This is a genomic window from Weissella halotolerans DSM 20190, from assembly GCF_000420365.1.
GTDB classification, from domain to species: Bacteria; Bacillota; Bacilli; order Lactobacillales; family Lactobacillaceae; genus Weissella; species Weissella halotolerans.
The window spans coordinates 325,067-381,709 of sequence record NZ_ATUU01000002.1 but is presented as its reverse complement, the minus strand read 5'-3'; the positions used below and the strand labels follow the sequence as shown (position 1 = coordinate 381,709).

60 protein-coding genes and 4 tRNA genes (1 of these 64 running past the window's edge) are annotated in these 56,643 nt (G+C 42.3%); 49 read left to right on the top strand and 15 right to left on the bottom strand.

Annotated features, from left to right (window positions below):
* On the top strand, positions 1-1,321 hold the 3' portion of the coding sequence (rlmD, locus tag G414_RS07290) for a 23S rRNA (uracil(1939)-C(5))-methyltransferase RlmD (RefSeq protein ID WP_236695790.1). The gene continues 98 nt to the left of window position 1, outside the view; the window shows 1,321 of its 1,419 coding nt (coding positions 99-1,419); the start codon falls outside the window, past its left edge; the stop codon is at positions 1,319-1,321.
* A 30-nt stretch (positions 1,322-1,351) separates the two neighbouring features.
* On the top strand, positions 1,352-1,921 hold the full coding sequence (locus G414_RS0104540) for a TetR/AcrR family transcriptional regulator (protein WP_022791671.1): 570 nt from the start codon (positions 1,352-1,354) through the stop codon (positions 1,919-1,921).
* Positions 1,922-1,960: 39 nt separating this feature from the next.
* Here the strand turns inward: G414_RS0104540 and G414_RS0104535 are convergent, their stop codons facing one another.
* Positions 1,961-3,832 (bottom strand): heavy metal translocating P-type ATPase, encoded by a 1,872-nt coding sequence (locus G414_RS0104535; protein WP_022791670.1) that lies wholly within the window; start codon positions 3,830-3,832, stop codon positions 1,961-1,963.
* 130 nt (positions 3,833-3,962) lie between these two features.
* Between G414_RS0104535 and G414_RS0104530 the strand changes: the two genes are divergently transcribed.
* The gene (locus tag G414_RS0104530) at positions 3,963-4,289 is read left to right on the top strand and encodes an ArsR/SmtB family transcription factor (RefSeq protein ID WP_022791669.1); all 327 of its coding nucleotides are present in this window, start codon (positions 3,963-3,965) and stop codon (positions 4,287-4,289) included.
* Positions 4,290-4,339: 50 nt separating this feature from the next.
* Here the strand turns inward: G414_RS0104530 and G414_RS0104525 are convergent, their stop codons facing one another.
* Together G414_RS0104525 and G414_RS0104520 are read right to left on the bottom strand one after the other, a co-directional pair.
* Entirely contained in the window at positions 4,340-5,074 is a 735-nt protein-coding gene (locus G414_RS0104525) for an amino acid ABC transporter ATP-binding protein (RefSeq protein ID WP_022791668.1), read from the bottom strand.
* Between the two features lie 14 nt (positions 5,075-5,088).
* On the bottom strand, positions 5,089-5,781 hold the full coding sequence (locus G414_RS0104520) for an amino acid ABC transporter permease (protein ID WP_022791667.1): 693 nt from the start codon (positions 5,779-5,781) through the stop codon (positions 5,089-5,091).
* Between the two features lie 514 nt (positions 5,782-6,295).
* On the opposite strand from G414_RS0104520, the gene G414_RS0104515 reads away from it, so the two are divergent.
* From G414_RS0104515 to G414_RS0104505, 3 genes are all read left to right on the top strand, one after another.
* Complete coding sequence (locus G414_RS0104515) at positions 6,296-7,120, top strand: transporter substrate-binding domain-containing protein (protein WP_022791666.1); 825 nt, start codon at positions 6,296-6,298, stop codon at positions 7,118-7,120.
* A gap of 94 nt (positions 7,121-7,214) precedes the next feature.
* Positions 7,215-8,111, top strand: a complete 897-nt coding sequence (locus G414_RS0104510; protein WP_022791665.1) for a prenyltransferase — start codon at positions 7,215-7,217, stop codon at positions 8,109-8,111.
* Positions 8,112-8,368: 257 nt separating this feature from the next.
* A complete protein-coding gene (locus G414_RS0104505; protein ID WP_022791664.1) occupies positions 8,369-9,493 on the top strand; it encodes an AI-2E family transporter in 1,125 nt (374 codons plus the stop codon).
* 86 nt (positions 9,494-9,579) lie between these two features.
* Here the strand turns inward: G414_RS0104505 and G414_RS0104500 are convergent, their stop codons facing one another.
* Complete coding sequence (locus tag G414_RS0104500; RefSeq protein WP_022791663.1) at positions 9,580-10,809, bottom strand: ABC transporter permease; 1,230 nt, start codon at positions 10,807-10,809, stop codon at positions 9,580-9,582.
* Positions 10,810-11,715 (bottom strand): ABC transporter ATP-binding protein, encoded by a 906-nt coding sequence (locus G414_RS0104495; RefSeq protein ID WP_022791662.1) that lies wholly within the window; start codon positions 11,713-11,715, stop codon positions 10,810-10,812.
* 251 nt (positions 11,716-11,966) lie between these two features.
* Here G414_RS0104495 and G414_RS0104490 point away from each other — a divergent pair, with 251 nt between their 5' ends.
* The 4 genes from G414_RS0104490 to G414_RS0104475 all read left to right on the top strand — a co-directional run bounded on the left by G414_RS0104490 (position 11,967) and on the right by G414_RS0104475 (position 15,428).
* Positions 11,967-13,331, top strand: a complete 1,365-nt coding sequence (locus G414_RS0104490) for an amino acid permease (protein WP_022791661.1) — start codon at positions 11,967-11,969, stop codon at positions 13,329-13,331.
* 109 nt (positions 13,332-13,440) lie between these two features.
* Positions 13,441-14,340, top strand: a complete 900-nt coding sequence (locus G414_RS0104485) for an alpha/beta hydrolase (RefSeq protein ID WP_022791660.1) — start codon at positions 13,441-13,443, stop codon at positions 14,338-14,340.
* 12 nt (positions 14,341-14,352) lie between these two features.
* Positions 14,353-14,568, top strand: a complete 216-nt coding sequence (locus tag G414_RS0104480; RefSeq protein WP_022791659.1) for a hypothetical protein — start codon at positions 14,353-14,355, stop codon at positions 14,566-14,568.
* 32 nt (positions 14,569-14,600) lie between these two features.
* Positions 14,601-15,428: a YihY/virulence factor BrkB family protein gene (locus G414_RS0104475; RefSeq protein ID WP_022791658.1), complete on the top strand. Its 828-nt coding sequence runs from the start codon at positions 14,601-14,603 to the stop codon at positions 15,426-15,428.
* Positions 15,429-15,475: 47 nt separating this feature from the next.
* On the opposite strand, the gene G414_RS0104470 is transcribed toward G414_RS0104475, so the two are convergent.
* Positions 15,476-16,525 carry a tRNA dihydrouridine synthase gene (locus G414_RS0104470; protein WP_022791657.1) on the bottom strand — a complete coding sequence of 350 codons (1,050 nt, stop codon included), beginning with the start codon at positions 16,523-16,525 and terminating at the stop codon, positions 15,476-15,478.
* 478 nt (positions 16,526-17,003) lie between these two features.
* Here G414_RS0104470 and G414_RS0104465 point away from each other — a divergent pair, with 478 nt between their 5' ends.
* Positions 17,004-18,407 carry an APC family permease gene (locus tag G414_RS0104465; RefSeq protein ID WP_022791656.1) on the top strand — a complete coding sequence of 468 codons (1,404 nt, stop codon included), beginning with the start codon at positions 17,004-17,006 and terminating at the stop codon, positions 18,405-18,407.
* 49 nt (positions 18,408-18,456) lie between these two features.
* Here G414_RS0104465 and G414_RS0104460 read toward each other — a convergent pair whose 3' ends face one another.
* Both G414_RS0104460 and G414_RS0104455 read right to left on the bottom strand, forming a co-directional pair.
* Complete coding sequence (locus G414_RS0104460; RefSeq protein WP_022791655.1) at positions 18,457-20,331, bottom strand: FAD/NAD(P)-binding protein; 1,875 nt, start codon at positions 20,329-20,331, stop codon at positions 18,457-18,459.
* A 9-nt stretch (positions 20,332-20,340) separates the two neighbouring features.
* Positions 20,341-20,994 carry an NAD(P)H-hydrate epimerase gene (locus tag G414_RS0104455; RefSeq protein ID WP_022791654.1) on the bottom strand — a complete coding sequence of 218 codons (654 nt, stop codon included), beginning with the start codon at positions 20,992-20,994 and terminating at the stop codon, positions 20,341-20,343.
* Between the two features lie 186 nt (positions 20,995-21,180).
* On the opposite strand from G414_RS0104455, the gene G414_RS0104450 reads away from it, so the two are divergent.
* Together G414_RS0104450 and G414_RS07285 are read left to right on the top strand one after the other, a co-directional pair.
* Positions 21,181-21,507, top strand: coding sequence for a hypothetical protein (locus G414_RS0104450; RefSeq protein ID WP_022791653.1), 327 nt, complete (start codon positions 21,181-21,183; stop codon positions 21,505-21,507).
* Between the two features lie 113 nt (positions 21,508-21,620).
* Positions 21,621-22,349, top strand: a complete 729-nt coding sequence (locus G414_RS07285; protein WP_022791652.1) for an MIP/aquaporin family protein — start codon at positions 21,621-21,623, stop codon at positions 22,347-22,349.
* An 80-nt stretch (positions 22,350-22,429) separates the two neighbouring features.
* Here G414_RS07285 and G414_RS0104440 read toward each other — a convergent pair whose 3' ends face one another.
* Both G414_RS0104440 and G414_RS0104435 read right to left on the bottom strand, forming a co-directional pair.
* Positions 22,430-22,912 carry a phosphatidylglycerophosphatase A family protein gene (locus tag G414_RS0104440; protein WP_022791651.1) on the bottom strand — a complete coding sequence of 161 codons (483 nt, stop codon included), beginning with the start codon at positions 22,910-22,912 and terminating at the stop codon, positions 22,430-22,432.
* 41 nt (positions 22,913-22,953) lie between these two features.
* A complete protein-coding gene (locus G414_RS0104435) occupies positions 22,954-23,865 on the bottom strand; it encodes an NADP-dependent oxidoreductase (protein ID WP_027694541.1) in 912 nt (303 codons plus the stop codon).
* A gap of 156 nt (positions 23,866-24,021) precedes the next feature.
* On the opposite strand from G414_RS0104435, the gene G414_RS0104430 reads away from it, so the two are divergent.
* Both G414_RS0104430 and G414_RS0104425 read left to right on the top strand, forming a co-directional pair.
* The gene (locus G414_RS0104430) at positions 24,022-25,011 is read left to right on the top strand and encodes an asparaginase (RefSeq protein ID WP_022791650.1); all 990 of its coding nucleotides are present in this window, start codon (positions 24,022-24,024) and stop codon (positions 25,009-25,011) included.
* Between the two features lie 44 nt (positions 25,012-25,055).
* Positions 25,056-25,415, top strand: coding sequence for a YdbC family protein (locus tag G414_RS0104425; protein WP_022791649.1), 360 nt, complete (start codon positions 25,056-25,058; stop codon positions 25,413-25,415).
* Between the two features lie 39 nt (positions 25,416-25,454).
* Here the strand turns inward: G414_RS0104425 and G414_RS0104420 are convergent, their stop codons facing one another.
* Complete coding sequence (locus G414_RS0104420) at positions 25,455-26,282, bottom strand: SPFH domain-containing protein (RefSeq protein WP_022791648.1); 828 nt, start codon at positions 26,280-26,282, stop codon at positions 25,455-25,457.
* 4 nt (positions 26,283-26,286) lie between these two features.
* Entirely contained in the window at positions 26,287-26,514 is a 228-nt protein-coding gene (locus G414_RS07280; RefSeq protein ID WP_022791647.1) for a hypothetical protein, read from the bottom strand.
* Between the two features lie 305 nt (positions 26,515-26,819).
* Between G414_RS07280 and G414_RS0104410 the strand changes: the two genes are divergently transcribed.
* Positions 26,820-27,521, top strand: coding sequence for a hypothetical protein (locus G414_RS0104410; protein ID WP_022791646.1), 702 nt, complete (start codon positions 26,820-26,822; stop codon positions 27,519-27,521).
* A gap of 49 nt (positions 27,522-27,570) precedes the next feature.
* Here G414_RS0104410 and G414_RS0104405 read toward each other — a convergent pair whose 3' ends face one another.
* Entirely contained in the window at positions 27,571-28,125 is a 555-nt protein-coding gene (locus G414_RS0104405; RefSeq protein ID WP_022791645.1) for a cysteine hydrolase family protein, read from the bottom strand.
* A 13-nt stretch (positions 28,126-28,138) separates the two neighbouring features.
* Positions 28,139-28,519, bottom strand: a complete 381-nt coding sequence (locus G414_RS0104400) for a PaaI family thioesterase (RefSeq protein WP_022791644.1) — start codon at positions 28,517-28,519, stop codon at positions 28,139-28,141.
* A 499-nt stretch (positions 28,520-29,018) separates the two neighbouring features.
* Between G414_RS0104400 and menB the strand changes: the two genes are divergently transcribed.
* The 17 genes from menB to G414_RS07620 all read left to right on the top strand — a co-directional run bounded on the left by menB (position 29,019) and on the right by G414_RS07620 (position 44,097).
* Positions 29,019-29,843, top strand: coding sequence for a 1,4-dihydroxy-2-naphthoyl-CoA synthase (menB, locus tag G414_RS0104395; protein ID WP_022791643.1), 825 nt, complete (start codon positions 29,019-29,021; stop codon positions 29,841-29,843).
* A gap of 100 nt (positions 29,844-29,943) precedes the next feature.
* Positions 29,944-31,401, top strand: a complete 1,458-nt coding sequence (locus G414_RS0104390) for an o-succinylbenzoate--CoA ligase (RefSeq protein ID WP_022791642.1) — start codon at positions 29,944-29,946, stop codon at positions 31,399-31,401.
* A gap of 416 nt (positions 31,402-31,817) precedes the next feature.
* Positions 31,818-32,513 (top strand): response regulator transcription factor, encoded by a 696-nt coding sequence (locus tag G414_RS0104385; RefSeq protein ID WP_022791641.1) that lies wholly within the window; start codon positions 31,818-31,820, stop codon positions 32,511-32,513.
* A 4-nt stretch (positions 32,514-32,517) separates the two neighbouring features.
* Positions 32,518-33,780, top strand: a complete 1,263-nt coding sequence (locus G414_RS07275; RefSeq protein ID WP_022791640.1) for a sensor histidine kinase — start codon at positions 32,518-32,520, stop codon at positions 33,778-33,780.
* A gap of 54 nt (positions 33,781-33,834) precedes the next feature.
* Positions 33,835-34,944 (top strand): A/G-specific adenine glycosylase, encoded by a 1,110-nt coding sequence (gene mutY / locus G414_RS0104375; RefSeq protein WP_027694540.1) that lies wholly within the window; start codon positions 33,835-33,837, stop codon positions 34,942-34,944.
* Between the two features lie 121 nt (positions 34,945-35,065).
* The gene (rsmG, locus tag G414_RS0104370; protein WP_022791638.1) at positions 35,066-35,785 is read left to right on the top strand and encodes a 16S rRNA (guanine(527)-N(7))-methyltransferase RsmG; all 720 of its coding nucleotides are present in this window, start codon (positions 35,066-35,068) and stop codon (positions 35,783-35,785) included.
* A 15-nt stretch (positions 35,786-35,800) separates the two neighbouring features.
* A complete protein-coding gene (locus G414_RS0104365; protein ID WP_022791637.1) occupies positions 35,801-36,568 on the top strand; it encodes a ParA family protein in 768 nt (255 codons plus the stop codon).
* The gene (locus G414_RS0104360) at positions 36,558-37,451 is read left to right on the top strand and encodes a ParB/RepB/Spo0J family partition protein (protein WP_022791636.1); all 894 of its coding nucleotides are present in this window, start codon (positions 36,558-36,560) and stop codon (positions 37,449-37,451) included. Before G414_RS0104365 ends, G414_RS0104360 begins: the two co-directional genes overlap by 11 nt.
* Before the next feature lie 8 nt (positions 37,452-37,459).
* Entirely contained in the window at positions 37,460-37,663 is a 204-nt protein-coding gene (locus G414_RS0104355) for a DUF951 domain-containing protein (protein ID WP_022791635.1), read from the top strand.
* Positions 37,664-37,683: 20 nt separating this feature from the next.
* Complete coding sequence (gene ychF, locus G414_RS0104350; RefSeq protein ID WP_022791634.1) at positions 37,684-38,787, top strand: redox-regulated ATPase YchF; 1,104 nt, start codon at positions 37,684-37,686, stop codon at positions 38,785-38,787.
* A 10-nt stretch (positions 38,788-38,797) separates the two neighbouring features.
* A complete protein-coding gene (locus G414_RS0104345) occupies positions 38,798-39,532 on the top strand; it encodes a DUF1129 domain-containing protein (RefSeq protein ID WP_027694539.1) in 735 nt (244 codons plus the stop codon).
* 23 nt (positions 39,533-39,555) lie between these two features.
* The gene (locus G414_RS0104340; protein WP_022791632.1) at positions 39,556-40,245 is read left to right on the top strand and encodes a response regulator transcription factor; all 690 of its coding nucleotides are present in this window, start codon (positions 39,556-39,558) and stop codon (positions 40,243-40,245) included.
* 63 nt (positions 40,246-40,308) lie between these two features.
* Positions 40,309-41,451, top strand: coding sequence for a sensor histidine kinase (locus tag G414_RS0104335; RefSeq protein ID WP_022791631.1), 1,143 nt, complete (start codon positions 40,309-40,311; stop codon positions 41,449-41,451).
* A gap of 12 nt (positions 41,452-41,463) precedes the next feature.
* The gene (locus G414_RS0104330) at positions 41,464-41,973 is read left to right on the top strand and encodes a DUF1836 domain-containing protein (RefSeq protein WP_022791630.1); all 510 of its coding nucleotides are present in this window, start codon (positions 41,464-41,466) and stop codon (positions 41,971-41,973) included.
* Between the two features lie 209 nt (positions 41,974-42,182).
* The gene (locus tag G414_RS0104325) at positions 42,183-42,707 is read left to right on the top strand and encodes a GNAT family N-acetyltransferase (RefSeq protein ID WP_022791629.1); all 525 of its coding nucleotides are present in this window, start codon (positions 42,183-42,185) and stop codon (positions 42,705-42,707) included.
* Between the two features lie 8 nt (positions 42,708-42,715).
* Positions 42,716-43,939: an MFS transporter gene (locus G414_RS0104320; protein WP_022791628.1), complete on the top strand. Its 1,224-nt coding sequence runs from the start codon at positions 42,716-42,718 to the stop codon at positions 43,937-43,939.
* Between the two features lie 20 nt (positions 43,940-43,959).
* A complete protein-coding gene (locus G414_RS07620; RefSeq protein ID WP_155971920.1) occupies positions 43,960-44,097 on the top strand; it encodes a hypothetical protein in 138 nt (45 codons plus the stop codon).
* Positions 44,098-44,148: 51 nt separating this feature from the next.
* On the opposite strand, the gene G414_RS0104310 is transcribed toward G414_RS07620, so the two are convergent.
* A complete protein-coding gene (locus G414_RS0104310) occupies positions 44,149-45,642 on the bottom strand; it encodes a peptide MFS transporter (protein ID WP_022791626.1) in 1,494 nt (497 codons plus the stop codon).
* Between the two features lie 150 nt (positions 45,643-45,792).
* On the opposite strand from G414_RS0104310, the gene G414_RS0104305 reads away from it, so the two are divergent.
* The 16 genes from G414_RS0104305 to G414_RS07265 all read left to right on the top strand — a co-directional run.
* Complete coding sequence (locus tag G414_RS0104305; RefSeq protein ID WP_022791625.1) at positions 45,793-46,605, top strand: metallophosphoesterase; 813 nt, start codon at positions 45,793-45,795, stop codon at positions 46,603-46,605.
* A 79-nt stretch (positions 46,606-46,684) separates the two neighbouring features.
* A tRNA-Tyr gene (locus G414_RS0104300) sits at positions 46,685-46,770 on the top strand.
* A gap of 4 nt (positions 46,771-46,774) precedes the next feature.
* A tRNA-Gln gene (locus G414_RS0104295) sits at positions 46,775-46,846 on the top strand.
* A 78-nt stretch (positions 46,847-46,924) separates the two neighbouring features.
* Entirely contained in the window at positions 46,925-48,481 is a 1,557-nt protein-coding gene (locus G414_RS0104290; protein WP_022791624.1) for an MFS transporter, read from the top strand.
* Positions 48,482-48,556: 75 nt separating this feature from the next.
* Positions 48,557-48,639, top strand: a tRNA-Tyr gene (locus G414_RS0104285).
* A gap of 9 nt (positions 48,640-48,648) precedes the next feature.
* Positions 48,649-48,720 (top strand) — tRNA-Gln (locus G414_RS0104280).
* A 133-nt stretch (positions 48,721-48,853) separates the two neighbouring features.
* Positions 48,854-49,294, top strand: a complete 441-nt coding sequence (locus G414_RS0104275; protein WP_022791623.1) for a SprT family protein — start codon at positions 48,854-48,856, stop codon at positions 49,292-49,294.
* A 74-nt stretch (positions 49,295-49,368) separates the two neighbouring features.
* Complete coding sequence (locus tag G414_RS0104270; RefSeq protein ID WP_027694538.1) at positions 49,369-49,836, top strand: MarR family transcriptional regulator; 468 nt, start codon at positions 49,369-49,371, stop codon at positions 49,834-49,836.
* Positions 49,829-50,746 carry a metal ABC transporter solute-binding protein, Zn/Mn family gene (locus G414_RS0104265; protein WP_022791621.1) on the top strand — a complete coding sequence of 306 codons (918 nt, stop codon included), beginning with the start codon at positions 49,829-49,831 and terminating at the stop codon, positions 50,744-50,746. The genes G414_RS0104270 and G414_RS0104265 overlap by 8 nt, the downstream gene beginning before the upstream one ends.
* Complete coding sequence (locus G414_RS0104260; protein WP_022791620.1) at positions 50,730-51,437, top strand: metal ABC transporter ATP-binding protein; 708 nt, start codon at positions 50,730-50,732, stop codon at positions 51,435-51,437. Before G414_RS0104265 ends, G414_RS0104260 begins: the two co-directional genes overlap by 17 nt.
* Complete coding sequence (locus G414_RS0104255) at positions 51,430-52,224, top strand: metal ABC transporter permease (RefSeq protein ID WP_022791619.1); 795 nt, start codon at positions 51,430-51,432, stop codon at positions 52,222-52,224. Before G414_RS0104260 ends, G414_RS0104255 begins: the two co-directional genes overlap by 8 nt.
* Positions 52,225-52,301: 77 nt before the next feature.
* Positions 52,302-53,933: an ABC-F family ATP-binding cassette domain-containing protein gene (locus G414_RS0104250; RefSeq protein ID WP_022791618.1), complete on the top strand. Its 1,632-nt coding sequence runs from the start codon at positions 52,302-52,304 to the stop codon at positions 53,931-53,933.
* 94 nt (positions 53,934-54,027) lie between these two features.
* Positions 54,028-54,522, top strand: a complete 495-nt coding sequence (locus G414_RS0104245) for an aminoacyl-tRNA deacylase (RefSeq protein WP_022791617.1) — start codon at positions 54,028-54,030, stop codon at positions 54,520-54,522.
* A 14-nt stretch (positions 54,523-54,536) separates the two neighbouring features.
* Entirely contained in the window at positions 54,537-55,250 is a 714-nt protein-coding gene (locus G414_RS07270) for a hypothetical protein (RefSeq protein ID WP_022791616.1), read from the top strand.
* A gap of 13 nt (positions 55,251-55,263) precedes the next feature.
* Positions 55,264-55,944: an HD domain-containing protein gene (locus G414_RS0104235; protein ID WP_022791615.1), complete on the top strand. Its 681-nt coding sequence runs from the start codon at positions 55,264-55,266 to the stop codon at positions 55,942-55,944.
* Positions 55,945-56,028: 84 nt separating this feature from the next.
* On the top strand, positions 56,029-56,643 hold a 615-nt coding region (locus G414_RS07265), incomplete at its 3' end, for a UTRA domain-containing protein (protein WP_040761549.1).

Genomic DNA, 56,643 nt, shown 5'->3' with positions numbered 1-56,643 from the left:
CATTAAGCGACTTGGTATTAATGGTGAAGGCATTGGTTATTATAAAAGAAAGATAACCTTTATCCCTGGAGCACTTCCTGGTGAGGTGGTTGAGGTCAGGGTAAAAAAAGTGGCTGACCATTATATCGAGGCCAACCTTCTAAAAATTAAAAAGGCTTCACCCGAGCGGGTAACCCCAGAAGATGATCAATCTGTTGGTGGGGCAGAGTTAGCGCACTTAGCTTACCCAGCTCAATTAGTTTTTAAACAAGATGTTATTCGACAGGCCTTAGAAAAATACCGGCCAGCGGGTTATCGAGATTATGTATTGAAGCCAACCTTGGGGATGGATGAGCCACGGGCTTACCGTAATAAGGCTCAGTTTCCAATCCGTAAGGTTAATGGTAAGTTAGCGGTGGGTATGTATCGACGACAGTCACATCACTTAGTAGATCTACCAAAAATCTCTACGCAACACCCAGCCACCTTGCATGTAGTACGGACAGTGAGGGACATTATTGCACAGTTAGGGATTCCTGTATTTGACGAAAAGACACATCAGGGTGATATTAAAACGTTGATTGCACGGGTATCCGAATCTACAGGGGATGTGCAGTTAACTTTGGTAACGAATAGTCATCAGTTGCCACAAGAAAGAACCTTATTTAAGGCTATTCATGAACGATTACCTGAGGTGGTATCTATTCATCAAAATATCAATCCAGGGACGGGATCGCTTATTTGGGGCGATGATACACGCCTTTTGTGGGGTGCGGAGTACATTACCGAGGAAATTAATGGTAAACACTTTAAACTTTCTCCCCGAGCATTCTTCCAACTAAATCCCAAGCAGACAGAACGTTTATATCAAGAGGCATTGGTGGCGTTAGATTTAACCCATGCGGATAACTTAATTGATGCCTATTCGGGTGTTGGTACCTTGGGACTTTCGGTTGCTGGCCAAGCTGGCGAAGTACGCGGAATGGATACGATACCGGAAGCGATTGATGACGCAATTGAGAATGCTCAGGCGAATGGCATTACCAATGCGCACTATTACGTGGGACAGGCTGAGCAGTTGATTCCCGCTTGGCAGGCAGAAGGCTGGCAAGCTGATGCATTAATTGTTGATCCGCCTAGAACGGGTCTGGATACTAGTTTACGTAAGCTAATCGTCAAGACGCGGCCAGCAAAGTTTGTCTACATTTCATGTAATGCATCAACTTTAGCACGCGATTTAGTTGATTTAGCTAAGGTTTATCGAGTTGATTATATTCAGTCCATTGATATGTTTCCGCAGACAGCACGTTGGGAAGGCATTGTAAAATTCACCTTAAAATAAGGGTGAAGGTTGCTAGACAGGAGGTTGTGGATGGCTAAAGTGACAAATGATGATATTTTTTTAGCAGCGCAAGCCGTACTAGTAGACAAGGGCTATGAGAAGGCACGTTTAGCTGATGTGGCTCGTAAGTTGGGCCTTACGTCGGCTGCCCTATACAAGCATTTTAAGGATAAAGATGCCTTGTTTAGCCAGGCACAGCAGGCCTGGCTAAACAAGATTGATGAGCCAATTTTGGCATTGGCACAGCGAGCTCCGGAAGAAGAAAGGCAGTCAGCCTTACATGATTGGTTATGGCAGTTGGCGAGTCAGCGCAAGCAGGCATTTTTAGCAGCTCCGGCCATTACTGCTTTTTATTGTACTCAGTTAAAAAACAGTGGGGTATTGTTAGATGCAAGGATGGAGGAGTTTGCGGCTAGTGTTGAAACCATCATGGCTTGGAAGACCTTCCGTCATCGACGCGGATTAACCATTATGCAAACGTTCACTTATTATTACCATCCTTTTTTTGTAAATACTTGGATGGACAACCTTTATAAGACAATGTTTGAATCTGCCTGGTTAGAAATACAGCCGCTTATCATGCAAGCAGATGAAGCTTAATAAAAATAAAACCAAGACCCCAGTACTGGGGTCTTGGTTTTATTTTTTCAACAAACGCATGGCATTTAAAACGGCAATTAATGTGATGCCGACATCAGCAAAAACAGCTTCCCACATATTGGCTAAGCCTAAAGCGCCCAGTAGTAATACAACACCCTTAACGATGAGGGCTAAACTAATATTCTCTATGACGATACGGCGTGTTTTTTGTGCGGTCAGCATAACCGGTGCTAAGTGATGCAATTGATCATCAGTAATAATCATATCAGCGGCTTCTAAAGCTGCATCAGAACCTAGTGCCCCCATGGCGATACCAACATCAGCAGTTAATAACACGGGTGCATCATTGATGCCGTCACCAATGAAGCCAATCTGTTCCTGAGGCTTGGCTTGCTCTTGCAAGTGTCTAATATAGGCTGCTTTATCGGCCGGCAAGAGCTTACTTTCTACTTGGTCTAGTTTCAGTTGATCACCAATTGCCTTTGCCGTTTTTTCATTATCGCCAGTCAATAAGATAGTTCGGTCAATACCAGTTTTTCTTAAGGCTTGTACAGACGCTTTAGCATCTGTTTTTAGTGTATCAGCAACAATAATTTGGCCCGCATAATGTTGGTCGATGATGACAAAAACATGGGTGCCTGTCCTTAATTTAGGGAGGTTAGCGGGATGCTTTAACTTTGTAAGAACTGATTGGTTACCTATCTGTACTGTATGTTCATCCACGACAGCGGTAAGGCCAACCCCGGCTAATTCAGTGACTGAACGAGCCTGGTAAGGGTTGTGGGTTCCTTTATCTGCTGCAACAATTGATTGGGCAATGGGATGGGTAGAATATCTTTCACAAGCGGCGGCAATAGCTAACACCGTTTGGGCAGTAAAGTTGGGGCCGGGATTAACAGCCGTCACTTTAAAGGTTCCCTTGGTTAAGGTACCGGTTTTATCAAAGGCCATTGTTTTAACCTGATTTAAGGCGTCTAGATAATTTCCGCCCTTAATAATAATCTTGTGCCTGGCAGCAGCAGTTAAACCAGCGACATAAGCAAGGGGCACGGATAATACTAAGGCACAAGGGCAGGAAATGACTAAGAAGACTAGTGATCGCTCAAACCAAGTTGACCAATCGCCACCAAGGAAGATGGGTGGTATCAAGGCTAGCAAAAGCGCAATACTAGCAATGATTGGTGTGTAATAGGCAGCAAATTTACTAATAAATTTTTCAGTAGGGGCTTTTTGTTGAGCGCTGTCCGTCATTAATTTGAGAATTTGAGTCATGGTTGAATTTTCAAAGGTTTTTGATGTCCGCACGGTGAGTAGACCTTGGCCATTAAGGGAACCACTTAAAATATGGTCACCGGTTTGAACTGATTCGGGTAAAGATTCTCCCGTTAGTGCAGCTTTGTTTAGAGTAGATTCGCCACTAATAACGGTACCGTCCAGGGGAATTTTTTCTCCTGGCAAAATTTGGATAACACTACCAATTGCCACTTCTTCAGGTGTGACGTCTTGTTGGTTACCATCTTTCAACCAATGAACTAACACTGGTTGTTCTGACAAGAGTTGATTAATTGAACGTTTTGAGTGGTCCGTGGCAATATCTTCTATGACCTCACCAATTGAGAAGAAAACCATAACGGCAATGGCTTCTGGGTATTCGCCCAAGATGATAGCGCCAAGGGTGGCTAAGGTCATAAGGAAGTTTTCGTCAAAAAGTTTACCTTGCGTTAAATGGCGAAAGGCTGAAATAAGGACCTTACCTCCGGCTATCAGGTAAGCACATAAGAAAAGGAAAGTTTGCAAGGGAGAATTTGATAATTGCCATGCCAGTAGGCCCAGTGTGATGCTAAGGACAATGGCCAGACAAGTTGATTTTTGTTCGCTAGATAAACTAGTCAATTTAGATTTAAGCTTCATGTTTATAGCCCTCAATTAATATATGAACGTTTCTTCATGTGTAAATAGTATCATATGTGTTTATTAGGGACAAGGGTGGCTTTACATTTATGCTAAAATAAAGAAAAGCTAGTGTAGAAGAGGGGCTCGTATGGGTGAAAAAGTATCCTTATTGAAAGAAGCAGACTTAGCAGGGGCGCGTGATATATTTAAACTATTTAGTAATGGCACACGTTTACAGATATTGTATATCTTAGAACAAGAAGCGCTGAATGTGAGTCAGATTGTAGAGCGGCTAAACATGGAGCAGTCGGCGGTATCACATCAGCTAGCTTTACTGCGAGCAGGCCATTTAATTTCGACTCACCGTGAGGGAAAGGCAGTTTACTACCAATTGAATGATCCCCATGTGTTGGATATTCTTAATGAGGCCTTGGAGCATGCCGTACATGTGGCTAAAGATCGGGAAACAAATTAAAAAGCGGTTGGTATTTTAATACCAACCGCTTTTTGTTTCATGTGGAACATTTAGAATTTAAAGGCATTCAGGAATTTTTTGATTCGTTCATTAGGATGTTCAAAAAAGTCGTTGGGGCTACCATCGAAATCAATTCGCCCATCTTCTAAAAAGAGAATACGATCAGCTGCATAGCGGGCGAAGTCCATATTATGCGTAACTATAATCATAGATTCATTTTGTTCAGCCATTTTTTTGAGGATGCGAAGAATCTGGGCTTCGGTCTCAGGATCGAGTGCAGAGGTTGGCTCATCAAGTAGTAGGTAAGAAGGGTGCATGGCCAACGCACGTGCAATAGCAGCTCGTTGGGTTTGGCCTCCTGAAAGTTGATAGGGATAACGGTCGGCAGTTTCCCCGATTCCAACTGCCTCAAGTAAGTGGTGAGCTTCAGTAATCGCAACGTCTTTTTTTTGCTTTAAGACATGAATTGGTGCCTCGATCACATTGCCCAAAATGGTCAGTTGATTAAACATACCGGGTTGTTGGAAGACCATACCTGTTTTGCGTCGTACCCAAAGGGTCGTCGCGGTATCGATGTGTTCAGCAAAGTTAATGGTTCGTTCATCAATGGTGTAAAGGCCGGTTTGGGGACGTTCCAGTAAATTTAATGACCGTAAGAGGGTGGATTTTCCTGAACCGGAAGGACCAACAATAACGGTTGTCTCCTTTGGATTAAAGGTTACGTTAATATCCTTTAAAGCTTGGTGTTCACTGTAGGTTTTGTTAACATTTTCAAGTTTTAGCATAATTGGAACCTCACTTATTTAATAAAGCGGTCGGCCCAGCGTTGAATATAACGTTGGGGGAAGGAAAGAATTGTAACGAAGAGGGCGTAGATAGCCGCTACCAGCAAATACATTTGTAAGGGTTCAAAGTTTGCGGCAGCTAGTTGCTGTGAAAGGTAGAACATTTCGACGATGGTGACCACAGAGGCTAAAGAGGTATCTTTAATTAGTGAAATGAAGGAATTGGCTAGTGTGGGAATTGAAATTCGAGCAGCCTGGGGTACGATAATGAGACCAAAGGTTTGGCTATCAGTCATTCCCAATGCCTGTGCGGCTTCGCGTTGGGTAGCGGGGATGGAACTAATAGCTGCCCGGATTGCTTCGCTAGCATAGGCTCCGGTGTTTAGCGATAGAACCCAGATGGCAGCTGTCCAAGCAGACGGTTGCAACCAGCTAATTCCTAATTTAGGTAGACCATAAAAGGCAACGAATAACTGCACAAGCATGGGGGTTGACCGAAAAATCCAGACGTAAAAAATTAATAAACTTTGAAAAAGACGCCATAAGATCTTCTTGCTACCATCCACTTGAGGGCGGTAAGAACGCATGACGCCAACAAAAGCAGCAATGACCATAGCAATGACAAATGAGATTAGGGCTAAGGGAATAGTGTATTTAATGCCGGCCATAATAAGCTGAGGGGCGTAGGTTGCGATAAAATTCCACATAAAGAATCCTTTCTAAGATAGTTAAATAAAAAAACGCGCAAACCATCCATTGTCTGGGGAGGGTATGTGCGTTTAATACGTTTATTACTAAAAGTAGACCAAAATAGCCTAACGTACTAAACACGTTAGGGAACAGCAAAGTAAATTGACATTCTGCCGACTTTCGGTCATGATAAGCTCTTTTCCTTGTATATTTATTAACAATTATATTTTTTTACCTAGTAAAAGGCAAGGGAAAATAACAATTTAATGATAAAAAATAAGTATTTTAAATTGTTAATAGCTGTGGTAAGCTTAAACCGTATTTTTGGGAGATACAAACAAAACGTAAGTAACCATGGTTTGTTCATGTATCTGGACCATTTTTGGAGGGCTTTGTGTTATGATGACGAACTTACAATTTGCGCACCGATGTTACCCGACGGGGCTGGCTTGTAGTTGTTAGCCTGAGATTAGCGGTTAAGGAGTAGCAGAGCGTTAAGTTAAAAAAGATTAATGGAGTGTGATAGTGAATATGAACAAGTGGATGAAAGGCGCACTAGGTGTTGTTGCAGCGGGTGCCATTATTGGTGTGGGAATCAGTTTGTTTAATCATCAGACGGATGGTGAAAAAACAAAAGGATCAGGCTATGTTAAAGAACTTAAGACGCCTGGTAAATTAACAATTGGTTTAGAAGGTAATTATGCCCCCTTTTCGTATAAGAATAAGCAGGGGAAATTAGTTGGTTATGACGTTGACGTAGCCAAGGCGGTGGCCAAAGAATTAAAGTTAAAGCCGGTTTTTGTTGAGACAAAATTTGATTCCTTAGTGGCTGGTTTAGATGCTAACAAGTATGATGTGGTGTTTAATGATATGGGTGAAACCCCAGAACGTCGTGAGCACTATACTTTTGGTAGCCAATATCTCTACTCGCAATCAGTTATGATTGTTCGAAAGGATTCAACGATTAAAACCATTAAGGATATTAATGGTAAGCGGGCAGCTCAAACAACATCTTCTAATTATGGTAAGGCGGCACAAAAGGCAGGAGCTAAAATTGTTGGTACACCTGGCTTTGCTGAAGGTTTAGATTTGATTAGCGCTGGTAAAGCTGACGTGATGTTGAATGCTGATGATGCTTGGAGTATCTTTGTAAAGAAGCATCCTAAGACTAATCTCAAGGCGATTCCAACTAAGGATGTTGATGCTACGGGAGCGGCACCTATGTTGAACAAACAAGATAAAGCCTTAGCAAAAGCAATTTCTAAGGCTGAACAAAAATTAGCAGAACAAGGAACCCTTCGTAAATTATCTGAACAATACTTTGGTAAAGATTTGACGACTAAGCTTGAAAATTAAATTCTTCTGTAAAAGAGCAAGGCAGCTGATGTCCTTGCTCTTTTTTACTGCTATGATAGATCTTTAGTACGATAGATAACGTGAGAGGTGAATAATGACAGTAAAAAGTTTGTTGAAGTTTGTTGAAATACAATCTCTGGTTGCAAGTTTGCTTCCATTAATTTTGGCTAATTTATATAGCCTGAACAGTTACCATCAGTTTAATTGGCTACTGGCATTGGCCTTTGCAACTGTCGCCTTTGCTTTACAAATGGGGGTGAATGTTTGGAATAATTTACAAGACTTTAAGCATGCCCAAAGTGATGATTGGAAAAACGGGGTTAATAACATTATCGGATCCGCGGGGATTACAGAAGGGCAAGCTTATCTTGTTTTGTTTATCTTGGTATTTTTTGCTGGTAGTGTAGGGCTTTGGTTAGTTAGTCAAACAGGTTGGCCCTTACTCATCATGGGGGTAATTGGCTTTGTAGTTGCCTATTGGTATGCTGGGACGCCTTGGCCCTTATCACGAACGCCCTTTGGTGAACTAGCATCGGGACTAACCATGGGTTATCTAATCTTCTTAGCTGGGGTTTATGTTAATGTTGCGCCTTCTTTTAGCCTATCCATGGCTTTAAAGGCAATGTTGGCTTCAGCTGTGGCTTGGTTTGCCATTGCCGATATTATGTTGGCCAATAACATTGGCGATTATGAAGAAGATTTAGCAGAAGGTCGACACACCTTACCTAGCTATTTGGGAAAGGCAAGGGCAGTGAAATTATTTGGTTGGATTTATGTTATGGGGTATGGATTGTTGATTATTGCGGTCTTACTGCGGGTGCTCCCATGGCCGGCATTAATTGCTCTACTATCTATACCAATTGTATATAAAAACACAGGACGCTTCCAGGCGGATCCGGCCAAGGGACACAATTTTATTCAAGCAATCCGTAATGCACTTGTTATTTCAATTTTCCTAGCGCTAGGGCTGGGATTGGCATTGTGTTTATAAATTTTAATAGGTAGGTAGCCAAGTTCATGATGAACTTGGCTATTTTTTTGTTTTTAGCATAGGAAAGAGGGAGCAAAAGGAATATCTACATGTGGGAAAAGCCTGTGGAAAACTTGTGAATAACTTGTTCGCATAACAGTTGTAACTAGTTAAGTTAAACCTAATCAATAAGTGAAAAGTTTCACTTGGCTTTGCAGAGCCTTTTTAGAGCCCTGTCTATGCTATAATGACTGTATTGAGAAACTTGGAGGAAGTACATGCAACAGTTAAAAGGGTCACGAATCTTTTTTTGGACGATTGAACTGCTAGCGGCAGCAGCATTAGTGTGGGTATTATCGCAACTAGCTTTTATCATGAATCCAATTGGACAATTTATTGGAGCGGTTTTTGTACCATTACTGGTATCTGGTTTTTTATATTATTTGATGAATCCATTGGTTGAACTTTTACAAAAAATCCATATGGGTAATCGTTATCTTCCCCGGGGCGTTGGTATTGCAATTGTAATGATATTTTTCGTATCGATTATTGCAGTAGGCTTACTAACCCTGCTCCCTAATTTAGCGAATCAGTTAGCTAAAATTATGGCTAGTACGCCACAGTTTGTGCAGGATGCGCAGGAGTGGTTACGACAGCTTAGCCGGTCACGCTGGGTGCAAGAATACGGTAGTCAAATCGATTTTAATAAATTACAACAGCAGATTGAAAAGTATGGCGGTTCGATGGTGATGAATACAGCGACCGGATTTGGCTCGGTAGTTGGTACGTTAACGTCGGTAACCATGTCAGCAATTACGATTCCGATTATGACCATCTATATGTTGTCAGATGGGAATAAGCTGTCTCCCTTCTTACAACGCTTATTTTCGGATAAGAATCAGGATAATATTGCAGGCTTACTTAGTAGTTTGAATAAAACCTTGTCCCAGTATATTAGTGGCCAGGCAATTGAGATGATCTTTGTGGGGGTTTGTACGACGATTGGCTATACGTTGATTGGGCAAAACTATGCTCTCTTATTAGGATTCGTGGCTGGCCTGACGAATTTAATTCCTTATGTTGGGCCATATATTGGCTACATACCAGCTGTCTTTGTTGCCTTTACCCAAAGTCCTTTACAAGCCCTGTGGGTGACGATTGTCGTATTAATTGTTCAGCAGATTGATGGTAATATTTTATATCCTAAGATTATCGGTTCTACTTTAAATATTCATCCGCTAACGATATTGGTTATTTTGTTAGCTGCTGGTAATATTGCTGGGATTGCTGGAATGATTTTAGCCGTTCCTTTTTATGCAGTAGTCCGCACAATTGTGATTTACGCATATCAAATCTGGCAGGTTGAACGCCAAGCACATAAACAAAAATCAATTATGGAATAGATAAAGGTAATCAAAAAGCCCGCAAGTGTTGAAGCTTGCGGGCTTTTTATTTTTACAATCGGCAGCGTTAATTAAATTGACAGTGCCTAATTTTTTTTGAAGAGATTTAAGAAGGTTGCAAAGGCAGCTTTACTTAAGTTGCCTTCTTGGTAGGTTAAGACGTTTCGTGTATATAAGCGTAGTCCGTAGTAGGCAAGCAAGACTAGGGTGATAACTGCAATGGCTAAGGAAAGCCAGGCTTGCAACGGACTAGCATAGTTTAAGGCTAAGCGGGCCGGCATAAGGGATTGACTTTCGAAAGGAAGAAAGGAGAGTACCGTAATTAGACCGTTGTGGGCCTGTCCATTGACCATGAAAGTTAGAGCATAGCTCACCAGGGCTAGGGTCGTAACCGGTGTAACGGCCTGTTGCACCTGGCTTAAATCGTTTACCATGGCTGCCACAATCGCTGTTAATACCATATAAAGGAAAATGGTAATAAGCACCATTAGGAGGGTGAAGATCAAAAAAGTGGGATCAAGATTACTAAATTGATTCTTTGCACGAATTAAGAACTCATTGTTAGGGAAACACATAAAGGCTATGCTACCAAGAATTAGATAAATACTGGCGTGCAGAAGGGCTAACAAACCAATTCCGCCTAATTTTCCGAAGAATTGCACTGCTGGCGAGCTGGCAGCCAATAAAATTTCCATAATGCGGGAAGATTTTTCATTGGCAATTTCGTTAGCAATTAGCCCAACATAGTAGGTTAGGAAGAAAAAGATGACAATAGCTAAAACGGAGGTTAAGGCATAGTTTGCCGATTGATTATCCTTTTTCGCCTGACCTTGATTATTTAAAACTTGAGTGTCAATAGTTACGGGTTCAGTTAGATGAGTTACCTGCTGGGGAGATAAGTGTAAAGCTGTAGCCCGCTGCAAAAAGGTATAATCTTGTAGTAAGGTTCTGAGATGTTGATCATCAAGGTCTTCGGTTTTGGCCCCCTTTATTAGTTGATAACGGCCTTTGTTGGTTGTTAAATAAGCGGCAATTTTTTCCTGGTGTAAGGATTTTTTAGTTGCTGTTAGGTCGTCACTCGATTTGATGTGTAAGTCGAGTTGCTTTTGTTCCTTTAGGTAGTGGCTCAGAGCTGGTTGATTAACAATAGTCATGGTTGGTGTCTTTTGTTGGTTGCCCATATTTAAGATAAAAAATACTGCAGCTACTGCTAGGACTGAAAGGGCGGGCATTAACACAAGGGACCAATAGCCAACGCTTTTTAAGCGCTGGGTGAAGGTATGGTGAATGACCAGCCAAAGTTGCTTCCAAAACATTTAAAGACCTCCTTGGTTATTTGTGCTAGCTTTTTCTCTGAAAATTGCATCTAAGGTTGGTGGCTCCTGGGCAAAGACGGGGATGTAACCTTTGGCAGTAGCCAATTTAAAAATGGTCTCACCAACTTTGGCGTCAGCTAAATGAATTTGTCGGCCAGCGCCACGTGGCACAATGGAGAGTATGCCTGGAATTTTGGCTAAGCTGGCGGTTTCGATAGGAGCTTCCAGATAAAGTTCCGTGCGACCAAATTGGGCACGAATATCGGTCGGCCGGCCTTGCAAGACTGTACGGCCGGCTTTAAGCATGGTGATTTGGTCTGATAATTGTTCGACACCGGCCATATCGTGTGAACTAAAAAGAATCATGGAACCTTGGTCTTGTAAACGCTTGATTTCTTGCATCATTAAGGCAGTATTGACGGGATCAAGGCCCGAAAAAGGCTCATCTAGAATCAGGAAGTTTGGTTCGAAGATAATTGTAGAAATGAGTTGAATCTTCTGTGCGTTTCCTTTAGATAAAGTTTGCACTTTATCAGTTACCTTCCCAACTACTGCTAAGCGTTTCATTAATTCGGTTAATTTTCTTTTGGCATCATATTTTGACATGCCATGCAGTTGGGCAAAGTAGAGTACTTGCTGCTCAATAGTCTGTTTTTGATAAAGGCCGCGTTCTTCTGGTAAAAAGCCAATTTGTGTCCGCCTGGTAGTTGAGATTGGAGCTTGATCCCAACTGATAGTACCGGAGCTTGGTTGGATAAAATTTAAAATCATACGGAAGGTCGTGGTCTTTCCAGCACCATTTTGACCAATTAAGCCCATTACTTCCCCTGGGGCTAAGGTCATCGTTAAATCATCTAAGGCGATTTTGTCGTTAAAGCGTTTCGTGAGATGGCTGATGTCAATCATAAAAGCTCCTTTTAAAAGTATAGTTTGTGTATTCATTTACCCTAGGTGTTAGTATAGCAAAAAATGAGTTATAGGAAAATGCTTAATGGCAGTAACTAATCTACAACTATTAAAAAAGCATGAGATTTTTAGGGGGCTAATTGCCAAGACAAGGAAAGATTTTATATAATTGCAGCTAAACAAATATTATGGTTGCTTTATAAATTTAAGCAGTCACCAAATAAAACACGAAGCAGAAAGCGAGGCTGAATATGTCAGCACAGCAGGATGGAGCAAGTCAGAACTTGGAGCGGGGCTTAAGTGGGCGACACGTTGAGATGATTGCCCTGGGAGGTACCATTGGAACTGGTTTATTCCTGGGGGCTGGAAAGTCGATTAGTACGGCCGGTCCAGCAATTTTATTTATTTACATTATCACCGGTCTCTTCATGTTTTGGATGATGAGAGCCTTGGGAGAACTACTGTTAACAAATCCTGATGAACCGACCTTTGTGGCTTTCATCGAAAAGTACTTAGGCCAAAGAACGGGATTTGTAATTGGTTGGACTTATTGGTTGGGTTGGATCACCATTGCAATGGCTGAGTTAACAGCGATCGGAACTTATATGAAGTTTTGGTTTCCTAAAACACCAGCTTGGATTTGGGAATTAGCCTTTTTAGGTGTTCTTTTTGCAATTAACGTGATTGCTGTGGGTGCCTTTGGCGAAACTGAGTTTTGGTTTGCGATGATTAAAATAATTGCGATCTTGGCCATGATTGTAACAGGCATTGTGATGATCTTAATGCACACCAAAACATCAGCCGGGGTAACTTCTTTAAGTAATCTTTGGCAGTATGGACTAGTAGCTGACCATGGGCATAATTTGCTGTCAGCCTTTCAAATGGTCTTTTTTGCCTTTTTAGGAATTGAGTTTGTTGGAATGACTGCAGCAGAAGCTAAGGACCCAGATAAGGTGATTCCTAAAGCGATTAATTCCATTATTATGCGGATTTTAATTTTTTATGTTGGTGCTTTAATGGCAATTATGAGTATTCAACCTTGGACTAATTATAGTGCGCATCAATCTCCCTTTGTGCAAGTGTTCGCTGGTATCGGCATTACGGCTGCTGCGGGGATTATTAACTTTGTTGTGTTGACCGCAGCTGCCTCTTCATTAAATAGTGCCTTGTTTACGACAGGTAGAATGCTATTTTCGTTAAATAGCGCGTCTGATCGTTCAGAACAAAATGCATTAGGGCGCCTTAATAAGCGTAATTTACCAATGAATGCTATTATTCTTTCAACCTTATTCATTGGCCTGGCTGTCGTAATTAATTATTTATTACCAGCTAGTGCGTTTGAGGTCATCACATCAGTTGCTTCAGCGACCTTTGTGGTTATTTATGCGGTGTTGATCATTGCCCATTTGATGTACCGTAAGTCTAATGATTTTAAACAAGGACAGCACCAATATTTGATGCCAGGAGCTCCTTATACAGATTATCTTACCTTAACCTTCTTAATAGGTATTTTTATGATTTTGCTTTTCACTAAGGAGACCCAGGCAACGGCTGTATTAGCTTTGGTTTGGTTTGCCATTATGTTTGGTTGGACCTTTCGCTCGAATAAAAAATAATGGTTAAAAAGGAGACCCACTGATTAAATCAGTGGGTCTCCTTTTTTGCATAGTAATTACCAGGCGAATGTTTTACACTTAGTTTAGTAATTATATGGAGGTAGAGTTGATGACGGGACGTTTTATTGATCAAAAATATGTCAGACAGGATATTCCAGCTGAGGATATTGAACGGCAATGGCATGATATTAGCTATATGCCAGGTGACCATCATCAACTGGATATTTTTTTACCAAATGAAGGTCAAGGCCCTTTTCCTGTCATTGTTGATTTGTATGGTGGTGGATTGTATCGTGGACGGCGCGGATCATTTAAACTAGCCCCGGCGATGGCTTTATTACGACAATATGGGTATGCCATTGTTAGTCCAGATTATTCACTGCTCTGGCAGGCAGATTATCCAACGCAAATCTATGAAGTTAAAGCTGCCTTACGTTATTTGCACGCCCAGGGGGCACAATATCAGCTAGATGTAGACCGAATGGCGTTGATGGGTGAATCTTCCGGAGCACAATTAGCGGTCACGGTAGCTGCGACAGAGAATGTGGGCAAAATGGAAAAGCGTGATTTTGGCCTGTATCCACAAGTATCAGAAAAGGTGAAGGCTGTGATTGCCATGTATGGGCCTTATGAGTTTGATAAATTCAAAGAGCAGTTTGCTAGTTCAGGAGTAAAGCCAAAGTTTGCGGAGACGGGAACAGCTACTTCCTTTGAAGGTTTGTTATTTAAAGGTCAGGCACCTAAAGATGTACCTGATTTGGTGCAAAAAGTTAATCCAGCAACCTACTTTGCCCCAGGGATGCCCCCTATTTTAGCTTTTGCCGGTAAAGCAGATCCAGTTGTTCCCTACCAGCAAACAGTTAATATGATGGCGGCTGCGCGTAAAGTATTGGGTGCTGCTAAAACACCATATTACTTAGTGCCAAATGGGGTGCATGGCATTAAAGATTATATGTCACCAGAATATACGAAGATTAAAGCTGCCTTTTTGAAAAAATGGCTTAATTAACAGGAGAACATTATGATAGGTGGATTTAGTCGCTCTATTTTCCATGCACAACCAGGGCAATTACTAACATCGCTAGTAATTGATGCGCTATTTTTGTTTTTAATTGGACCAACGTCCGGCTGGGCAACGGCTGTTTATATTATCTTTTTACCAGGGTTCGATTTAGTTTCAGCAGTTGCTAGTTTCTGGAATTATGTGAAGGATTATCGGGCGGGTAAGCTTAATTAGTTTCATGTGAAACAGTAGAGAAGGATTTAAAAATGATCAAAACAGCCAAAAAGGCGATGTCAAAGTGGCACTTACCGCAGTTACTCATGTATTTTAAACGAGCAAATATTAGTATGGTGGGACCAACCATTGCCTATTATACTTTCCTATCTTTAGTTCCCTTGGTTATGAGTATTGGCGCGGTTGCTGGCCTAGTTGGTGTTAATTCAAGTGAGATCAATCGCTTTTTAGCTAGTCAATTGCCGGCCAACGTGGCGCATGTGTTAGTTCCACTGGTAGCATCAATTTTAAAAGGGGGCGTAGGGGTTCTATCTTTTACTGTTGTAATCACCCTCTGGAGTGCTAGTAGTATTTTAGCGACCATTCGGCAAGTGTTTAACCAAGTATATGATGTGGAAGATGAAGAAAATGGGTTAATTACCAGAATTTTGAGCTTTATTTGGATGCTGGTGCTTTTAACCGCAGCTTTAGTGATTATTATAGCTAGTTCGTTCCTACCAACTGTGGTGGATGCCTTACCTGTTTCGGTACCTTTTTTAGGGGCTGTCGCAAAGCAGGCCTGGTTATATGCAGGCTTAGCTCTGTTTGTTTTATTATCGCTCTTCAATTTTCTGCTCCCGGTCATTAAGCAGTCTTGGCGCGCGGTCGTAACCGGGTCAATTATCGAAATTATATTATTATTGGTCGTTAATTCAGTCTTTGGCTTTTATGCACAGTTTGCTTTGAAAAATGTCGGCTTTTATCAATCCTTAGGGTCTTTAGTGGTTTTGTTAATTTACTTCAATTTAATGGCGTCGGTCTTAGTTTTGGGGCAAGTCTGCATTGCCTGGTTGGGTACGTTCAAGCGCTTTGAAAAATAGACCCATGCAAAAAACGTTCAAGATAATTATCTTGAACGTTTTTTGTTTTAATCTAATTTTTGCTCTTGTTTGGCCTGCCACTGTTGATCAAAAGTATCAAGAATTTGACGGGCATCATCAGTAGAGTTAGTGTCCATTAAGGCAATTCTCAAGTCAGAAGCGTAGGAAAAATTACGAACGTAAATTTTAAAGAAACGCTTGAGCTTTTGAAAATTAGAAGGCCAGAAGTTCGTGACAAAGTCATCGTGAAGGTCCAATTGCATTCGGAGTAAATTAAGCGAATCGGTTAGCGTATGCTCAGTCGGCGTATCTGAAAAGGCATAAGGATTTTCAAAAATACCACGACCAATCATGATACCATCCAAACCTGGATGTGCCTTAGCTAATGCGAGTCCCTGAGCACGATCTTTGATATCCCCATTAATTTGAATGAGCGTATGCGGGGCAATGGCGTCACGCATTTTTAGAATATCATCGATATATTCAAAATGCGCAGGAACCTTAGACATTTCTTTCCGACTACGTAAATGAATCGTCAAGACTTCAATATCTTGTTCTAAGAGTAAGGGTAGCCATTCTTTGTAAGTCTCTACACGGTTAAACCCTAATCGCGTTTTAACAGATACCGGAAGTCCAGCTGTTTTGGCTGCTGCAATGAGAGCAGGAACTTTTTCTGCATGGCGAATCAAATCTGAACCGCCACCATTTTTAATGACAGTTGAGTCTGGGCACCCCATGTTAATATCCAATGCTTCAAAGCCACGCTCTTTCAGATCAATACTTCCTAATTCAAAGTCAATTGGTCGATCACCCCATAATTGGGCAATGGGAATAGATGCTTCTTCAGGCACGAAGCATAGTCGGCCTTGAACAGTGAACTTGGCCTTAGGATGGGAAATGCTGCGAGCGTTAGTGAATTCCGTGTAAAATGCTTCAGGAGCGGCAGCGGCAGCGACCACGCGTCGAAAGACAGTATCGGTGACGGCCTCCATTGGGGCAAGAGTGAAGAAAGGCAACTGGTCAAGACCAGCCACCTGCGGATGCTTTTGGGCAGCATCGATAATATGTTGCCAGTAAGCTGATTTTGCTTTAGTCATGGGTATCCTTTCTACTAGGTCTGTTATTTAGTATAACTAATAGCTGTAAAATGGTTAAAGGCTACTCTCTAATATAACCATAATTGATTGACCTTTCAACTGAGTAGGATTAAAAGACTGGGTTACAGTACACAAGAGAATTGATGACAAAGACTTACTGCCACTTAAATGAGAGAATGATAAAATTCTTGACCTGTTCACTTATTCTGCGTAGAATTATGGCATTATCCAGGGTGATTAACGAAGCAGTTATTAGCCTTATGAGCGAATGGGTTGGAGATGATCTTGTATAAGGTATCGTGTCCGGTCAGCCTTGCAACAGGGTTTGTTCTTATCTTAGTAGATAGTTCAAGACCATGAGGCAGGTCAACTTGGGTTGATTAAAAATGATTAAGATTGGATTGTGGTGACTGCTAGCAGGTCGGTTGGTCTCTAGATTAGTCTTGAGACTGAAGACTTTACAAGAGGGGGAGTGGGTATGAAATTGTTACAGCGAATGTTTAAAAAAGAATCACTAGCGAATTATTTAAAAACCGATGGGGCTTTTAAAAAGACATTAGGGGCTAAGGACTTACTAGGATTAGGCGTTGGTGCTGTTATTGGTGCAGGTATATTTATCCTGCCAGGAACGGTTGCGGCCACCACTGCTGGTCCAGCAGTTACGTTGAGTTTTCTCTTAGCTGCAGCCGTTTCTGCCTTAGTGGCGATGGCTTATTCTGAAGTTGCCTCAACCTTGCCGGTGGCCGGCTCAGCTTATTCTTATGGAAATATTATTTTTGGTGAAGTAGTTGGTTGGATTTTAGGTTGGGCACTCATTTTAGAATACTTTTTGGCTGTTGCGGCTGTATCAACTGGCTGGGCTGCCTACTTTACCAGTCTGGTAGCTCCTGTATTCAGCTTGCCCAAGGCTTTGTCAGGACCATTTAACCCAGCCCAGGGCACCTACATAAATATAATTGCTGTACTTATCATCGTTATTGTGGCGGCTCTATTAAGCAGAGGGATGAAGGAATCTAAGTATTTTCAAAATGCCATGGTTTTATTGAAAATTGCGATTATTATACTTTTTATTGTCGTTGGTGCTTTTTATATTAAACAGAGTAACTACCAACCCTTTATCCCGGCCCGGCATGCTGGAGCATTTGGCTGGCAAGGAGTGTTGACTGGTACATCCTTGGTCTTCTTTGCCTTCTTGGGCTTTGACGCTCTATCATCTTCAGCGGCGGAAGTCAAAAATCCTAAACGTAATATGCCCTTGGGAATTATTGGTACCCTAGTTATTGCCGGGCTGTTATATAGTTTAGTTGCCCTGGTGTTAACCGGAATGGTTCATTATACAAAGTTAAATGTTGCCGACCCAGTTGCCTATGCTTTAAATGCAGTGGGGCAAAGGGGGATATTCTTGGTTGTTTCCTTGGGTGCCCTGGTCGGGATGTTTACGATGATTTATACGATGGTTTATGCGTCATCACGTTTGGTTTATGCGATTGGTCGGGATGGTTTGCTTCCTGGTAATTTAGGTAAGTTAAACGTGAATGGCGAGCCATCGAGGGCCTTAGGAGTGGCTACGGTGGTCATTGCCACCTTTGGCGGACTAGTACCATTAGAGCGGTTAGTTGATTTAGTTAATATGGGAACCCTTTTAGCCTTTTTTGTAGTTTCCTTAGGGGTGCTCCCCTTGCGTAAACGGGCGGACTTAAGTAACAATGGCTACCATATGCCTGGTTATCCAATTTTACCGCTAGTGTCAGCGGGACTCTCTCTCTTTATGATTAGTCAACTACACAGTGAAACGTTGGTTGTAGCAGCCATTTGGTTTGGCCTGGGATTAGTCATTTACCTAGCTTACGGTATGAAACATTCTAAATTAAATATGGATTGATTGAAATCAAAAGGGAGACTGAACATGTGTTCAGTCTCCCTTTTTTGACTTATGACTTATGACGTTCCTGGGTAAAAATGTTATGTGCAATATGTTCAGCATCATTTAAGGCCTTATCGTCAGCGTCAGGACGAGGCGCCGAGGTAGTAAACCAATTCCAACCCTCAGTTGGAATCCCCCAAACATATAAAGCAGGAACAGGCCTTCCGCTTGTTGTTAAGGCTTGTAGGGTCGTACGGTCATTAAAAGCTGCATTTAGTGAAAGGCTAGGATAACCAGCCGTTTTAACAGTAGCAGGATTGATGAGTGAAGCTGCTTGTAGTTGTACTAAGAGTTCATCTTTTGTTTGAGATAGACCCTGCCCGGGCAACCGTGCTTCAATCAAATTAGGAGCAAACCACTGATGGTGATAAATATCTTCAATCATAAAGTTATTTTCACGACCGATGCTAGCTTGGACTTGGGGACCGGTAATAGTTAGGATACCAGCCTGCATTAGAGCGCTCATTTGTTCCATTCGTAAGAGTGGTGGCCCAACAGCAATAAAATTATTTAAGGGGCTAAAGTCTGTTAAGAACTTTTGATAGTCTGTGGGGGTGAAGTAACCATCAGCCAAATAGTGACGGATTTGATTACGCAGATCACGTAGAATATCGAAGGCTCCTGCATAAGGTGCAGATAGGTTACCTAGTTTGGCGTCATGAATATCCCATTTTAAATACTTAATTAAAAAATTAGTATAAGATTGATCCGCTGTTACGGACTGATTGGGCGCCATAACCTTTTCCCAATCCATTAATTCTGCGGGTGGAAAGGCATAGGCCTGGGCTGTCGCCTCTAAATCGTTGCTTTCTTTGAGGGCGGTTACAAATTGGGCACTAGCAAAGGGAAAAGTTTGGCTAAGATCATTTACTACATTACGGTAGTATTTGTAGCTAAGTTCCTGCCGTACCAAATGCATAAAGTCATCATAAGGGACATAACCTTGGTGCGATTGAGCGAGGGCCTTCATGCGAACTGGAGTGAGGAAATGAGGTTGTAAACGTTGGGTATTCTGTTTTTGATTAATCCCACGTGCATGAGGTGGCAAACCCCGTCTGGAGCCAGCAATTAAGTGGGGTTCTAAGCCTGATGGTTGGTAAACCAGGGATTGGTCTGCATTACGCGTAAAGCGACCACCACGACCAACCGTCAAAGCAATCATATAGTCAAAAAAGCTAAGCCCAAGCCCGCGGATTAAAACATCCTCCTTGGCGGGAATTAAAGCCAAGGGAGCATCACTTGGGTGCATAGGTGGTAGATAATGTCGATCTGCCTCAGTTTTAGCCAAGGCAGTAAAGGTCGCTTCAAGGTCATTGGGCCGTGCTGCAAGATGACCAGGGGTCAAGACAACATAATCGGCCTTTAACTGTTGACCATTTGCTAACGTTAGTTGATAACCATGGTCTTTATCAGGTATCAGTTGAGTTACTATATTATGGGTGACGGTAATATCAGCAGGTGTTGCCTGGCTGGTAGTTAAAACTTGTTCAAAGAACCACTGGGCATAGACCCCAAATAAACCACGTGATGTGTAGTTATTAGGCGTTAGCCGACTCAATTCATTTAAAAAGTCTGATTGGTGCTCAAAGTGGTGGTGTTGTAAATAGTGCTCGGCCTCTTGGCTGGCCCAATCATACAAATTTGGACCAGTTAAACCTGGAAATTCTTTTTGAATGGTGGCATCAGTAAATAGGGTCAATTGTGACGCAATGGTGTTTGCCAAAAAAAGGGGATTTTGATTAGTTTGCCAAACGTGACCCCCAATGGGATAGGGATCAATTAGATGAATATGGCTGGTAATGCCCGTGTGTTGTGCATAGGCAACGAGACGTTCGGTGAGGACTAAGTTGCGGGGTCCAGCACCAATAAGTACGATTTGCATGTTCTTCTCCTAGCTATTGCTAATAGGTGTTAATTGTTCAGGCTTATAGATGCCAATATCTTTGACGTAGATATCACCAGCACGTTTAAGACCTTCATTTTTCAATAGGCCTGTTTTAGGGTAGCCGAAAGTCACGGTTGCTTCGGCCCGGATTGAAGATCCAAGGATTTCGCCGGTAGTAGCATTAAGACCGGAAGGCACATCCACGGATACGACAGGGATGTTAGCGGCATTAACTCGTTTAATGACTTCGCCCAACTTGGTTGGCACGGGTTTGGTTAGGCCAATGCCAAATAGGGCATCAATAATGACGGTATAGTTTCGAAAGTCGCGAACGCGATGTTGTACCGGCAGACCATAAGCACGGGCTATGTTTAATTGGGTCACGGTATTGGGGGCTGCTCGTTTTTCATCACCAAGAACTAAGAGGTCGCCACGAATTCCTTTTTGCATAAGCAAGCGGGCAATGGCAATCCCGTCTCCACCATTGTTGCCCAGCCCTGCAATCACCAGGACGTTGCTCAGGTCAAATTTACCGGCGGCCATGACCTCGATTACCGCTAAGGCTGTGCGTTCCATGAGGACTAGTGAGGGCATGCCGATTGTATCTACGGTATACCGATCTAGCTTTTGCATTTCTTGTGCTGTGACTGCTTCTACCATTTAAAAGGAACTCCTTATATAAAGTTTGGCTTAATTACGTTCATTATAAGCGCATTCTGAATTATGGACAAATATTAGTACCTGGGGCCGGCGGCTAAAGAGCCGGAAAAGCATGATAGAAGACTTTATAATTAGTCTAAGCACTGATACAATAAGGGATAAAGCTAATTAAGGAGGAGGGGACTAATGGATCGACTGGCTGAAACGATTGATGAATTACGGGATCAAGTGATTGTCATGCAGGCCCATGGGTTTGATGTGACCGAAGATGATTTAATCAAAGATACACTTAAACGCGGTTTTCAAGCAATTGTCGATGAACAAGCGGATGGCAGTTACTTTACTGTTCGTTGGGATTCAGACTTTCATAACTTACAAGTCTTGAATTTTGACGATTCCATTATGGGCGAAGCAAAACCTAATGCCAAAGACTACATGGAACAATTCAAGCAGGATTCAGATAGTGTTTGGGATAATCTTAATGATGCGGCTGTTGCAGCGCTAGGTAGATAGTTTAGAAAGACTTAAAGCTTCCCCTTTAAGGTTATTTAATTGTAAAGGGTGTTGTATAGTGTCTTGTATAGGATACTTTAGTTATAGATGTTTTTTATTGGAGGAATTATTTGATGCAAAATTTACGAGTTTATCTCGCTGAGTTTTTTGGCACGATGATGTTTGTAGCCCTTGGAACTGGTACATTAGTATTTGTTGGCTTACAAGCTAGTCCATTACCAGTGGCCTTTGCCTTTGGATTTGCAGCCCTGGCTGTTATGTATACCTTTGGCCGTGTATCTGGCGCTAACATTAACCCAGCAGTTTCCTTGGCCATGGCACTGAACAAGCGTATGTCATGGACACGTTTCCTAGGTTACTTTGCTTCACAAATCTTGGGTGCTCTAGCAGGTTCAGCTGTTGTTTGGGGCTTGATGATGGCTTTCCAAGCTAAGAAGACGGCAATTGCGCAGATTGGTTTTGGTCAGACAATTTACCAATCACCTATTAATGGCTTGAGTGCAACCTTAATTGAGTTATTCTTGACCTTTGTCTTAGTCTTGGTTGTCTTGATGGTGACATCAAAGCAATTTGGTGATCAACGGATGGCGCCTTTGGCAATTTCAGCTACTGTGATTGCACTAATGTTGATTGGTCTTCAAATTACTGGTGCTTCAATGAACCCTGCACGTTCATTAGCTCCAGCCTTGTTTGCAGCCTTTTATGGTAACGTTGGTCCTTTGACCCAGTTTGGTGTTTACTTGATTGGACCAATGGTAGGAGCCGTCTTAGCAGCTTTGGTTGCCAAGTTTATGGGTTCAGAACCAGTTGAAGAAGTTGAGATTGACGTTGTTGAAGATTAATTAAGTAAGTTAAAAGGGCCGGCTACCAATTTGGTAGCCGGCCCTTTTTTGTAGATTATATTTAGCGTAAGCAAGCGATTTTAGTCGTGGGCAATCCGGGCTTCAGCTGCGGCAACAATAGCCGCGGCCAAGTCATCGATGAAGGTGTTGACGCGACCGCCTTCCTTTTGGCTATCATTAAGCTGCCCGATAATGCCGGGTTTAGTACGGTCTAAGAAGCCAAAATTAGTCCAGGAGATGGTGCCATAAATGCCCAAAATCGACATAACTAATTGTTCATCAATACCATACGTTCCTTGGTCTTCTGACACACGTGTCTGCAGGGGCTCAGGCAATTGGCCAGCATTAGCCAGTTCATCTAAGGCTAGGCCAGTCATAATGGCGTCTTGGGCCTCTGTTTTATGAAGAACGTGTTCAATCGCATCGCGAGCCCTTGCAGCATCTAAATCAGGAACGTGATCTTTTTGACTTTCCACCACAAGAGGGACGAGCGAGTCTATGCTAACCCCGTGGTCTTTTAGATTGTTCACGACTGTTTGATAATAATCTTTAGTAGCAGGCATAAAATTACTCCTTATTTTAGTTGGTTTAATAGCAGTTTTGTTTAAAATGTTAAGACTAGTTTACCATGACTGCTGTCTTCTCGTAATGCAGTGTGCATCTGGCGAACCGTCTGTTCATTAAAGGGGGCAATGGTATCAATTCGAATCATAAAGTTTTCTTTTACGATATCTTGGTATAATTTTTCTAGCAAGGGACCACCTTTTGGCTTTAGCCAAGTTTGGGCGGCGTCGATTGGAAAGGTTGCAATTGTTGCCTCATCATAACTTGTCAAATTACGTAATTTGCCACCTTTTTTCAATAGTCTGGCTGATTGAATGGCAGTTTTACCGCCAATGGGATCTAAGACGGCATCAAAGTTACTCAGATGTTGGGCGTAATCTTGATGATAATCGATTGGTGTGGCTCCCAATTTTTCAATTAGGGAAAAGTCACGGGGATTAGCAGTTGCGTAAACATGGGCGCCTAAGAGTTTGGCTTCCTGAATTGCAATCGTACCAACTGCGCCGGCACCTCCTTGAATCAAAATTTTTTGCTGAGCTTTTAGGTCTAGGTCATCATGAATCAGTTGGTATCCGGTGGCACCACTGACCGCTACCGCTACTGCCTGGCTATCATTTAATTCGGGTGGCACCAGTGCCAGGGCGCTGGCCGGAACAGCCACATATTCGGCGTATGTTTGGAGATAACGATTAGCAGCTACACGGTCGCCGATCTTAAAATCAGTAACTTCACTACCAATGGCGGTAATTGTGCCCATGACGCTAGAACCAGGAATCACGGGCAGGGACTTTTGATAGGGCATTTGGCCTGCGACGAATTTAACATCATAAGGTTCAATAGCAACAGCATGAGTTTCAATTAAAACCTGTTTGGGTTTTATAGTTGGACGGTTAACAGTCGCCGTATTAAGTTGGCTAACAGGTCCAAATGACCTTAGTTGGATGGCTTGCATAGTATAATAGTGCCTCCTACTTTTAATTTATAATCCTAATCTTTAGTGTAAAAAAACTGGTTAAGGCCAGTTTACCACTTGATTGATTCAAGAGCTGACAAATAACGGTTATATGCGATAATAAGAAAGATGGACATATAGACAGGGGATGATAGAATGCAGGAGATTTTAGTATTAACAACTGGTGGTACAATTGCATCACGTGAAACTGAAAATGGACTGGCACCTGGATTATCTGATGAGGTTATTATCAGTTATTTTGGTGAGCAACCAGCAGTGAATTTATCTGTGGAGCGGATGATGAACAAAGATTCATCAAATATGCAACCAGAGGATTGGTTGCGCTTAGCCGAAAAGTTAAAGGCCGAGCGGGCGGCTTATGATGCGTTCATTATTACCCACGGGACGGATACCATGGCGTATACGGCAGCGGGACTATCTTATTTGTTAAATGATTTTGATCGCCCGATTGTTTTAACTGGTTCGCAAGTACCTTTGGAAATTGACGGGACGGATGCTGTTCGTAATTTGCATGATGCTTTAACCTTTGCTAGTCAAACGACCTTGGCGGGAGTTTATCTCGTTTTTAATGGATTAGTCATGGCGGGCACGCGGGCCATTAAAACAAAAACGAAAAGTTATGATGCTTTTGAAAGTATTAATTATCCTTATATTGCCAGTGTTCAGGATGGCGTTTTACATCAGCACTTTACTCCTAAAGTGAATGATAAGGTCTTAGTTAGTGAATTGGCCTTAGATCCTAATATCTTTGTATTAAAGGCATTTCCTGGGATGTCGGTTGAGTTATTTGACTATCTAGCTGACCATGTTCATGGTGTTATCATTGAAAGTTTTGGTAATGGGGGGCTACCCTTTGAGGGACGTAATGTAGTGCCAGGTATTCAAAAATTGACGGCGGCCGGCATCCCTGTTATTATCACCACCCAGATCTTAGAAGAAGGACAAGATATTTATCTGTATGAAGTTGGTAAACGGGTGGCTGATGCTGGTGGGATACCAGTGGGCGATATGAATACAGAGGCTGTAGTCGCCAAGTTAATGTGGGTCTTAGCACAAACGAGAAACCGAGATACGGTCCGCGTGATGATGCAGACACCGATTGCGCATGACTTGGATTTTGTTTAACTGAGCGGGTAAGATAGATGTTTCTCACCTAGAGGAGGGGTTTGATGGCCGATTTAAAATTTGAAATTTTAGAAGAGTTTGGTACTTTAGCGACGAGTAAAAGTGGTTGGGAACTACAACTTAATTTTGTTAAGTGGGGAGCCAATCAACCTAAATTTGACTTGAGAACGTGGTCCCCTGATCATAAGAAGATGGGTAAGGGGATTACCCTGACTCATGATGAATTAGTCAATTTAGACCAGGTGATTGATAAAGTGTTGGCTCCTGAAGCGGCTATAACAGCTGTTGAGGAAGCAGTGGACCAGGATGATAGTCCTTTGGCGGGTGAAGAAGATTTAGACCAGGGTAATCAAGCTAATGGCTCAGCAGAAAGGCCTAAATGGCATAAACTGACAGACATTTAAAAAAACGACCAGTTTACGAACTGGTCGTTTTTTGTATGCTTAATGATTCGTTTGTTCACCAGTTGAAAATAATTTTCCAAAGGCCGGAATTTGGCCTAATTGGTAATTTTGTTCACCATTGAGTACGATGGTGTTTGCTGGACCGTTAGCAAGTTTACCAAAGGCTTCAATGGATTGATGTTGAAAGTAGGCTGGCGTAACCTCGTTGAGGGCGGTTTGTAGGACCTCAATTCGATATTGCTCAGCGTCTGCCCTGAGTTTAGTGGCTTGTGCTTCTGCTTTAGCAGTTGACATAATGGCATCGTTTTTAGCCTTAATCGTTAAATTAATCGATTGGGCTTCACCTTCAGCCTTGGCAATGGCAGCTACCCGTTCACGATCAGCTGTCAATTGCTTGTCCATGGCTTCTTGAATTGATTTGCTAGGCGTGAGTTCATCGATATTGACCCGGTCTACATTGATTCCGTAAATATTAGTTAAGTCGCCAATCGCATCGGCTAGTTTAGCGTTGATTTCAGAAGTTGAACCGAGGGCTTGGTTGAGGTCCATCGTTCCGATGATATCTCGTAGGTGTCCGCGGACTAATTGAGCCATTGATTCAACAGAATCAGTATTTTCATACATATAATTAGGCGCATTGGTTACGTGGTAGTTCAAGGTAACACTCACCTGAACATCAGCGTTATCCTTTGTAATCACTGAGTAGTTTGGTAAGGCTAAGGGGGTCATGGCTAAAGAAACGGTGCGAATTTTTTGTATTAAGGGGATGTAGAATTGCAATCCTGATTGTACTTCGTGTTGATACTTACCAAGCATTTCCTTTAGACCAACATGATTTTGCGAGACAATTTTAATACCAAAGGGCATAGGGTTACTCCTTTACTTGATAGGGGCTGAGAATTAAGCGGTTTCCCTCGGTGGCAGAAACGATATAATGATTTGCTCGTTTGGCCTTTGAGGAAGTGACAATAGTAAAACGATAATATATTCCAGACACTTTAACAAGGTGAGCCTTAAAATCAAGGGCATCTTGAGAAACAATCTGATGTAAGATCCATTGATCTTCAAAAGTTTTAGTTGGATGCTGCTGGTTGGGCATATTAAGAATCCCGCTTTCTTAGTAGGTTGTTATCTGTGACAAGTTAACAAGTAGGTTAAATAATGGCCTAAGAGAACCCTTTTTGTATTAGTAAAGGGCGGTGACAGTTTAGTAGATTAAAGGTAAAGGATAAGTTAACAAACACGCAAGCATGCTCATTGTTTTTAGGATAGGGGTTGAACTATGAAATAAAGCTTAGAATGATGCATAAAATTCAAGTACACACTGGCTTGTTTTTCACACCCGAATTGCCTATGCTATGAAACATCAATCAATGAGCGAGTCAGCCTAGGGAGGGCAAGGAGATGCGGTTATTAGTGTTAGATTGTCCGCGTGAACAGAGTCAGCGGTTGCCAAATGGTAATAAGCTGGCCCAGGCCTGTCAAAAATTACAAGTAGACGTTATTGTAGCCCTGAATGTGTGTCAGCACGTTCAGGCTGGACGGGCCCATGATTTTGGGCCAGTAGCCTTACCAAATGATGGTATATCATGTGTCTATCAGGATAACCTAGCATTTCATCTCTACCAAGCCTTGTTTCAGCAAAAGAATGAGTGGTCATGGGGATATGGAGCTAGTTATTTACATGTTGATTACCAACTTGGGGTTGGCTTCTTGCAACGTACAAGTAATTGTCGGATGTGGACTCGTAAAATTTCAACGACGGTTAAATTACATGTGATTGACAGCCCTGCGATGATTTGTGCTGTGGTTGTGAATCCAATCCAGGAACCGTTGACGCAAGCGATAGTCGATCGCGTTCACGACTTATTGCGAGCACAAATAAAACCTATTTATCTGATCACGAGTAGGCACTTGGAGTCAAAATTGGTGAAACTAGGTTGGCAGTCTGGGCTGAAACTGGTACAGCAAACGACAGATTTGTGGTCACTAGAACAAACGGTTTTTGTAGATTTTGGTGCGCCAGTTGCGAGCATGCAACCCTTAACCAAGAGCTTAAGCTTTCCTGTGACAGAAATGAATGGACTGCTAATGGAGGTTCACTAGTAAGCATTTTGTCATGTTCACTAGCTGTGACAAGCTAGTGAAAGTAACTCTATACACTAGGCGTGACCGTCGCACCCAGTGCGTTTTTAAAGTGGCCAAGGGCCCAGGTATGCCCAGCCGGAGAAAAGCTAGCCACAGCATCAGCATGGATGGTTAATTGATAATCAAGATTATAAGCATCAATTGCAGTGTGTAAGACACAGATATCGGTGCAAACACCAGTTAAATGCAAATCGGTAATATGCCGAGAACGTAAATAATTATCTAAATTGCTATTAGCAAAACTACTATAACGGTTTTTAGGATAGGCCCACACATTTTCAGCTTGGCGGTACTGATGGTACCAGTCAGCTAAAGGACCATAAAATGCTCGACCTGGTGTCCCTGCGAGGTTGTGTGGAGGGAAGAGACTGGTTTCTGGGTGATAAGGATCGTTAGCTTGGTGTAAGTCGGTGGGTAAGATAACGGCATCGCCCCTTTGGTAAAACTCAGTTGCTAAGTCAATAATGCGAGGAGCGATTGTCTGACCTGGTAGACCACAAGTTAACGCACCATCTGGCGCTACGAAGTCATTAGTATAGTCGATGATTAATAAGGCCTTCATAAGGATAATCCTTTCAGTTGGTTGTTTGGTTAGCTAGTGTAACCGTCGCAAAAGCAGTTAAAACATGGCCCGGTAACTGATAAATGTCTACTTGCCAGACCTGTAAGCGCTGACCAATCTTGATGGGCTCAGCACTTGCAAGCAATTCACCATGCCGAGCACTAGCAAGATAATGGATTTGTAGATCGGCGCCGACACTTACCTGGTTCAGCCCACGTTCCTCTAAAGCCGCATTGGCACCGAGACTAGCTGCATGTTCTGCTAGGACAGCATTAATACCACCATGTAGGAGACCATAGGGTTGCTTAAGTTGGTCACTTATCGTTAAAGATAAGGTGACCTTGCTGGGTGACACGGTTTGGACTTTTATACCAAGGAGTTCACTAAGACTCATAAAATTCTTCCCTTCTTAATTGGATAAGCGGTTACATATCTATATTTTACGCTGTTTAAAAAGGACACGTAAAGGTTTGGTAGTAGGGTGATCAATATTGCTTTCCCTTTGAACTATATATACAGTGAAGTAACGGTAGGTCGGGTTCGGAGCTACCTCATAAGTTTATCTTTCGCTATATAACCTGGAACAAAAGATTCTATTAATCTAATCAGCTGGTAAAATAAACATTCTAAAATAGGTAGTGGCTGATCGGATTGAGCGCTTTGCTAGGACCTCACGCAAAGAATATCCACAGTGTTGAAAGTAGATTGGCGATATGATTAAAACAAGGGTAATTGGTTTAATGGATTGAGGCCAGCTACCTTAGGAAGCAAAAAAGAATCAATGTATCCGTTCTGTTAGTTGTAAAATGACAGGAACATGTTCCCTGGCTTTTACTGCTATGGCAGATAATAGTACAATGAACGTAAGTTAAAGACGAAAGTGAGAAAAAAAGATGGAGATACAAACCGAGTGGACACCAATTAAGGATTACTCAGAAATTTTATTTGAACGGACGGGAAAAATTGCAAAAATTACGATGAACCGGCCACAAAAACACAATGCTTTTACCCCAGTAACGGTGTCAGAAATGATTGATGCTTTTTCTTTGGCCCGTGATGATGAATCAATTGGTGTGATTATACTAACTGGTGCCGGTGACAAGGCATTCTCATCAGGTGGAGATCAATCTGTCCGTGGTAACGGGGGCTATGTAGGTCCTGATGAAATTGCACGCCTAAACGTGTTGGACCTGCAACGACTAATTCGTGTTATTCCAAAACCAGTCATTGCGATGGTCAAAGGATGGTCAGTTGGTGGGGGTAATGTCCTACAGCTAGTGTGTGATTTAACAGTGGCTGCTGACAATGCCCAATTTGGACAGACTGGACCTAAGGTAGGCTCATTTGATGCTGGATACGGATCAGCCTACTTAGCGCGGGTCATTGGACATAAGCGTGCTAAAGAGGTTTGGTTCTTAGATCATTTTTATTCGGCCGATGAAGCGCTAGCTATGGGGTGGATTAACCGAGTAGTACCTTTAGCTGAGGTTGAGACGGCGACCCTTGAGTGGGCCTATGAATTACTAGAGAAGTCTCCAACTGCACTACGCTTTATCAAGGCTGCAATGAACGCAGATACGGATGGGGTAGCTGGTTTGCAACAACTAGCAGGTGATGCCACGATGCTCTTTTATACGACGGATGAAGGTAAGGAGGGTCGCGACGCCTTTTTGGAGAAGCGCAAGCCAGACTTTAATCAATTCCCTAAGTTCCCTTAAACCAGCACTAGTTTAAAAAGTCCCCCTATTGTAGGATGAGGGGACTTTTTACTTTTTGGAAAAGCCGTGAAATGAAGTAGTAGAAAGGATAAAGATAATTTTGGAAAATTGGTTGTCTAAGCGGGCTTACCTCAGTCCTGACGCCCCGGCAGTGCAGTATGGTTCACAAGAATTAACGTTTAAAGAGTTACAAGTAGCGGTATTAGCCTTAGCAGGTAAGTTAGTTAATGTATTAGACGGAAATCAACGCGTGGGCTTGCTAACCCGTAATAATCTAATGGGGTATGAATTGATTTTAGCCCTACAACAGTTGGGACGTCAGATTGTTTTGTTGAATAGCCGCTTAGCAGATGATGAATTAGCGTATCAAATTTCGGATGCAAACCTGAGTCAGGTTGTAGTTGATGATCAACTACAGTATCAGTTAGCTGTTGAGCAATTATCATTTACGACTATCAAAAATACCCAAGGGAAAACCGTGGAACCGGTTGTAGAATTCGATAATGATCAAGTAACAACCATCATGTATACTTCGGGGACGACAGGGAAACCAAAAGGGGTTTTACAAACTTTCGGTAACCATTTTTATTCTGCAATGGGCTCAGTGCTTAATTTGGGTTTAACTGATCAAGAAGCTTGGTTAGCGGTAGTACCAATTTTTCATATTAGTGGCCTGTCAATTATGATGCGGTCATTATTGTACGGGACGAAAGTAGTATTAGTTGAAAAATTTTCTGCGACTGACATTAACCATTTACTTTTAGATGGACAAGCCACGATTATGTCAGTGGTCCCAACTATGTTGACCGCTTTGCAAGCTGATTTGTCACTTGGTCAGCGTTACCCTAAGCATTTTCGAACTTTTTTAGTTGGTGGTGGGCCAATAGACCGGACGGATTTAGAGCACGCTCAAGCAAGCGGGGCGACGATTGTACAGTCTTATGGGATGACCGAAACGGCCTCCCAAGTAGTAGCGCTTGATCCCAAAGATGCTGTTAAGAAAATAGGTTCAGTGGGCAAGCCGTTATTCCCGGTTAGCCTACGGATTAAGACCAATGATACAAGTGTTAATGCTGTTGGACGGGTTCAACTTAAATCACCGACCTTAACTGCGGGATATTTAAACCAGACCAAGAAATATTTAGCGTCATTTGATGAGGGCTGGTTTGATACTGGTGATTGGGGTTATTTGGATTCTGAGGGTTATTTGTATATAGTAGGCCGAGAAGGTGACATGATTTCATCGGGCGGTGAAAATGTATTTCCTGATGAAGTTGAAGCGGTTTACCGAGCCTTGCCAGAAGTTGACGAAGTAGTGGTTTTGGGAAAAAAAAATCAGGAATGGGGCCAAGTTCCAGTAGCTATTATTCGGTTTAAAGCAGCGGCTTCCCTAAGTAGCGAAGCCCTACGAGCGTATGGACGACAACATCTGGCTCATTATAAGGTGCCACAAACGTTCTATCTTGATCAGGGGACTTCTTTTCCTAGGACAGCTAGTGGGAAATTACAACGGTATCAATTAGCGAAAGTTCTTGCTAGCTTTGACTTGCTTCCATAACGATAACTAGCATTAATAATGGTTGCCAGCAATTTGCTACTAATGTGTGTTAAAATGTCTATACACCAATGCTGGTAAGGCGTTGGCTAATCTAGGAAAGGGGGTGATACGATTTGAGTAGATTAGAAAATCATCAGATCGTGTCGCCCTTGTAAAGGAAACAAGGGCGACACAATCTGAATGGCGTTATGCCACAGTAGTGTCTGCAGAGACATAATCTGCAGTCCTAAACGCATTGATTACTAGTAATCAATGCGTTTTTTCTTAGGTAAAGCTAGGAGCAATAGCATATAATGGAATTGGGAATGCATATGTTAATATGCCCTATTTAAGGTTTAACTTTTATGCTGAAAGGCATAATCTCACGGGTATAAAGCTAGTAAGGGTGTAGGAGTTAAAGAAACGAGGTAGACAGAATGACAGATCAAACGATTAAATTGTTAATTGTAGAAGATGACTATGCATTAAATGATACAGTGAAAGAAACAATTGATGAACTTGGTGAAATTACGCAGGTCCATGATGGAGATGAAGGCTGGTATGAAATTGAATCTGGCGTTTATGATGCAGTCATTCTGGACGTTATGCTACCAGGAAAAGATGGATTTAGTATTTTAAAGGACTCTAAGGAGCTCTACCCGAACCTGCCAATTTTGATGTTGACTGCTAAGGGGGAGTTAGCTGATAAAATGCAAGGGTTTAATTTAGGAGCGGATGAGTATATTACTAAACCCTTTTATAAGGAGGAATTACTAGCCAGGTTGAAGGCTTTACTCCGTCATGCTGGCGTTTTGGGTCAGGATGGCGCCCTAGAAGTGGGGAATATTCAAGTTTTGGTTGACCAACACAAGGTGCTGGTTGGTGGTGAAGAAATTAATCTTCAGGGAAGAGAATTTGGTCTCTTGGTTTACTTAATGCAGCATGTTGGTCAAATTGTGACAAAGGACCAAATTTTTGACCGTTTATGGGGTTTTGATTCTGATACTTCATTGACCGTTGTCGAAGTATATATGAGTAATCTCCGAAAAAACCTAAGGAATGCCCAAGCAGCTGTTACGATTAAAACGTTGCGAAATGTCGGCTATACACTAACAGCCGCCCAAGAAGCTTAAGTAAATGAAAAAACGGAATGATCAAGAACAATATGTTGGCCCCCAATATGGCACGACTAGTACACATAATTTCGAACATTTAAAGCTCCCGCGTCCGCTCCAAAAAATTCGTGAGTCTTTGTCGCAAAGTGAGAAGATGACTATCCTAATGGTGATGGGCTTTACCCTCGTGTTTATGTTGATTAGCCTTTTTGCTGTTAGTCAGTTTAAAGAGATTATGTACGGGCCGGCCGAAGCTCAGGTTCAAAGAGCACTTGAAACTCCAGTTACCGGAACGCCAGTTGGTGGGGCCTATGTGGTAGATTATAGTGATGCTTTGAAAAAGTCACTTGATATCAAGCAGGAAAATCAAGTGGTTTTAAAACAATTTCAAAATCAATGGATTTTATTTGAACGCCAAGGGAACCGGTTAGCCTATCTGAATGTGACTAATCAGCATGAAATTTTAGAAAAGATTTCGCGCCGTTTAATTTGGATTTTTGCGCTTTCAGAGATTGCGCTTTTATTAATGGCAATGGCATTGACCAGGGCTAATATGCGACCCATTATGCGCTCTTGGGAGCAGCAACGGACGTTTGTGGCTGATGCAGCCCATGAATTTAAAACACCGATGACGGTTATTCAAAACAATTTGGAACGCATGTTGGAACATCCAAATGATACCGTTTTGGACCAAGTCGAAAATATTGCGCATTCATTGACTGAGGTGCGTCATTTGAATCATCTAACAGGTGATTTATTAACGCTGGCGCAATCAGACGCTGATGTACCGATGTTTATCTTTGACCACATGGATTTGGCCCAGTTAGCACGTGAGGTTGGTGATATTTATAAGTTTAATGCGGAAGAGCGGGGCCAAAAATTAAATATTGATATGCCCGCTTCACTACCCATGTATGGGGATGCGCAACGTCTTAGGCAGCTACTAGTGTTATTAGTTGATAATGCACAAAAATATGCTGGAAAAGGGGCAGAGGTGACCGTCAGTGCACATGAAAAAAAAGATACACTTACGTTGACTGTGGTTGATACTGGTAGTGGTGTCACGGATGAACAAAAGAAACATCTATTCGATCGTTTTTATCGAGTTGATAAGGCCCGTTCTCGATCAACTGGCGGGTATGGCTTAGGGCTATCCATTGCTCAATGGGTTGTGCAAGGACATCATGGAACAATTACTGTTAGTGATACGCAACCTCATGGAACAACCTTTACCATTCAGTTGCCGACTGTTCAACGAACTAAAAAGAATAAAAAGAAGGCATAGCGCAGTAATGCGCTTTTTTTTCAGAATAAAATATAAAAGGAGGTAATAAGAGTGATTACGATGTGGACAGATGAAAAAATTCATCAATTTAGGAAAACATTACTAAACTGGTATGATCAAGCTGGGCGGAAAAATTTACCTTGGCGACAAGACCAAGATCCCTATCATGTCTGGGTTTCGGAAATTATGTTGCAACAAACACAAGTTAATACGGTAATTCCGTATTATCAACGCTTTATGACCTTATTTCCGACTGTAGAAGCTTTAGCATCAGCCCCCGAAGAGCAACTATTAAAGGCATGGGAAGGCTTGGGTTACTATTCACGTGTTCGCAACATGCAAAAGGCGGCCCAACAACTAGTGACTGACGGTCGAGTGGAATGGCCTCAGACCATGAAGGAATTAGAAAAACTCAAAGGGATTGGTCCTTACACTGCTGCGGCTATTGCAAGTATTGCCTTTTTGGAGCCGGTTGCCGCAATTGATGGTAATGCCTTTCGCGTTTTGGCGCGTTTATTTAAAATTGATGCTGATATCAGGTTGCCTAGGACACGACAACTCTTTTTTGAAGTAGGTAATCAATTGATTGATCCAAAACGGCCAGGCGATTTTAATCAAGCGATAATGGACTTAGGTTCTTCCTATATGACGGCTAAAAATTATGATAGTGAACATTCACCGGTTAAAGCGTTTAATGCTGCTTACCAAGACGGTACAGAGGATTTTTATCCAGTGAAAAGTAAGGCGCGACCAGCGCGCTTAATTCATTATTTTGCGGTTAGAATAACGAGTCCTAGTGGCTATCTGTTTGAAAAAAGGCCGAAGCAAGGGTTATTAGCCAATTTTTGGACCATGCCCTTATATGCACTCACTGAGTTTACTGAGGATCCTGAAGCTGACTGGCAATTAGCTGAAATGGTGACGGCTACTGAGAAACGATTGAAAATGGATTATGGTATTCAGACGACGCTTAAGCCGCTTTCTGAGAAAGCGATTACACACGTCTACTCGCATCAAAAATGGCAAGTGATAGTGCTAACTGGAACGCTTGATACTGAAGTGGACGTGAAAAGAGGACAATGGCAAACATTATCTGAAATAGCAAAAAAGCCCCAACCCAAGGTTCAAGAAAAAATTTGGCAGCATTTAAGAGCGCATAAATAGGGAGCTTGTTTCACATGGAACATGAAAAGCTAGTTGCCATGCCCTTCACTGCCGGAAACTATTGAATAGACCGCTATTTTGCGGTATTCTTTTACTATTGGAAAGAGTATGGAGAAATAAAATGAATCCTGAAGAATTTGCGACGGCATTACGTGAACATGGTGTGCAGCTAGATGACCATCAACTAGCGCAATATCAGCTATATTATACGAAGTTGGTGGCAGTAAATGAACATATGAATCTAACAGCAATCACAGAGCGAAACGCTGTCTATTTAAAGCACTTTTACGATTCATTAACGTTGGCTTGGGCCTACCCCGCTCTACAGAGTAAACCTTTGAAGATGGTTGATGTTGGGGCCGGGGCTGGGTTTCCATCGCTCCCACTAAAGATTGCTTTTCCGCAATTGAAGATTACCATTATTGATTCCTTGCGGAAGCGAGTTCATTTTCTGGAAGAGTTAGTAAATGAGCTGGCATTAACAGATGTGACTATTATCCATGCGCGGGCAGAAGAATTTGGTAATAAGAATAGTAACTATCGGGCGACCTTTGACCTGGCGACGGCTAGAGCTTTAGCCAGATTAAATATTCTTGGTGAATTGACATTACCCTTAGTAAAAGTTGGTGGAGTCCTACTAGCGATGAAGGGGAGTCAAGTTGATGATGAGGTTAATGAAGCTCGGCGGGCCATTCAAATATTGGGTGGTAAGTTAGAGGAACAAGTAGATGTGACCCTGCCTAACGGCGATGCTCGAGCGGTCATGGTGATTAAGAAAATCCAAAAAACGCCCAGAAAGTATCCGAGAAAACCGGGCGATCCTTTACGTAAACCACTGTAAGGAAAGGGGAGTTAAATGGGACATGTCATTGCATTAGCTAATCAAAAAGGAGGGGTCGGCAAGACAACGACCACTATCAATCTTGGTGCATCTCTAGCCACCCTAGGAAAGAAAGTATTGATTATTGATACTGATGCTCAAGGGAATGCGACCTCAGGCTCGGGTATTCAAAAATCGGCCATTGAAAAGGATGTTTATGATGTACTGGTACATAATGAACCCTTAGCCAACACGATTGTTCCAAGTTCGCATGCAGGGATGGATATTGTGCCTGCTACCATCCGGTTAGCTGGTGCGGAGCTAGAACTTGCGCCAGTAATGGCCCGTGAAGTGCGTTTAGAAAATTCATTGAGTGGGATACGCGATCAGTACGACTATATTTTAATTGACAATCCGCCTTCATTAGGATTAGTTACCATCAACACTTTTTCGGCGGCTGATTCAATTTTAATTCCAGTGCAAGCAGAATATTACGCTTTGGAAGGTTTAGGCCAGTTGATGAATAATATGAAATTAGTTAAGCAACACTTTAACCCTGATTTAGAGGTAGAAGGGGTGTTGTTAACGATGGTCGATGGGCGGACTAATTTATCGACTGAAGTTGTTGATAATGTCCGTGATTATTTTGGCACAGATGTTTATCAAACAACCATTCCGCGGAATGTGCGCTTATCGGAGGCCCCCTCGCATGGGCTGTCAATTATTGACTATGATCCGAAGTCTAAGGGTGCTGAAGTCTACATGGATTTGGCAAAGGAGGTCTTGGCGGCTCATGGTGAATAATAAGAAAAAATCGATTTTGGGCGATGGTGGTGGGTTAGGAGCCTTGTTTGCAGAGCAAGGCGTTGATACCTCGGTTTCTACGGGTGATGAGATTCGTCAACTTGAAGTGACGAAAATTGTTTCAAATCCCTTTCAACCACGGCGCATTTTTGATGAAGTGGCGCTAAAAGATTTAGCGGCTTCAATTAAAGAAAATGGTATCTTACAACCAATCATTGTGCGGCATAATCCAAAGAATAATCAACAATATGAGCTTTTAGCGGGAGAACGTCGATGGCGTGCTGCCAAGTTAGCTCAAGAAGCGACAATCCCAGCTATTGTTCGTAAGCTTGATGATGAGCAAATGATGCAAGCTTCTATTTTAGAAAATTTGCAACGTGAGGATTTAACCCCGCTAGAAGAGGCGCAGGCCTACCGCGATATGATGACAACCTTACATTTAACGCAGGACCAGGTGGCTAAACGGTTAGGGAAAGCACGTTCAGCAGTAGCTAATTTATTGCGCCTGTTAAACTTACCAGCTGAGGTAAAAGACTTGGTGAATGCTGGCAAGTTATCAATGGGACAAGCAAGGACTTTATTGGGCTTACGTAATAAGCGCCGGATTGTGCCGGTAGCTAAACGGGTAGTGGCTGAAGGGTTAACGGTTCGCCAACTCGAACAACTAGTGAATAAATTAAATGAACAAGGTAGTTCGGAGCATACGCATCAGCAGCCCTCAGCCTACTTACAGGCTACACAGACCGCTTTAGAGGACAAATTGGGCACTAAGGTGCAGGTTACCAGGAATCGTAAAGGGGCTGGTAAGATTGAAATATCTTATTTGTCAGATGAAGATTTAGCACGTATTTTTGAGGTATTAGGAATTGATTTGAATGACTAGGAGGGCTTATGTATCAATTACATGATATTGTTGAGTTACGCAAGCCACATCCCTGTGGGCATAATGCATGGGAAATCACACGTATCGGTGCAGATATGAAGTTACTATGTCAGGGTTGTCAGCATAGTGTCATGTTGACCCGTCATGATTTTGATAAGCGATTTAAACGCGTCTTACGGACGGCTGATGGGCAACAAGACAGGTTACACTAATAAGAAAGAGGAAGATAAAAATGCCACTTACTGCTGGAATTGTTGGTTTGCCAAACGTTGGTAAATCAACCTTGTTTAATGCTATAACTAAGGCTGGGGCCGAAATGGCTAACTACCCCTTTGCCACGATTGAGCCTAATGTGGGGATGGTTGAAGTGCCTGATAAGCGGCTTGATCGAATTCAAGAATTAATTCCTGCTGATAAGGTCGTCCCAACTACTTTTGAATTTACTGATATTGCTGGGATTGTAAAAGGTGCCTCGCAGGGTGAAGGATTGGGAAACAAATTCCTGGAAAATATTCGTCAGGTTAATGCGATTGTGCATGTTGTTCGGGCGTTTGATGACGATGATATTACTCACGTATCAGGTAAAGTTGATCCACTTGAAGATATTGAGACTATCAACACCGAGTTGATTTTGGCTGACTTAGAAGCAGTTGAAAAGCGGTATGCTAAAGTAGAAAAGGTAGCTTTGACATCAAAGGATAAGACGGCCCTTGCTGAGTATGCGGTTTTAGAAAAATTAAAACCAGCTTTAGAGGCAAGTCGCCCTGCTCGGTCGATTGAGTGGAACGAGGATGAGCAAAAAATTGTGGATGGCTTATTCCTGTTAACATCAAAGCCAGTTTTATATGTGGCTAATGTGGCTGAAGAAGAGATGGCCGATCCAACTAGTGGGGCCTACTATCAACAGGTGGCTGATTACGCTGCCAAAGATCACGCTGAAGTGATGGCCATTTCGGCACGTGCTGAAGAGGAAATTGCTGAGATGGATGATGAGGATAAGGCTGAATTTATGGAGTTACAGGGCATTACTGAACCAGGCCTAAATCGCTTAATTCGCACTGCTTATCATTTGTTGGACCTGCGGACCTTCTTTACTGCGGGAGGAAAAGAAACGCGGGCATGGACTTTCCATGCTGGGATGAAGGCTCCGCAGGCAGCCGGAGTTATCCACTCTGACTTTGAACGTGGCTTTATTCGTGCTGAAACAGTAGCCTTTGATGATTTAGACCAGTATGGTTCAATGAAGGCCGTTAAGGAAGCGGGTAAGCGCCGTTCTGAAGGAAAAGAATATGTCGTCCAAGATGGTGACATTATGGAATTCCTATTCAATGTTTAAGGAGAAAAAAATGGCAACAGAACAACAAGCTCAGCGGCCACACAAAAAGCTTGCTAGCCGCGAAGAATTAGCGGCTAGTGGGTTAACTAAGCGTAATCAAGACTTTATGTGGCAAGTTCAAGAGCAGGCAACAGATGATCAATTACAGGCAGGGTTGCTAGCAGAGATTCAAACGACATTGTTAGCAGGTCAAAAAACAGGGCAGACTGCTAAGCAATTATATGGAACACCACAAGCAGCTTTAGGTATTCAAACTAAGACTTATGTTCAAGACCATAGCCAGCCTGCTTATGCATCATATGGCTTTTGGCCCATTGTCATTGATAACACACTAGTATTCTTTATGATGTTTAGTCTTATGTTTGGTCTTATGCTATTGTTTAGTGGTAGACAGTTAGCAGCTAGTGGTCAAGCTGGGTTGGGCTCATTTGGTATTTTGGCCCTTTGTTTAACAGCTATCACGGGTGGACTCTTCTTTGGTAGCTGGGCGATGGCTGTGGCGCCAAGGAAAGGGGCCAAGCCACGCGGATGGGTTTATCGTATTGCAGTGACCATCCTATTGTTTGGTGCTTGGTTCTTATGCTATACCAGTTTTGCCTACATCCCCTTAACGATAAATCCAATTTTGCCTGGTTGGGTATACCTAATCCTGGCTGGCGTTGCTTACTTGGGCTTTCGTCAATGGCGGCAAAAAACGGGTATGCAAGGTGGCTTTCTGGGTGGTCGACCAACCAATACTAAATAGGTTAGTGTAGAAAGGGATACGCAATGAAAATTTTGATTGTTGATGATGACCAGGAAATTGCGGAATTATTGGAAATCTATGTCAAGAATGAGGGCTATGAACCTGTCATTGCTGGCGATGGGCGTGAGGCTTTAAAAAAATTGCGCACAAATCCTGATATTGGCTTGGTTATTTTAGATATCATGATGCCTGAGATGAATGGCACGGAGGTTGTGAAAGAAGTACGTAAGGACAATCCGGTGCCGATTTTACTATTGTCTGCCAAAACAGGAGCAATGGATAAGATTCAAGGCCTAATTACCGGGGCAGATGACTACGTTACGAAGCCCTTTAACCCCTTAGAAGTGATGGCCCGAGTTAAGGCGCTCTTACGCCGGTCACAAAATGGGATGCAGCAAGCAACACCAGAGATTTTAGATATTGGCCCCTTAACAATTAATAAGGATAGTCATGAAGTCAAGACGGCTGATGGGGTTGAAGTGAATTTGACGGCCCTTGAGTTCGGTATCTTATACTTGCTAGCATCACATCCTAATCGGGTCTTTAGTGCTGACGATATTTTTGAACGGGTATGGCAACAGGAATCTGTCGTTTCTGCTAAAACGGTGATGGTACATGTCTCACATTTGCGGGATAAATTAGAGGAAGCTACCGAAGGCAACCAGGTCGTTCAAACGGTCTGGGGTGTTGGATATAAAATCGAGGTTCTTTAAGAGAATGGTCCATTGGCCAGTTTTATTAAAGACAGACAGTTAAAATAGAGTGAGGAAGTAGGGATGAAACCAAAAGCATTTGGATGGCTAATTTTTGTCGTTAAAAGTGTGGTTGCGGCCCTGCTTTTTATGTTGGCCGGTGTCGGTTTAGTCTTTATCCTCCAAGGTCCGCCAACGACTGGTGGTCATACTTGGTGGGCGTGGATTGAATATTTTAGTCAGCACCATCCGATTGGAGTGAGCTTAATCTTGATTAGCCTACTAGCCACTTGGCTGGTTAGTATGCTTCATTTTTATGAACAGATGATGCTAAACCAATTGATAAGGGCTGTTGATGAACTGACAGAAGAAGTAACTGACATGAGAAGCATGGCTAGATTGCCACTACACCATTGGGGAGAACGGTTAGGTCCGCTAGCTCAAAGCGTAGAAAGCTTGTATGAGACGGCACATACAATGATGATTGAAGAACGTAATATCGAACGTTCTAAGGATGAGATGATTACGAATGTCTCTCATGATTTGCGGACGCCTTTGACTTCAATTTTAGGTTATTTAGGTTTAATTATTAATGATGAGCAGGGGCAATTAAAGCCAGCTGATATGCGAAAGTATTCAAAAACAGCTTATAATAAGGCGCTACAAATGAAGTCGCTAGTTGAAGACTTGTTTGACTATACGCAAGTGAAACAAGTTGATTTTAAATTACGGTGGGCCCCCATTGATTTAGCGGCCCTATTACAGCAATTAGCGGCCTCTTATGAATTAGAGGCTAAAAATCATGGGATTGTAGTCTCAGTGGTGGCTCAACCTGAAATGATTGAAATGGTAGGAGATCCGGACCGGTTAGCCAGGGTGTTCATGAATTTAATTAGTAACGCCTTGAAATATGGTGAAGGGGCAACCTTTATTCGATTGTCTGCTCGGAAGTTACCCGATGAAAATGAGGTTGAAGTACGAGTTACGAATAATGGACGGCCCATTCCAGCTAGTTCGGTAGACCATCTTTTTGATCGCTTTTATCGGGTCGAGCATTCTCGCAATACTAAGACCGGTGGTACCGGTCTAGGCTTAGCCATTGTAGAGAGCGTAGTATCAGCTCATAATGGAACGGTAACGGTGGAATCAACAGATGAATTAACGAGTTTTATCGTGCGCCTGCCTTTGGAACCAGTAGGTGATGACGTGTTACCTAATGAAGAATAAAGAGGTAAAGAAATGGTAGAAGATGGAGTGTTTGCTGACTGGCAAGAAAAAATAGCTAAGCAGCCAATTCCTTATTGGGATGAATTACCAGCAGTGGATTTATACATGGATCAGTTAGTTTCTTACGTTAATCGTCTAGTTACTCCCCTGAATATGCCAGTTATTACTGCAACAATGGTGAATAACTATGTTAAAAAGAAAGTGATTTTTGCACCAGTAAAGAAGAAGTACCAAGCAATGCAGATTGCAGATGTGATTATTATTTCCTTAAGCAAGTCACTCTTTTCTTTAGATGAAATTCGACAGGCCATTGATGTAATCACTAAAGATGAATATCCTAAAAAGGCATACGATCGTTTTGTGGATGCGTTGCGTTTGCGTTTTAAGGGGGAAAAACCAATTCCGGTTCCGCCTAGTATGGCAGCTGAACGCTTAATGCAGGATGTAGCAGATTTGGTCTATCAAAAGTTAGAGGCGGAGTTCTTGCTTGATCAATTAGTAAGTCAGAATGGTGACCGCTAAGCGTAAGTTAAGCGTTATGAGTATTAAGCAAAGGTCTATTTTCGTTAACCAATGAAAATAGACCTTTTTATTAGGTTAAACAAAAATGATAAAATGCTTTGAATTATTATAATTTAAAGATATAATACCCTTAATGTTTAAGAGAGTATTTTGTTAAAACAAAAGTAGGTTAGTAACAGGTGTTTCATGTGAAACGGGGAGAAAGTAGGATGACGGAACTCGTTGTGAAAGATACTGCCTTGCTGTTATGTGAAACAAAACTGACTGATGTACCGGCTATTTATCAGTTAATTAATAGTGATCGCGTATATTTGCGGCAGTATAAGGATTGGGTAGATGCGATTAGAAGTACGGCTGATGAGTTTGCTTATGTGGAACGAATGATAAGGCAGTCTCAGGAGAAACTTTTTAACTTAGTCTTAGGGGATCAGCTCATAGGATTGCTTAATCTACACCATGTGCAACTTGATCAAGGGGTTGCTGAAATGGGATATTGGTTGCATTCAGCTTATCATCATCATGGTTATATGACCCAGGCAGTTAAAGAATTGACGGCCTATGCTTTAAATAATTATCAGTTAAAGCAAATAGAGGTTCTAATTGCTAAAGATCATGTGGCTAGTCAAGGTGTCGTCGCACGAGCTGGTTATCAGCTCATGGGCCAAAGTAAACAATCTGTTTATTATCAGTTTAATTATCAAAATGCTCTTTTGTGGCGGTATAAGAAGGAGTAGAGAAAACAATGAAAGCTTTTATGGAGTTAGACGCTAATTTAAAACTACGCGCCTTTACCGTTTTCTTAACAGTGCTGTTAAGTAGTTCAATTGGACCAAATATGACCTTTTATTACTTAAAATATTTTGGGTCACTGTGGACAGGAATTTTATTGGTTATTGTTTCAGTAGCTGGTTTTTTAGGTAGTTTATATGGTGGACATTTGGCTGACGCTTGGGGGCGACGGCCTACTATGTTAGTCGGAGCTGGGTTGATGATTACAGGGTACATATTAGCTACGCTTGCTAATTCACCTTGGCTATTTCAGCCCGGATTGACTTTTTTTGGTTTTTTAATTGCCATGGCTGGTGGATCGCTAGCTGATCCGGCTGATCAAGCGATGATGATTGATGTTTCGACCCCTGCCAACAGGCAGTTTGTTTTTGCTTTAATCTATTGGATTGTCAATATTGGGGTTATGTTCGGAGCGGCAATTGGCGGCTGGTTCTTTAGGGACTATCTTTTTTATCTCTTGCTTGGAATGACCTTTGGAGCTGTGATTAATTTTCTTGTTATTTTTTTAGGAATGCGTGAAACCTTCACTGGGCAAGCAAAAGAGCAGGCTAAAACAGTTAAGCAGGCCTTACGAAGCTACTTGACTGTATTGCAAGATCGACGTTATACCATATTTGCATTGGGGGCGGTCTTGTCGATTGTTGTTTATTCCCAGATTGATTATTATTTACCGGCCCATTTAACAGCAGACTTTCATACTTATTGGTTATGGGCTCAGGAAATATATGGGCAACGAATGTTATCGTTGATGATGATTACCAACACGGCATTAATCATTATTTTTATGGGCCTAATTAATCATTATAGTACGCGTTGGCCACTAATTTTTGGCTTTTCCGTCGGGCAAGGACTACAGGGCTTTGGGATCGCTTTATCATTTATTTTAGGCGACTTTTGGCCATTAATTTTAGCAACGCTTATTTGGACTTTGGGTGAAATTATTGTGGTGCCGGCCGGACAAACGATACGGGCAGATTTAATGGATCCTGACAGAATTGGTGCTTATTCTGGTGTTTTTGCTGTTACTAGACCAATCGGAACGATTATTGCAGGTAGTATGGTATCATTGTCATCATTGATTAATAAATGGGGAATGGCGGTCATTATTTTAATAATGACCATTGCTGCCATTGGACTAACTGTGAAGGCGGTAAATACGCCACAAAAAAGTAAGTAGAAAGAAGGCATTTTAAAAGCATGGATAAGATAGGGATGGTTTTAGTCTTTATTGCAGGTGGCTTTTTTGCTTTAAAACAAGAAAAATTAGCGGTCTTGGCATTGATGATTGGACTGGGACTTGTCATGTTTAGTCGGCAAAAAAAGAATACAAAATAATAAAACGACATAGGCCTAGGCCTATGTCGTTTTATTATTTTATTTAGCTAGTTAACGTACCCCATCCATCATCTTTTTGATGAGTGGAACTAAGAAGACTAGGACGATTCCTAATACAACCGAAACTGTTCCAAACCAAGTGAAGTAAGCTACTTCATTGGCTGGGTTATATAGACGTACAAGTTGTGCGTTTAAGGCAGAACCCGCTGAAGAAGTTAAAAACCACATTGACATCATTTGTGACATAAAGGCATGTGGTGCTAACTTAGTCGTAACCGATAAACCAACTGGTGAAATGAGCATTTCACCAACGATGACCAATGCCCATGAACCAACTAACCACAAAGGAGATACTTTAGTAGCGGTTCCAAATAATGCTCCTGGTAGGGCCATTAGAAGGAAAGAAGCACCAGCAAATACCAAACCAACTGAGAATTTCATTGGCGCAGAAGGCTGACGCTTACCCCAAGCCGTCCATAGCCAAGCAAAGAAGGGGGTATAGAGCATAATGAACAAGGGATTTAATGATTGGAACATTGATGGTGACACAAAGCTTGGCATGCCAGCATAATTAATTCGTTCCGCAGCAAAGGTGGCTAACACGATTGAACCCTGTTCTTCAATGGCCCAAAAAAGCACCGCAGCAATGAAAAGTGGAATATAAGCAAATACCCGTGAACGTTCCACTGAGGTAACCTTAGCACTCGTGGTCATGGTTACAAAGTATGAAATAGGCAGGATAATAGCGACAATCGTTAACAAATTGATAAAGTCGTCAATCTTAGTCCAGCCCATCAAGAACATCAAGGAAACAACTAGTGCTGCCGCAATTAAACCAAATAAGATTTTAATTAGTAATGGCTTAACTTCATCGTGCTGGATTGGATCGGGAGCATAGAGTGAATCTTCCGATAAGTTACGTTGTCCAAAGTGGAACTGTAAGAGACCAAAGAACATTCCGATAGCCGCTAATGAGAAGGCCACGTGGAAGCCCATATTCTCCTGAGTCCAACCAACCAATAAGGGGGCGACAAAGGAACCTAAGTTAATTCCAAAAACAAAGATTGAAAAACCTGAATCGCGTCGTGGGTCATCTTCTTTGTAGAGTGAACCAACCAAAGAGGAGACATTAGGCTTTAGGAGCCCTGTTCCTAAAATTAGGAAGACCATGGCCGAGTAAAGACCAATGGCGCCGACTGGCAGGGCTAGGCAGATGTGCCCAATCATAATCAGCACACCACCCCAAAAGACAGTGCGTCGTTCACCAAGAATCCGATCGGCCATAAAGCCACCAATTGCGCCAGCCAAGTAAACCATGGAGACGTAGATAGCCATAATTGAAGCGGCTGTCGATCGACTGACATTTAATTGCCCATCAGCAATTAAATACCACATGTAAAAGAGCAAAATGGCCTTCATGCCATAGAAACTAAAGCGTTCCCACATTTCGGTCATGAAGAGGGTCTTTAACCCACGAGGTTGCCCAAAAAAAGCATGATCGTTTTGATCGGGTTTTGCCGCGGCCGGTTTATTGGAATTTTCCATAATAAAGTCCTCGCAAATAAATATTTCTTTTGTCTTGATTAGAATTTATGTTAAATTAAATTAGACAATAGTGTCAATTTTAAAACATGTTTAATAAAACTACAAGTCAAATTTTTAGCTAGTAGTTTTAAAGAAGGAAAGAGGCGCGTAGTGGTGAAGGTTGGCTTTTCAAGCGATAATCATTTGGACTTAAATAAGGTTGACTGGCGATGGGCTGCAAGAGAACAGGCTAATTATCTTCTTAGGGCTGGTGTTGAGGCCTACTTTATTTTAGGCGATGTTAGCAATCACTATGAACGAACTTACCAGTATGTTACCTATTTGCAGGAACAGTTAGCCGCTCAAGTGCAGGTTAGATTTATTTTAGGAAATCATGATATGAGTTCGGACCTAACCTATGATCAAATCGAAAGTATTGAGTCGCCATTCTATTTACACAATCACTATCTTGATATAGTTGGCACATCTTGGCGTGTGATTGGACACAATGGTTGGTATGATTATGGTTTTTCACCAATGATGGATGAGGCAAGTGGCCAGCGTTTCCATTATGGTTTTTACTATGATCGTATTATTCAGCAGTCAATGTCAGACCGGGAGCGTACTGATATTGCCCTTAACCAATTACAGGCACAGTTGACTAGGGCTGGCCAAGCACAAAAGCAAGTTATTGTGGTGACACATTTTGTGCCAATTAAGGATGATATAAAAGTATCCAGCCAGCGACCTTATATGCAGTTAAATGCTGTTTTAGGGTCACCTCGCCTGGGTAAGCTCTTAGCGGGAACTCCGCAGGTGCACCATGTTTTCTTTGGACATCATCATGTGAGTTCGCCGGTTAGACAGCACCAAGGCACGGCGTTTTATAATGTTAGTGTTGGCTTGAAGAAACGGACAGGAGAGTGGTTAGCGGCTGATTTTTTGACCAGTTGGCAAAAAAAATTAGTGATTTTGCCCTTATAATGTTGACAGTTAACCGGCGGACGTGTATATTAATATCTTGTTGAGGCCCTAGGGCTTGCAACGTTAAGTTAATACTATTGGGAGATTAGCGAAGTCTGGTTAAACGCGGTGGACTGTAAATCCATTCCTTCGGGTTCAAAGGTTCGAATCCTTTATCTCCCACCATGAATGGGATATGGCCAAGTGGTAAGGCATCGGTTTTTGGTACCGTGTATCGCTGGTTCGAATCCAGCTATCCCAACTAGTGAAGCCGATAGAATCTTCTATCGGCTTTTTTGTTTTAAGTCGTAACTGTAAGTTTAAAGGGGGAAGTGAGCAGATGGCAGGGCAAGTGAGTGGTAGTCATAAATGGTTAGCCTTGATGGCAATGTCCTTGGGTGTCTTTATGGCCTTATTAGATGTAACGGTAGTTAATGTGGCCTTGCCGACAATGGCCCTAGATTTTCATACGACCTTTAACGATTTACAGTGGGTGCTTAATGCTTATACGATTGTGTTTGCGGTGACCTTGTTAATTACATCCAAGTTAGGTGATATGTATGGTCGCAAACGGGTCTTTATGATTAGTATGGCGATCTTTATTGGAGGCTCAATTTTAAACGGCTTGGCCCCATCCCTACTTGTCCTTGACCTTGGACGTGGTATTCAGGGTATCGGTGGTGCTGGGATGAATTCTTTGTCCATGGCATTAGTGGGGTCCAATTTCACAGGCCGGGACCGAGGGACTGGTCTTGGTATTTTAGGGTCTGTCATTGGCCTCTCATCCGCTGTTGGTCCGCTAGTTGGTGGCTACTTAGTTGAACATTTTGGTTGGCCATCAATTTTCTTTGTGAATGTGCCAATTGGATTGATAGCCTTAGTTATGACCTATCTTTATGTGGCCGAAACACCTAGCTATGGACGGGGTGAAAAGATTGACTTGTTAGGAATGCTTTTATCGGCCGCTGCTTTATTTTCGGCCATCTTTGGTTTGATAAAGAAAGAGGCTGCAACGCACGCGGCCTGGACCAGTCCAGATATCGTTTTTTGGTTAATTGCCGCTGCAATTTTTTTGATTATTTTTATTTTAGTAGAAATCAAAACGCCAGCGCCAATGATGGACTTGAAAATGTTTACTCAGATTAATTTTGTAGGGGCCGTGATTGTGGCTTTTGCTCTTGGGGCAGGTATTTATGCCATGAGCAGATACCTGACGGCGATGATGCAAAATTATATGGGATATTCGGCCTTGGAGACTGGGGTGCGTCAGTTGACCATCTCGATTTGGTCCTTGCTTTTAGGACCCCTAACAGGCTATATTGGTCAACGTTTTTCTAAGCGTTGGTTAATTGCTGGCTTTATGTTCTGGGCTGGATTAGCTTTTATTTGGCTAGCCAACGTCATGGTAACGAAGGTGACGTTTGCTGCCATGGTACCGGGTATGGTGATGTATGGCATTACCAACGGCTTGGTTAATCCGCTTTTAAATAATGCTGGGTTAGATGACATTAAACAAGCTGAAATGGGTATGGGATCGGGCTTGTTAAATGTTTTCCGGCAAGTGGGAGTAACATTTGGTGTGGTTATTTTAGGCTTAACACAAACAAATCATTATGAGGCAACGTTAAATGCTGATTGGCTTAATCTTGATTTGCCAAGTGTGGTTTTAGACCCGCTACATAAGTTGCTGATAGCGGCGGGACCCTTTAGCGGTCATGAACTGGTTTTTTCTAATCTTTATCGTCAAATCCCACTGATTAGTGACCTTCAAGCTTTAGTTGAAAAGGCTTATTATTCAGGGATGGCTGCCGTCTTTTTGGCGGCTGCTGTCATTGTCAGTTTAGGTGGTTTAGCCGCCGCTGTCCTGATGCGAGATCATAAAGAAAATGAAGGATAAAGAAATCAACTAAAAACTTCTAGTGTTTTTCTTGCATTTAGTGGGAATAATTGCTATTATATAAAAGTTGATTTCGGGGGGTTAGCGAAGTCTGGTTAAACGCGGTGGACTGTAAATCCATTCCTTCGGGTTCAAAGGTTCGAATCCTTTACCCCCCATTTTATTATTGGGATATGGCCAAGCGGTAAGGCATCGGTTTTTGGTACCGTGTATCGCTGGTTCGAATCCAGCTATCCCAACTGAAAAAGTCGGTGAGCGATTACGCTTGCCGGCTTTTTATTTAGTTTGATAAGCATATGTTAATTGGCAGTAAGCAGATTCAAGTAGATCAATGACTAACAGGAACTAAAGCAGAGGGGGGACAGCAAGCTTATGGATAATCGAACCTTGCAGACTCTAGTGGAAGAGGTATCAAAAGACTCTTTTCATCGTCCTTTTTTACACCAGGCACGATTTAACAACCGCCTACGTACAACAGGTGGTCGTTATCTGTTAAGTAGTCATGATTTGGAGTTTAATCCTTTGATGTTGACTGAATTCGATTTGGCCAATTTGATTGGGGTGATTAAACACGAATTGGTCCATTACCACTTACATTTACAAGGACGACCTTACCAGCATAAGGACCAGTCATTTAAACGGCTCTTGGCTGATGTGGGCGGTCTAAGATATGCACCGCCGACTAGTCGGACTAGCCAGCAGCGGTGGCACTATCGCTGTGAACGAGGCCATGATATATACCGTCAACGTCGAATAAAGTTAAGTCGATATCGTTGTGGTCGTTGTCATGCGCCGTTACGCTTACTTAATTAAGTAAGTGACCTTGCATGGGAAGGACCAACGTGTTATATTTTACTGGTTAATTAACTGGTAAAGGAGTTTTGCGGATGACTGAGACAGCTGAACAAATTGATGCTTTTTTAAAGCACGTCCGGATTTTGGCGGAAAATCAGCGGGAAATTTTGCTAGGTGAAACGGATGAGGCAAGTGATGTGACGACAACGCAAGGACACGTGTTAATGTTGTTAGCTCAAAACGGCCCTCAAACGAATTCTGAATTGGCTCATGCTTTAGTGGTATCACCCGCGGCCATCACGAAGGTCATGAAGCATTTACAACATGCTGTTAAGCCTATGGTAACGCAAGTGCCGGATGATCATGATGGCCGCATTAGTCGCTGGGCGTTGACGGCCCATGGTATTTCACTAGCGCAAGTCCATGCGCGTCGGCATGCGCAGACGCTTGAGCATTATCAGCAATTGTTGATGGATTTTGACACAGATGAACAAGCTACCATAGCACGATTTCTACAGTCCTTAGAGCAGTGCTTAATGGGGGATGAGACAGATGACTAAGAATAGTAAGTGGTTATTGGGCCTTCCTGCTATATTTGTTATTTTTTTAATTGGGCTGGTAGTGTTTACCGGAATTAAACAAACAAAAGAGAGTCAGCAGACGGGCAGGCTACATGTAGTGGCCAGTTTAGATAGTTATGGTGAAATTGCCCAGGCAGTCTTAGGCAATCAAGGCAGTGTCCGCAGTGTTTTAACCAATCCAGCCATTGATCCTCATGACTTTGAACCTACAGCTAGTACAGCTAGGTTGTACCAACAGGCAGATATCATCATTTCAAATGGCGGTGGCTATGATCAGTGGAGCACGCGCTTAGCGCAAGCCAATGAATCTGCTAAAAAGATTACAGTTGCCAAGCTGTACCACTATCATGCGGGAGATAATGAACATTTCTGGTATGCGCCTGACCTAGCAAATCGGTTAACCAATCAGTTGGTGATAACCTATAGTCAACTGATTCCAGCGAAAAAACCATATTTTGAACAGAATGCGCAACACTACTTACGAAAACTAACTAAACTAGACCAGTTAAGGAGTACGTTGAAGCAAACCTTGGCTGGTCAGGGTGTCCTGACTACGGAGCCTGTTTTTGATTTAACCTTAAAAAGTTTAGATGCTAACATCCTAGTACCAGCGTTTGGGCAAGCAATTGATGAGGGACAAGACCCTACACCCGCTGCCGTTCAGGCTTGGCGCAAGGCGATTGATCAAGGCCAAGTTAAGGTTGTAATTGAGAATAAGCAGGCCAAAGGAAAGCTGGTTGATCAAGCGGTTGCTTATGCCAAAGAGCATCAGGTGCCGGTGGTAAAAGTGACAGAAACTAAAGGGCAAGGACAGTCTTATCTTGATTGGCAATATGCTCAGTTAAAGCAGTTAGCAAAGGCGGTGGGTGCACATGACGAGTCAAACTAAGCAACCAGTCCTCCTGGGACATAATATTGGGATAAAGTTTGACCAACATTGGTTATACCAAGGGGTAAACTTTCAGCTTGGTCAGCAACGGATGTTAGCGGTGATTGGTGATAATGGAGTTGGGAAAACGACCTTATTAAGAGCTATTTTGGGACAGCAGCAATTAACTGCTGGGGAATTAGTTTGGACTAATCCAGCGACGGTAGTAAGGTATGTTCCCCAAGAGCGGCCTAATGTAGCCGACTTTCCACTCTATATTGCAGATTTTGTTGAGCTTAGTTACGATCGGGGCTGGCGCCCTTGGTTATCCAGAGCTGAAAAACAGCAGTTGACCCATATCTTGAAGGATACCCACCTAACAAGCTTGGCGCGGCGCCGGATTGATCGTGCCTCTGGTGGTGAGCGCCAACGGGCCTACTTGGCCCAAGCGTTGTTAGTTAATCCGAGTGTTTTAATTTTAGATGAAGCAACCGCTAATCTTGATAATGTGGCAAAGTACGAATTAATGGATGTGGTTCGTCATTACCGAGACCACCATCATTTGAGTATTATTATGATTAGTCATGACTTGGATATAGTTAAGGAGTTCGCAGATGACTATTTACTATTGTCCGCTCAAGATAGCGAGTTTGGATCAGTTGCTGAATTAGACACTAGTCGCTTGAAAGTGGGGAATCAAGACCATGCTTAATTATCCATTTATGCAAAATGCCTTTATTGTAGGGACGTTGATTGCTATTGTGAGTGGCTTTGTTGGCGTCTTTGTAGTGGCTAGACAGATGTCTTTTTTGGCCCATACCTTAAGCGAGATTGGGTTTGCCGGCGCATCATTTGGTCTTTTTATGAATTGGTCGCCCTTGTGGGGAATGTTGTTATTCACCATTTTGGCTGCGACCACGATTGGTGAATTGGGCATGCAAGAAGAACATGCTGATTCCTTGATATCAGCAGTTAGTGCCATTGCAATTGGCTTGGGGATCGCCTTTTTAGCCTTATCACAGAAGAACGCTAGTGCGGCTACGAGTATTTTATTTGGCTCAATTTTTAGTATCAGTCATGATAATATTCAACAGGTTATTCTGTTGGCAGTCCTGGTACTAGTGTTGGTGTTAGTCTTATTCAGACCGCTGCGGCACTTTGCCTTTGACTACAATACCGCACGCTTTAGTATTAAATATATTGTGTTAGTTGAAGTGGCCTTTCTAGTTATTATGGCAACTACGGTTGCCGTTTCATCACAAATTGTTGGATCACTATTGATCTTCATTTTGATGACCCTGCCTGCTAGCGCTGCCATGCGGGTAGGACGGACAGTCTGGCAAATGGTCGCTTGGTCAATTAGTTTTGCTGTATTTGGTGTCTGGGTGGCATTAGTTTTATCTTATTGGACGAACGTGCCGGTTTCCTTTTATATTGCTATTTTAGAGGCTGCAATCTATTTTGTGGCCTTAGCCTGGTCCAACCAAAGAAACCATTAGTATTTAGCGTGACTGACAACTTTCTGTTAGAATGATGATTACGACCCAATCAAGGAAAAAAGGAATGAGAAAAATATATGTTAACTGTTTCAAATGTCTCAGTTGCCTTTAGTGGCAAGAAGTTATACGACAATGTCAATTTGAAGTTTACGCCTGGAAATACCTATGGCATTATTGGTGCCAATGGTGCAGGTAAGTCAACCTTTCTAAAGGTGCTTGAAGGTAAGCTACAACCAACGACAGGAACGATCACGATGGATCCCAATGAACGGATGTCATCTTTGGTACAAGATCACTTTGCGTTTGATAATTATACGGTGATGGAGACCGTTTTGCGGGGCTACCAGGAGCTGTATGATGTCAAGGCGGAGATGGATGCGATTTATGCTAAACCTGATTTTAGTGATGAAGATGGCGTTCGCGCTGGTGAACTGTCAGCCTTATTTGATGACTTAAATGGCTGGACTGCTGAAGCCGATGCAGCCCAACTTTTGCAAAGTTTAGGGATTCCAGGTGATCAACACCAGACTCAGATGGCTGAATTGGCCGAAACCGAAAAGGTCAAAGTTTTGTTAGCCCAGGCGCTTTTTGGTAACCCAGATATTTTGATTTTGGATGAGCCCACCAATGGATTAGATACGAAAACGATTGCCTGGCTGGAAGACTTCTTAGCTGATTATAAAAACATTGTGATTGTTGTGTCCCATGATCGGCACTTCCTAAATGCCGTTTCAACCATGACGCTCGATGTTGATTTTGGCAAGATTACAGAGTTTGTTGGTAATTATGATTTCTGGAAGGAATCATCCGAATTAGCTGCGCGACTACAATCACAGCAAAATGCGAAAAAAGAAGAGCAAATTAAGGAACTACAAGACTTCGTTGCGCGTTTTTCAGCTAATGCATCTAAGTCCAAGCAAGCAACGGCTCGTAAGAAGCAATTAGAAAAAATTACGCTTGATGATATTCAACCATCTAGTCGTAAGTATCCTTATATTCATTTTGACCTTAGTCGGCCGATTGGTAATGACATGGTCCGTGTTGAAAATATCTCTAAAACGGTTGACGGTGTTAAACTACTAAACAATGTAAGTTTCACCTTGCAGCCTAATGAAAAAGCGCTGGTTATGGCGGAAAATGACGTGGCGGCAACCATGTTGCTCGATATACTAGCTGGCCGTCAGACACCCGACGAAGGGACCGTTACCTGGGGTGTCACAACCAGTCGTGATTATTTAGCTAAGGATATGGCTAGTAATTTTCCTAAGCCAGAGCAGCCAATTTTAGATTACCTACGTGATTTTGCCGAAAAGGGTGAAGATGATAACACCTTCCTGCGGGGATTGTTAGGTCGGATGCTCTTTAAAGGTGAAGATGCTGAAAAGACGCTGGCCGTTTTGTCTGGGGGCGAAAAAGTTCGAGTGGTCTTCTCTAAGTTGATGTTAACTAAGCCGAACGTCTTAATTTTAGATGACCCAACCAACCATCTTGACCTAGAATCGATTACTTCCTTGAATGATGGGCTGATCGATTACAAAGGAGGGATTATTTTCACTTCTCATGATCATACCTTTGCCCAAACGATTGCAGATCATATTATTGTGATTAGTCCAGAGGGCGTCATCGAGCGGGCAGAAACCTCATATGATGAATTTATGGCTACCGCTAGTGTGCAAGAAGCCTTAGCTAAGGCGAATATTCGGCTGTAAACACTTGAAGAAAGCATATTATTTACACCAACCTGTGTGTAGTGATATGCTTTTTTTATTAACCTAACGGAAGGTAAATGGGCGTATAAACAAGATGGGTAAAAAGAAAAAGATTAAAAAAGTTTTAGTTGAACAAATTCTGGACAAGGCAGCCATTCCATATGAAACCATTGTGTTTGAAGATGGTTTAAATCGAAAGGACGCTGAGATGGCAAGATATGGTTTAAGTGAGCATGATATTTATAAGACTTTAGCCTTGACCGGTAATGTTACGGGACCGGTTATTGGCATTGTTCCCATTGATGCACACCTTGATGAAAAAAAGTTAGCTGCTGTGTCCGCTAATAAGCGGGTCGACATGATTCACACAAGGGACCTGCAGGCAACAACAGGATATATTCATGGTGCTAATAATCCAGTGGGGATCTGGCAAAACAAGAAGTTTCCAATTTATTTTGATGAGGCAGCGAAAAAAGCTGGTACCATTGTGGTATCAGCCGGTGAATTAGGGCGGTCCATTAAAGTTGATAGTCAGCTCTTAGCGGACTTTGTACAGGGTCAATTTGCTGATTTGCAACAGACGCGATGATGTCCTTTATAAGTATGGTTTGGCAAAGTTGGTTATATTTATTGGGGCTTGGATTTATAATGCCCCTGCTGGCGAATTTACTTATTTCAGCGTTAACTAGCCAGACGGTGACTTTAATTGTTAAGCGGTATGGTCTTCGTGCACAAAGTTATTGGGGGTGCCTTGGTATCGTCGTTCATGAGGGATCACATGCCCTGTTAGCACTACTTTTTTTACATCATATTGACCAAATAAAGCTTTTTGTAGCACCTAAAGAGGCTATTACGACCACACAGTTGGGTTATGTGGCACACTCTTATCATCCACACAATCTCTACCAGCGCTTAGGTAATTTTTTTATTGGACAAGCGCCCTTTATGGGTATTATTGCCTGCATGATGTTAGTAACCAAGTGGCTCTGGCCACAGCTCTTTAGTCCTAACTTGAATTTTACTGTAGTGACTGCGGGATTTACTTGGTGGCATTTTTTGCTATGGCTAGTTATGATAATCAGTTTAAGTCTTGGGCTTAACCTGAGCCGTGCTGACTGGCATAATACCTGGTCTGGTAGCTTTTTATATGTGGGTCTCTTAATGTTAGTAGCATTGTTTTTGACGGGTGTTAACCCAAGTTTTTACCTGACCTACGGCTTGGATTGGCTAGTCACAGTGGGTGGCTTTTACCTTGTTTTATTTAGCTTAGCGCTCCTAGTGAACCTCATTGTGGTCCTGCTAACCAAGGCATTTTAAAGGAGTAATCAAAATGACAGGACAGTTAACCCCCGTACAAGCAAGACAATTAGCCAGCCTAAATGAATACATGCAAGTGGCCTTAAAAGGGGATAATAGCGGACACGATGTGACCCATATTAAGCGGGTCGTCAAATTAGCGCAGCATTTATTAACAACCGAACCAAGTGCAAATGCGTTTATCACCTTGGCAGCTGCAACTTTGCATGATGTTTATGATGATAAGTTAGTCGCAAATGTTGGTAAAGCAAAAACAGAACTGGCTCAGTTCATGACGGCACAGAACGTCAGCTTGCATGATCAGACGGCCATTTTTTATATTATTGATAATATGTCTTGGAGTAAGCAACGCTTTGGACAAGCAGAGCCCCTTGATTTAAATGGGCAAATTGTCCAAGATGCTGACCGCCTAGAAGCGATGGGGATGATTGCGGTGACCCGAGTCATTGCATACGGCTATCAGGCAGGACACGTATTATATGATCCTGCGATTAAACCTCGCCAGTTAAAAACCAAAGCCGAGTATCGATCAGCTGATGGCGAGACGATGATTAACCACTTTTACGAAAAATTATTTTTGTTAAAGGATTACCTAAATACCAATGAAGGTAAACGAATTGGGAAAATCCGTGATCAGGCAATGCATACTTTCGTTAGTCAATTTGAGGCTGAATGGGCTGGCAAAGATTATTAAAGTTTACAAAGTGGTCTAACCAATTTTTGGTTGGACCACTTTTATGTTACGCTGTTAACTGATAAACAGGGAGGGAAAGTGATTATGGAACGCCAGGTTATTTATATGCGGGTAGTTGATGATCTGAAGGACCGCATTAAGCGTCAAGAATTTGAAGATTTAAAACTGCCAGATGAACGATCACTAGCGGAATCCTATGGTGTATCACGAAGCTCCATTAAACGAGCCCTTAATGTGTTGGCACAACAGGGGATTATCTTTAAAAAACGGGGGTCAGGGACCTTTGTAAACCCCCTCTACTGGAAGAACCAGCCTATGTTTCAGTCCTTGGGCAAAAATTTAGGGGTTTCGGATTCATATCGATATCACGGTGAAGCGCCGGCAATTCGGTTAGTTGATTTTAAAAAAGAAGTTGCAGATGCAGAGACACAACTAGCATTATTTTTAAAAGCTGGTGAAGAAGTTTATCAAATTAAACGACTGCGCCTTTTACAAGGGAAGACCTTTATGATTGAAAAGGCCACGATTCCGGTAAAGTTGTTACCTGAGATGACGGCCCGTGACTTACAACACTCGATGTTTCAATATACTAAGCAGATGACAAAAAAGGCGGTTACCAAGTCTTTCTTAACAGTGACAGTGGAACCATCAAGTAAGGAAGATCAAACTTACATGCATTTAGCTGATAACGAGCCAGTT

What these genes read in the sequence shown, in the direction of transcription:
- ychF (WP_022791634.1), top strand. Translation starts at nt 37,684, where the DNA reads ATGCCACTTACTGCTGGAATTGTTGGTTTGCCAAACGTTGGTAAATCA.
- G414_RS0104245 (WP_022791617.1), top strand. Translation starts at nt 54,028, where the DNA reads ATGGGTAAAAAGAAAAAGATTAAAAAAGTTTTAGTTGAACAAATTCTG.
- G414_RS0104465 (WP_022791656.1), top strand. Translation starts at nt 17,004, where the DNA reads ATGAAATTGTTACAGCGAATGTTTAAAAAAGAATCACTAGCGAATTAT.
- G414_RS0104290 (WP_022791624.1), top strand. Translation starts at nt 46,925, where the DNA reads ATGGCAGGGCAAGTGAGTGGTAGTCATAAATGGTTAGCCTTGATGGCA.
- G414_RS0104425 (WP_022791649.1), top strand. Translation starts at nt 25,056, where the DNA reads ATGGCCGATTTAAAATTTGAAATTTTAGAAGAGTTTGGTACTTTAGCG.
- G414_RS0104430 (WP_022791650.1), top strand. Translation starts at nt 24,022, where the DNA reads ATGCAGGAGATTTTAGTATTAACAACTGGTGGTACAATTGCATCACGT.
- G414_RS0104320 (WP_022791628.1), top strand. Translation starts at nt 42,716, where the DNA reads ATGAAAGCTTTTATGGAGTTAGACGCTAATTTAAAACTACGCGCCTTT.
- G414_RS0104475 (WP_022791658.1), top strand. Translation starts at nt 14,601, where the DNA reads ATGATCAAAACAGCCAAAAAGGCGATGTCAAAGTGGCACTTACCGCAG.
- G414_RS0104340 (WP_022791632.1), top strand. Translation starts at nt 39,556, where the DNA reads ATGAAAATTTTGATTGTTGATGATGACCAGGAAATTGCGGAATTATTG.
- menB (WP_022791643.1), top strand. Translation starts at nt 29,019, where the DNA reads ATGGAGATACAAACCGAGTGGACACCAATTAAGGATTACTCAGAAATT.
- G414_RS0104410 (WP_022791646.1), top strand. Translation starts at nt 26,820, where the DNA reads ATGCGGTTATTAGTGTTAGATTGTCCGCGTGAACAGAGTCAGCGGTTG.
- rsmG (WP_022791638.1), top strand. Translation starts at nt 35,066, where the DNA reads ATGAATCCTGAAGAATTTGCGACGGCATTACGTGAACATGGTGTGCAG.
- G414_RS0104325 (WP_022791629.1), top strand. Translation starts at nt 42,183, where the DNA reads ATGACGGAACTCGTTGTGAAAGATACTGCCTTGCTGTTATGTGAAACA.
- G414_RS0104330 (WP_022791630.1), top strand. Translation starts at nt 41,464, where the DNA reads ATGGTAGAAGATGGAGTGTTTGCTGACTGGCAAGAAAAAATAGCTAAG.
- G414_RS0104490 (WP_022791661.1), top strand. Translation starts at nt 11,967, where the DNA reads ATGTCAGCACAGCAGGATGGAGCAAGTCAGAACTTGGAGCGGGGCTTA.
- G414_RS0104500 (WP_022791663.1), bottom strand. Translation starts at nt 10,809, where the DNA reads ATGTTTTGGAAGCAACTTTGGCTGGTCATTCACCATACCTTCACCCAG.
- G414_RS0104440 (WP_022791651.1), bottom strand. Translation starts at nt 22,912, where the DNA reads ATGCCTGCTACTAAAGATTATTATCAAACAGTCGTGAACAATCTAAAA.
- G414_RS07620 (WP_155971920.1), top strand. Translation starts at nt 43,960, where the DNA reads ATGGATAAGATAGGGATGGTTTTAGTCTTTATTGCAGGTGGCTTTTTT.
- G414_RS0104255 (WP_022791619.1), top strand. Translation starts at nt 51,430, where the DNA reads ATGCTTAATTATCCATTTATGCAAAATGCCTTTATTGTAGGGACGTTG.
- G414_RS0104495 (WP_022791662.1), bottom strand. Translation starts at nt 11,715, where the DNA reads ATGATTGACATCAGCCATCTCACGAAACGCTTTAACGACAAAATCGCC.
- G414_RS0104505 (WP_022791664.1), top strand. Translation starts at nt 8,369, where the DNA reads ATGCAACAGTTAAAAGGGTCACGAATCTTTTTTTGGACGATTGAACTG.
- G414_RS0104470 (WP_022791657.1), bottom strand. Translation starts at nt 16,525, where the DNA reads ATGACTAAAGCAAAATCAGCTTACTGGCAACATATTATCGATGCTGCC.
- G414_RS0104270 (WP_027694538.1), top strand. Translation starts at nt 49,369, where the DNA reads ATGACTGAGACAGCTGAACAAATTGATGCTTTTTTAAAGCACGTCCGG.
- G414_RS07270 (WP_022791616.1), top strand. Translation starts at nt 54,537, where the DNA reads ATGGTTTGGCAAAGTTGGTTATATTTATTGGGGCTTGGATTTATAATG.
- G414_RS0104265 (WP_022791621.1), top strand. Translation starts at nt 49,829, where the DNA reads ATGACTAAGAATAGTAAGTGGTTATTGGGCCTTCCTGCTATATTTGTT.
- G414_RS0104515 (WP_022791666.1), top strand. Translation starts at nt 6,296, where the DNA reads ATGAACAAGTGGATGAAAGGCGCACTAGGTGTTGTTGCAGCGGGTGCC.
- G414_RS0104345 (WP_027694539.1), top strand. Translation starts at nt 38,798, where the DNA reads ATGGCAACAGAACAACAAGCTCAGCGGCCACACAAAAAGCTTGCTAGC.
- G414_RS0104485 (WP_022791660.1), top strand. Translation starts at nt 13,441, where the DNA reads ATGACGGGACGTTTTATTGATCAAAAATATGTCAGACAGGATATTCCA.
- G414_RS0104310 (WP_022791626.1), bottom strand. Translation starts at nt 45,642, where the DNA reads ATGGAAAATTCCAATAAACCGGCCGCGGCAAAACCCGATCAAAACGAT.
- G414_RS07280 (WP_022791647.1), bottom strand. Translation starts at nt 26,514, where the DNA reads ATGCCCAACCAGCAGCATCCAACTAAAACTTTTGAAGATCAATGGATC.
- G414_RS0104335 (WP_022791631.1), top strand. Translation starts at nt 40,309, where the DNA reads ATGAAACCAAAAGCATTTGGATGGCTAATTTTTGTCGTTAAAAGTGTG.
- G414_RS0104275 (WP_022791623.1), top strand. Translation starts at nt 48,854, where the DNA reads ATGGATAATCGAACCTTGCAGACTCTAGTGGAAGAGGTATCAAAAGAC.
- G414_RS0104525 (WP_022791668.1), bottom strand. Translation starts at nt 5,074, where the DNA reads ATGCTAAAACTTGAAAATGTTAACAAAACCTACAGTGAACACCAAGCT.
- G414_RS0104435 (WP_027694541.1), bottom strand. Translation starts at nt 23,865, where the DNA reads ATGCAAGCCATCCAACTAAGGTCATTTGGACCTGTTAGCCAACTTAAT.
- G414_RS0104385 (WP_022791641.1), top strand. Translation starts at nt 31,818, where the DNA reads ATGACAGATCAAACGATTAAATTGTTAATTGTAGAAGATGACTATGCA.
- G414_RS07285 (WP_022791652.1), top strand. Translation starts at nt 21,621, where the DNA reads ATGCAAAATTTACGAGTTTATCTCGCTGAGTTTTTTGGCACGATGATG.
- G414_RS07275 (WP_022791640.1), top strand. Translation starts at nt 32,518, where the DNA reads ATGAAAAAACGGAATGATCAAGAACAATATGTTGGCCCCCAATATGGC.
- G414_RS0104540 (WP_022791671.1), top strand. Translation starts at nt 1,352, where the DNA reads ATGGCTAAAGTGACAAATGATGATATTTTTTTAGCAGCGCAAGCCGTA.
- G414_RS0104460 (WP_022791655.1), bottom strand. Translation starts at nt 20,331, where the DNA reads ATGCAAATCGTACTTATTGGTGCTGGACCCCGCAACTTAGTCCTCACC.
- G414_RS0104250 (WP_022791618.1), top strand. Translation starts at nt 52,302, where the DNA reads ATGTTAACTGTTTCAAATGTCTCAGTTGCCTTTAGTGGCAAGAAGTTA.
- G414_RS0104510 (WP_022791665.1), top strand. Translation starts at nt 7,215, where the DNA reads ATGACAGTAAAAAGTTTGTTGAAGTTTGTTGAAATACAATCTCTGGTT.
- G414_RS0104360 (WP_022791636.1), top strand. Translation starts at nt 36,558, where the DNA reads ATGGTGAATAATAAGAAAAAATCGATTTTGGGCGATGGTGGTGGGTTA.
- G414_RS0104480 (WP_022791659.1), top strand. Translation starts at nt 14,353, where the DNA reads ATGATAGGTGGATTTAGTCGCTCTATTTTCCATGCACAACCAGGGCAA.
- G414_RS0104235 (WP_022791615.1), top strand. Translation starts at nt 55,264, where the DNA reads ATGACAGGACAGTTAACCCCCGTACAAGCAAGACAATTAGCCAGCCTA.
- G414_RS0104355 (WP_022791635.1), top strand. Translation starts at nt 37,460, where the DNA reads ATGTATCAATTACATGATATTGTTGAGTTACGCAAGCCACATCCCTGT.
- G414_RS0104400 (WP_022791644.1), bottom strand. Translation starts at nt 28,519, where the DNA reads ATGAGTCTTAGTGAACTCCTTGGTATAAAAGTCCAAACCGTGTCACCC.
- G414_RS0104365 (WP_022791637.1), top strand. Translation starts at nt 35,801, where the DNA reads ATGGGACATGTCATTGCATTAGCTAATCAAAAAGGAGGGGTCGGCAAG.
- G414_RS0104450 (WP_022791653.1), top strand. Translation starts at nt 21,181, where the DNA reads ATGGATCGACTGGCTGAAACGATTGATGAATTACGGGATCAAGTGATT.
- G414_RS0104455 (WP_022791654.1), bottom strand. Translation starts at nt 20,994, where the DNA reads ATGGTAGAAGCAGTCACAGCACAAGAAATGCAAAAGCTAGATCGGTAT.
- G414_RS0104520 (WP_022791667.1), bottom strand. Translation starts at nt 5,781, where the DNA reads ATGTGGAATTTTATCGCAACCTACGCCCCTCAGCTTATTATGGCCGGC.
- G414_RS0104420 (WP_022791648.1), bottom strand. Translation starts at nt 26,282, where the DNA reads ATGCCCTTTGGTATTAAAATTGTCTCGCAAAATCATGTTGGTCTAAAG.
- G414_RS0104405 (WP_022791645.1), bottom strand. Translation starts at nt 28,125, where the DNA reads ATGAAGGCCTTATTAATCATCGACTATACTAATGACTTCGTAGCGCCA.
- G414_RS0104260 (WP_022791620.1), top strand. Translation starts at nt 50,730, where the DNA reads ATGACGAGTCAAACTAAGCAACCAGTCCTCCTGGGACATAATATTGGG.
- G414_RS0104530 (WP_022791669.1), top strand. Translation starts at nt 3,963, where the DNA reads ATGGGTGAAAAAGTATCCTTATTGAAAGAAGCAGACTTAGCAGGGGCG.
- G414_RS0104535 (WP_022791670.1), bottom strand. Translation starts at nt 3,832, where the DNA reads ATGAAGCTTAAATCTAAATTGACTAGTTTATCTAGCGAACAAAAATCA.